We start from the raw sequence: 54388 nt of genomic DNA, 5'->3' as shown, positions 1-54388 counted from the left end.
GGACTATAGTGTAGTTTAGGTGTACGTATTATTTGTAGAATTATAAGAAAAGGAGGTTTTTTCACAGCCTGACGTCCTGCGGCTTTGTCGTCGTTGTGGCGGTTAATCAAAAATAATAACAAAAATAAACTAATAATTAAGACTATGAAAAATACTTCCAAAAATGCAGAATTGCCACAATGCGACAAAACCGCTGTTATGCAATCGGTTATGTCTATAAACGAATTACGATTAGGAAACCTTATCATTTATAATAATAATGAAGTAGGGACTATAACTGGAGTTCAAGACTTTTTAATTAATTATGGAAAGGTCGCTATTAATCAAAGGATTGATATTTTTTATCATATTGAATTAATTGAGCCAATTGAATTGACAAAAGAATGGTTTAATAAATTAGGAATGACTTACTATTCATTACCAACAAAAAGCGATAGAAAAATAGGTTACTATACAATAAAATACGGTAATAGATTTAAAATAAATAGTTCTGATGGAAAATATTCTTTCTTAAATTTTAGAAAAGAAATTAAATATGTTCACGAACTTCAAAATTTATACTTCTTTTTAACAGGACACGAGTTAACTGTTGCATAACTAGTATATAGGCGAAACAAACCTTCGTGTATACACCCAAATATGGGTAGATTGGCGAAGGTTTGTTTCGCTTTACTTCATTTCAAATATACTAAAATTTTCTTACAAGTCATCAAAAGGACTTTTTATTTGTTGAATGCTTTTTGTGCTAACATGAGTGTATATTTCAGTTGTTTTACTGCTGCTGTGCCCCAATAATTCTTGGATATATCTTAGGTCTGTACCGCTTTCTAATAAATGCGTCGCGTAGCTGTGTCGCAACCAGTGCAAAGTAGCGGGTTTTGTAATTCCTGCTTTTTGCAAGGCTTGTTTCAAAACTAACTGTAAACTTCTAGAATCGTAGCCCATGCCCGCTGTCTGTCCTTCAAATAAGTAAATAGTGGGTTTAAATACTTTGTAATAGCCCCGCAACATTTCTAATATTTTAGGACTAAGGGGGACAATTCTATCTTTTTGACCTTTGGCATTTTTTAGTAGTACAATATTCCTTAATGAATCAATATGAACGGGTTGTAATGCCAATAGTTCACCGCAACGTAAGCCACAGCTATAAATCAGACTCAACATCATCTTGTGTTTGATATTGCTATGCGCTTCCAAAATAGCTTTTACTTCCTCTTTACTCAATACATTAGGTAATAGCTTAGCTCGTTTTGGCCGGTGAATTTTATCAATTTCTATTTTAGTATTTTTTATAGTTTTAAAATATAGCTTGATGGCGTTTGTAATTTGGTTCTGGTACGAAGCTGACAGCTTATTTTTTAAAATATAGTCGTTGTTATAGATAATCACATCTTCATTGGTAATTTCGGCAATAGGTTTTTCGCGGTAAAAAACCAAAAATGATTTTAAAGCTTCACAATAGGTGCTAATAGTACTCTCGCTGTAGCGCTTGGAACGCATCCATTGTTTGAATTTTTCAATTTGTACCACCGCCTCTGTCGAGGGGAGTGAATTTGTCATAGGCTCGATGTTAAATCTTAACCTGTTTTCAGGTGTGTCTGGTAGGTGCCAGACTGTTTTTTGATGGCTCCATCGTGCTCCTGCTATTTGTTTTATGCGGGCAATTAAATCTTGATTTTTTTCAAAATAGACCCCAATTCTACTTTCGCTATTGTGTTTAATTAGTTTTGCTGACCAAGTCATATTGTATTGATTTTGTGATTGAAAGATACTAAATTTTTTACAAATATTGTTTTGTTAAACAAAAGGTTCTTATTGTACTGCCGCTTTTTTGTGTGAGGGATTACTTCTCTTTTTTTGATATTTTTTTAGAAGTGCAGTGGAAATTTTTTTTAAAGCAGCTTAGTTAATGATTACTTTACAATATTTTATTTTTAGCGTAGTTTAATGAACTACAGTCATAACGGATAGCCCGTCCTTGTTGCAGCACTAATGCAAGTGATCTATACCATAGTACCGCAGCTAGGTCATGCCTAAATAAAGACTAGTACAAACAATTGCGGAATTTGTCAAGTGCTAATTTTAAACTGTAAAAAATAGTGGACTTTGCAAAAAACTTTGCGAACTTTGCGGGTAAATAAATGAATATGAAAATAAATCCAAAACACGGAATTGATAAGGTCATTTTCGGAATGAAACAAAATGATGTAACAACGCTTTATGGCAAGCCGGATCGCAATTATAAGGACGAGGATGATAATGTGATTTTTGCTTACAATAAACTAAAAATGCGTTTGACGTTCTATGTCGAGGAAGATTTTAAATTGGGGTACATCGTAGCATCAAGTCCGGAACTGGAGTTGTTGGGGCATAGAATTATCAACAGAAAAATCAGTGAGGTCAAAAAAGAGGTAGCTGCCAAGGGAATTACTAAATTTACTCAGGAAGAGTTTGATACGTTCGAAAATTATTTCAACGAGGAAAACTGGATTATTTTTCAAACAGAATTTGATGAAGTTGTGAAATTTGAGATTGGTGCAATTATCAATCAGAAAGATGAATTTGATTGGAAATTTGGAAAAAAATAAGTGAAAATAAAAATTTATTGATTCGAATTAAACGGATTAGCGCCGATTTACTTACTTGGAATTAGAACGTACAAATTATAAAAAGAAACCCGATAGATTTTCAAGTCTGTCGGGTTTCTTATTGTATTCTGTTTGAGTTTTTACTGTTTTGGGACAGGTTGTTTTTCCAACATTTCCAATTCGAACACAAGCATGGTATTAGGCGGAATAACCCCACCGGCACCTCGTTCCCCATACGCTAGATTTGAAGGGATAAATACGACTGCTTTATCGCCAAAAGTCATATTTTCCAATCCTTCAATAAATCCGGGTATCATACCGTCTTTTTTTCCTGCTTCAAATGGAAAAGCCTGGTAGCCGTTTTGTGCGGCACGATTAGCATCAAATTTTCCATAGGTTTTATTGATATCTTCATAACTGCTGTCAAAGAGTGTTCCGTCCTCAAAATACCCAGCGTAGTGAAAATAAAAAGTGGTGCCGTTAGCGGGTTTTACTCCGGAACCTTTCTCTGTTATTTTGTAGGCTAATCCGGAAGGAGTAAGGATTGCCGTCGCTTTGGTAGCGGCTAAATAGGCTTTTTTAGCGGTTACTACAGCGCCAAATTTTTCCATGTATTCTCGTTTTGCTTCCGCTTCTAGTGCCTCTCTTTTTACTTTGTTTTCTGCTTCAAAAACAGCTTGTTTTGCTTTATTTTCTGCGTTTGCAAGGTCTTGTTTCTTTTGGTCTTCAGATTTATTATTGAAATAATCAGCAAATACTTTTGGTGCGTCAAATTTTTTGGCCAACGCGCCTTTTCTCACAATAGTAACCTTTGTAATTACATCATTTTGCGCAATTGCGTTTACAATAGCCATTCCGTGAACTACATGACCAAAAACAGTGTGCTTACCATCCAACCACGGCGTTGCCTTATGGGTGATATAAAACTGGCTTCCATTGGTAGCAGGTCCGGAGTTAGCCATAGATAAAATACCGGCTTTGCTGTGTTTCAAATCCGTGAATTCATCTTTGAAACCATAACCTGGGCCACCAGAACCATAGCCCGAAGGATCTCCGGTCTGAATCATAAAATCTTGAATAACACGGTGAAATTTGAGGCCGTCAAAAAACGGTTTTCCTTTTAGTTTGTCATCAGTAACAAAGGTATTTGTACCTTCAGCCAATGCAATAAAGTTTGCAACGGTAACAGGAGTTTTTTGGTAGGCTAGTTCCACCACAATATCGCCCTTATTGGTGGCGATTGTTGCAAAAATTCCTTCGATAACTGCCGGAGCTTTCACCACCGGCTTCACTGGTGTTTTTACAGTTGCTTTTGCTGTTGTCATCGGTTTTTTGGCAGGAATGGATTTCTTGACCGTTTGAGAATGTACGTTGACTATTCCTAGGAACAATAAAAACAGAATTTTAAATTTCATACTGTACTGATTTAAAGGCTTATTTTTTTCTATTATTGGGGCATTTTCTCTAATAACTCAATTTCAAAAATGATGTTGGCATTGGGCGGAATTGCCCCTCCAGCTCCAGCTGCGCCATAACCCAATTGAGATGGAATAAAAATCACGGCTTTGTCTCCAAAAGATAATTGCTCCAGTCCTTCAATGAAACCAGGAATCATGCCATCTTTTTTGCCAGCTTGAAAAGGGATGGGTTGGTAGCCGTTTTGAGCAGCTCTATTTTCATCATATTTACCAAAAGTTTGGGCAACACTTTCAATACTAGCATCAAATAATTCAGCATCTTCAAGGAAACCGGCGTAGTGAATAAAGATGTTAGTGCCATTAGCAGGTTTTTTACCGCCACTTTTTTTGGTGATCACGTATTGCAGTCCTGTTTTAGTTTTTGTTGCTTTGGCTTTCATTTCAGCAAAATAAGCTACTTTTTGCTCGCGGACTTCTTTGTATTTTTCGTTATAAACCCTTTTGTTTTCAGTATCTAGAGCTGCTTTTTTCTTTTGATTCTCGGATTCTATTGCAAAATAATCACTGAATACTTTTACGGCATTAAACTTCTTTGCCGCTTCCCCATTTCTGATAATGGTTACGGACTTGATAAAATCGTTTTGTTCTATTTTGTTTACTACTTCCATTCCGTTTTCTACTACATGACCAAAAATAGTGTGTTTTCCGTCAAGCCAAGGTGTTGCTAGATGGGTAATGAAAAACTGACTGCTATTAGTGGCTGGTCCGTTATTGGCCATAGCCAAAACACCTCCTTTATCAAATTGCAAATCAGTAAATTCGTCTTTAAACTTATAACCGGTATCCCCAGAACCTGTTCCTAGCGGATCTCCGGTTTGAATCATGAAATCTTTTATAACTCTGTGAAATTTTAATCCGTCAAAAAAAGGTTTATTTTTAAGATTGTCATTGGTTACATAATCGTTTTTTCCTTCGGCCAATGAAACATAATTAGCTACTGTAATGGGTGCTTTTTCAAAATTCAATTGTACAATAATGTCCCCTTTACTAGTTGCAATATTAGCGTATAGACCATCAGGAAGATTGCTGTGTTCTTCTTTACAAGCATAAAATGAAGCAATTACTAGGAATGCGAATAAGATCTTTTTTTTCATTTCTAATTTTATATTTATTGATTTATAGTGTCTTCAGGAGTGCTTATGACAGGCACTTGTTGTTTGATTGGCGCGGGCGGTGCAACTGTTTTGATAGGTGCCTCGTTTTCTTTTTTGTAAGCTGCTTCTGTTTTAAAATCACGCAGTGTAACCGTGCAAATTAAAGGTTGATTGGTGCCAATTTTTTTGTCATCCCCATGGTAGCCGTACCCCATATTAGAGGGAAAAAGAAAGGTGACTTTCTCATTTTTACGCATTAATTTGATACCATCCCGCAATCCCATCATGATGGTTTGTTTGTCCACATAATAAATTTGGGGTCTTAACTCTACTTCTGAGTAAATGATGGCTCCCTTTAAATCTTTTATTTCATAATCAAAAAAAGCCACATCTCCTTTTTTTGGCGTCAGCGTATCTGTTTCATTGCGTGTTTGATACGTATACCAATATCCTTTTTTAGAGGCAAGATATTGTATTTTTGGATCCTTTTTGATTACCGCAATAATCTTTTGTTCTTCAGTAGCCACCAGTTTTTTGTTGCGCTGAATTGACTTTTTCATGAAACTCCCCGAAGTTTGAGAAAGGGGTCTGCGCGCCTCTTGATGCTGCTTGCAACTCGCCATAACCAAGGTTAAAAAAAAGACCACTGCAATACGTTTACTGAATTTTAACATGGATTATACTTTTAGCGTTGTTACTAAATCTTCAAATTTTTGTATCGTTTCTGCCAATGTTGTTTCTGACTTTCCTCCGGCAGCATTGCGATGTCCGCCACCATGAAAATGATCTCTTGCAAATTGATTCACATCAAAATCACCTTGGGAACGAAATGAAATCTTGATGATTTTTTCTTCTTTATTTTCTATAAAAATAGCCGTAAATACAATTCCTTTGATGCTTAAACCGTAGTTTACAATCCCTTCTGTGTCTCCTTTTACGTAATCAAACGAATTTAATTCGTCTTGGCTAAGCGTTGTATAGGCTGTGTTATGTTCCGGAAGTATTTTCATGTTTTGGAGCGCTCTGCCTAATATTTGCAAACGTCCAAAGGAACTATTATCAAATAATAAACTTGGAATTTCTGTGTTCTCAACGCCCAAATCAATTAATTCAGCTACAATCCTGTGGGTTGTTCCAGTTGTTTTTGGAAAACGAAAAGAGCCCGAATCAGTTAGGATTCCCGTATAAATGCAGGTTCCGATCGTCTTGTCGATGTCTTCTTTTTTTCCAAGGAATAAAATGAAATTGTACAGCATTTCACAAGTCGACCCAAAAGACGTGTCCGAGTAAGTGACCGCAGCGTAATCATCTGGTTTTTGATGGTGGTCGATCATTACAAAAGGAGCTTTCAGCTTTGTTAAAACCTGTTCCATTTCGCCAGTGCGATGCAAGGCATTAAAGTCTAATGTGAAAATTAAATCAGCCTCTTCAAGAATTTTTGTACAGTTTTGTTTGTCTTTTTCGAATATCTTAATAGTTTCAGAGCCGGGCATCCACGCCAGAAAATGTGGAAATTCGTTGGGTGAAACTACAACTGGAGAATGATTATTTTTTAATAAAAAATGATACAAACCCAAAGTAGATCCCATGGCATCACCATCAGGACCACGGTGTGGGATTATCACAATTTTTTTTGGAGTTGCTAATAACAACTCTATCGCTTGAATGTCTTGTATTTTCATAGTTTGCGAAATTACATTTTTTTACTGTAATGTTGAAAACATTTATACAATTAACAAACTTTTAGAGGGTTATAAAAAGTCAGTGTTTCTTCTTTTTAATTTTTGGTACAAATGGTATTTTATTCCTTTTACAATTTGGGAATTGTAAATTCCTACGGATCCGGATGTCAAGTAAGCGATGCAGCACGCTATACCTATAAATACACCGCTTTCAAGACCAAAAAGCTCCATTCCCATGACACTGCAGGCAATAGGAGTATGCGTAGCTCCCGAAAAAACAGCCACAAATCCTAAACCAGCCAAGAGCGCAATAGGCAGCGGAACAACCAGCGATAAGGCACTTCCTAAAGTAGCGCCAACGAAGAATAAAGGGGTAACCTCGCCGCCTTTGAATCCCGCTCCCAGTGTAAATCCCGTAAAAAGAATTTTTAATAAAAAATCATACGAAGTATTTGGAGTCGAAAACGCTTCAACAATCATTGGAACTCCAAGTCCAATGTATTTTGTGGTTCCGATAAAATATACTGCTATTGCAATGAAAAATCCTCCCACAAAAGGACGAAGCGGCGGAAACGATATGGTTTTAGAAAACAGCCCACCCCAAAAGTGTGTGCTTCGGGAAAAAAGCATCGCAGCTAAGCCAAATAAAATACTTACAAAAAATACCCACATCAAAGTTATCAAACTTATGCTAGGGACAACAGGAATGGCATAATGGGTATGTTTTACCTGCCAAAGTTCCACCGTGAAATAAGCGATGTAGGCAACAAAAAAGGATAATAGAATGCTTTTAAAATTGATTTTACTAAAATAAACAACTTCTACAGCAAATAAAGCTCCGGCTAAAGGGGTGCCAAATATAGAAGCAAAACCAGCGCTGATTCCCAGAATGAGTATTGTTTTTCTTTCGGAAGCATCAAGCTGAAATAGTTTTGTGAACTGGTCAGCAATGGCGCCACCCATTTGCACAGCTGTTCCTTCACGACCCGCCGACCCGCCAAAAAGATGGGTAATCAGGGTGCCAAAAAGAACCAAAGGCGCCATTTTGAAGGGAATGATGTGCTGCGGATTTTCGTATTCTTCTAATAATAAATTATTCCCTTTGACCACTGATTTTCCCCAATAATGATAGCCCAAACCTATGATCAGGCCACCTATTGGCAAGAGCCAGATGATCCAGTTGTTGTTTTCTCGGGCTGCTGTAGCCCACTCTAAAGCAACCAGAAAAAAAGCAGATGCCGATCCGGACAAAATACCGATCAGCGTACAAATAAAAATCCATTTGAGCAGGAGTACCGTAATTTTTTTAGTTTTCTCGAAGTTCATTAGTGGAAAGAGGCAAAGTTTTTTTGCAAAAGTATTATAATCCTTCTTGAATTAATGGTTTTTCGGTTGCTATTGCCGTAAATTCGATTTCAACTAGGTATTCAGGAGCAACTAATTTACTGATTTCATAAAAACCTGTGGCGGGTTTTATATCCTTAAAAAATTGGGAATGCGCCTTTGCTACCGCTTCAAAAGTAGTAATGTCAGTGGTAAATATGCGCGTTCTGATGACATCCTTCATACTTACATTTAAGTCTTCAAGAACTTTTTCAACACGTTCCAGAATGTTAAGTGTTTGCGCAAAAGCATCATCAGCCTTGATTTTTTCGCCGTCAATAACCGCGACAGTTCCGGATACTTCAATGGTATTGCCAATGCGTACGGCACGACAATAGCCCATTTTGTCTTCCCATGGAGAGCCTGTCAGTATGTTTTCTCTTTTCATTGTAGTGGTATTAAGGTTGCTTATTCTTATGCCAATACATCTTTGGTATGGCATACTATTTGCAAGTTATAAAAAAAAAGCGAAATAAAATCACCAATTTTTAATTTAAACGTTCCTTTTAAGTCCTTGTGTTTTGCAGTGTTTGGGTGCCCAAAACGCAATATAAACCGGAATTATAAGTTATAAATGAAAGTTAAATTAGTACTCCATTTTTGATTAAGTACAATAGGTTTTTTATTTTTAAATTTTATATGCACAAGAAAACTAATTTTATAAGTTATGAAAAGGATTTTATTTTTAATGATTACCATCAGCATGTCTCTCAGTGGGTACGCCCAGAATGAATTTAGTTCCAAGTTTAAAGCAATTCCCCTCAAAAATACAGCTCCAAAGATTAAAAAACCAATTCCTCCAAAAGCGGATGTACCACCGGTTAAGACGCCCAATGTGTTTAAAAATCCCGATGTTTTAAGTCCGAAACCAAATTATTCAGCGCCCATAACACCTGCAAATAATTTTTCTATGACTCCTAAAAACGAGTTTATAAATCCGGGAGATGTGTACAAAGACAAATGGAATAAAAAAGAAGAAAGAACAGAAGGTTTAGTATACCGAAAAAACCAAGATTTAGGTAATTTCAGCACGGGATCTGTCACCGCAAAGGTGATGTATCGCGATGCGGCCTACGTTGATGGGGATCAGATCAGGGTGTACCTCAATGATAAAGTGATCCAGTATCAAGTGAACCTGCAAAGTAATTTTCAAGGTTTCGAAATCGTATTAGAAAAAGGATTTAACAAGATTGAATTTGAAGCACTAAACCAAGGATCCTCAGGACCTAATACTGCTGAATTCAAAGTATACAACGACCAAGGCGGCTTGATATCTGGAAGTCAGTGGAATCTTGGAACAGGTTTTAAAGCAACAATCATTTTAGTCAAGGAATAATAACAACAGCACACTTATTTTATTAGAAAGGATCTGCCGTCACTCTGAATTTCATGTCAGATTGAATAGTGATATCTTGGGTTATCGCTTCTTTTAGGACAGCTGTTGTTCGTAAGCTGTACGTAGAAGCCTTTATATATTTGTCCAGTTTTTGGGTGGTACAAATCAGGTCAATAGTATTAGAGGTAGCATTGATGTCATCAAGATAAGCCAATTCTATTTCGTCATTATCGCTTGTTGAGATGTAAATATGAATTGATTTCAAAAAACTAAACGATTTATTTGCAGGATCCGTTATGGTCAGTTTTAGCGAATTGAGTTTTACATCTTTCACTAAATCAGCTTTAGTATTATTGTTTTCGAAATCAGCACTTGAATTTGTTGTGATTTCTGGAGTGATTATCTCAAAGGCCGTACCAAGAGGAAAACCGCTTTCAATCTTGAAAGTTGTTTGATTATCAATTGAAAAAGTCAGTAGGTCATCAATCACATTACAAGAAGCAATTAGGATTGCAATAAACACAACAGCGGTAAATTTATTTAATTTCATAAAGGGCAAATTTTAATTTACAAAAGTAACGCTTTATGGTTCGAAAGCTACTTTTAAAAAACAAACAATTTTAGGGCAGAACAGTAAAATAAGACTAAAGAAAATTAGAAAAATGGTACTGCTGAAAAATAAAACAAATATTTTATATTTCGATTTTTCAATATGAAATATAAAAAGTATTTTTGCGCATGCAACACAACGTACTTATTTTAGATTTCGGATCGCAGTATACACAGCTCATTGCGCGCAGAGTTCGCGAATTAAATATATTCTGCGAAATTTTTCCTTACAATCATTTTCCGAGTGATTTATCTTCATACAAAGCCGTAATCTTAGGTGGAAGCCCCTTTTCTGTTAGAAGTGAAGATGCGCCACATCCAGATTTATCCCAAATTAGAGGAAAACTACCTTTATTAGCCGTTTGTTACGGAGCGCAATATTTATCCCATTTTAGTGGCGGTGAAGTAGCGGCTTCTAACACTAGGGAATATGGTAGAGCGAATTTGTCTTTTATAAAGGAAAATGAAGTGTTCTTTGAGGGTGTTTCAGCAAACAGCCAAGTATGGATGAGTCATAGTGACAGTATAAAGGCATTGCCAACGCAGGGAGTGAAAATTGCAAGCACCCATGATGTGGAATTTGCCGCCTATAGAATTGAAGGTGAAACTACATATGCTATTCAATACCACCCAGAAGTTTTTCACTCAACAGACGGATCAAAAATGTTAGAGAACTTTTTGGTGAAAATTGCCGAAGTGCCTCAAAATTTTACGCCAAATGCTTTTGTTGAAGAAATGGTAGCCGAACTAAAAGAAAAAGTACAAGATGATAAAGTAGTGCTTGGCCTTTCAGGAGGAGTAGACTCTACCGTGGCTGCAGTATTATTGCACCAAGCTATTGGAAAAAATTTATACTGTATTTTTGTAAATAACGGTTTGCTTCGTAAAAATGAGTTCCAGAATGTATTAGATCAATATAAAGGAATGGGTTTAAACGTAAAAGGAGTAGATGCCGGGGATCGTTTTTTATCTGAATTAGCTGGTGTCAGCGATCCGGAGACCAAGCGCAAAATTATTGGACGTGTATTTATCGAAGTTTTTGATGATGAATCACACCTGATACAAGATGTAAAATGGCTGGCACAAGGAACGATATACCCAGACGTTATTGAATCCGTTTCCGTCAAAGGTCCTTCGGCAACTATAAAATCACATCATAATGTGGGCGGGTTACCGGATTACATGAAGTTGAAAATTGTGGAGCCACTTCGCATGCTTTTTAAAGATGAGGTAAGACGAGTAGGAGCTTCTTTAGGAATAGACCCTGAATTATTAGGGAGACATCCTTTTCCAGGACCAGGACTGTCTATCCGAATTTTAGGAGATATCACCCCTGAAAAAGTACAAATTTTACAAGATGTTGATGCTGTTTTTATTGACGGATTGAAATCTTGGGGATTGTATGACAAAGTGTGGCAAGCAGGCGCAATATTACTTCCGGTTAACAGCGTAGGAGTAATGGGAGACGAGCGTACGTACGAGAAAGTAATCGCGTTACGTGCCGTAGAATCTACTGATGGTATGACCGCTGATTGGGTACATTTACCGTATGATTTTTTGATGAAAGTATCTAATGACATAATTAATAAAGTAAAAGGAGTCAATAGAGTGGTGTATGATATAAGTTCAAAACCACCAGCAACTATCGAATGGGAGTAATACTTTAATTGTTTTTCTTTTTTAAAAACAGGTTTTTATGTTTCCTATAAACGGTACCAAATTTTTGAAATAAAATTTGGTACCGTTCTTGTATTACCATTTTGAATAATTTATAAATGAAAACGATGAAATATTTTTTTGCAATTTGTATGGCTCTCCTGTTGTTCAATCATGACAGTGTTTTTGCACAAGAAAAAAATACAACGCACAAAGTAGCGAAAGGCGAAACAATTAACGAGATTGCTCAAAAATACAAGGTTACTCCATTTGATATTTATCAATTAAATCCGGATGCTCAAAGTGGATTAAAGCCAAATAGTATTTTGTTAATCCCAAAAAAAGGAGGCAGCGAAAAAGTTAGTACTGCTCCCAAACCAAATGAAAAAACAATAACTCATCAAGTACTGCCAAAAGAGACGCTTTATGGTATCGAGAAAAGATATGGCATTACTGATGAAGTCTTAAAAGAAGCCAACCCCTTTCTTGAAAATGATGGACTCCAAATAGGACAAACACTTATCATTCCGTCAAAAAACGGTTTAAAAAAAGTAGTGACTACTCCGGAAAAAGTAGTGTATCATGACGTCCTTGCTAAAGAGACGAAGTATTCAATCGCTAGGTACTATGGAATTACCATAAAAGAATTAGAGCAGAGAAATCCTGAAATAGTTTCCGGTTTACCCATTGGATATAGATTAAATATCAAAGGGAATGTGCCTAAAGTTGATAAGGCGAATGTGGAATATGTGCCTAAAGAAGATATTGTAAAAATTAATGCACAACCAACTAAAGTAGTCTTTGATTATCAACCTTATGTTGTGAAACCAAAAGAAACACTGTATAGTTTGTCTCGAATGTTTAATTTGAGTCAAGAAGAATTAATAGCTTTGAATCCTGAATTATTTCAGGGTGTGACCGAAGGAATGATTTTGAAAGTTCCATCGGCGCAGCCAGTGTTATCGGCAATTAAAAAAGAATATGTAGCATTAACAAATAATAGCAGCAGCAGGAAAAAGCTAGTACTTCTTTTGCCTTTTAATTTAGCCAAAATTGAAGGTGATTCTGTAAATTCAATCAACATGCGTTTTAAAAATGATAAATTTTTGAATATGACTTTAGATTTTTACGCAGGAGCATTAATGGCTATAGATTCTGCCAAACAAATAGGACTTTCTCTTGACGTGAATATCTATGATTCTCAGGAAAGTAAAGATTATTCTAATATAGCGTCGTTAATTAAGCGAAATAATTTGGAAGATTCAGATGCTATCATTGGGCCCTTTTATCAAAATAATGTCGAAAAAACAGCCCAATTACTGCAAAAATACCAAGTTCCGGTTATATCGCCGTTGTCTAAGGATATTGGAGTTTTGTATGATAATTTATACCAAACCATTCCAACTACCACAGAGGTTAAAAACACAATGTTTAATTACATGAGAGCCAAGTACGGCAATATTATAGCCGTCGTAGATAAGAAAAAGGGATCTGTAATACAGTTTATTGAAGAAAATCATAAAGATGTGAAATTTGCAAAGCTCAATGCAAATGGAAGCGTGTCTGCTGAAAATTTAAAACGTTTATTTGTTAAAGGAAAAATGAATTACGTGGTAATGGAAACTGAAAACACGAGTATGATTAAGACAACAATAGCTACGATGCTGAGTGCAATGTCAATGTATCCAGTACAGTTAGTCATTCTAGAGCCTAATGAAACCCTTGATACAGACGAAATTAATTTTGTGAATTTAACAAAGTTGAAATTAATGTATCCATCAGTTACCCGTGAAAATGAGTCTCCCGAAGCTTTAATTTTTGAAAAAGAATATAAAAACAGGAATAAAGTTGCTCCAAGTGCTTTTGCTATTCGTGGTTTTGATGTTACTTTTGATACCATGCTGCGTTTGTCACAAGACCGTACCTATCAAGAAACAGTAGCTTTTACAGCAACGGAACAAATAGACAATAAGTTTGAATTTTATAAAAAAGAAGATGGCGGCTACACTAATAAAGGAGTCTATATCTTATATTACGATACTGATTTAACCATAAAAGAAGCAAATTAATGACATCAATTGTTACGTATTTAGGGGATTTAAGAACTTCTTCTATCCATTTGCAATCTGGTACCGAAATTTTTTCGGATGCTCCGCTGGATAATAATGGAAAAGGCGAAGCTTTTTCACCTACTGATACGGTTGCCAATGCTTTGGCAACTTGTATGATGACTATCATGGGAATAAAAGCACGAGATCTAGAAGTTGATTTAAAAGGTTCGACAGCTGAGGTGGTCAAAATTATGAATCAGGAACCAAGGCGCATAGGTGCAATTGAAATTAATTTTGAAATGTACGGAACTGCTGAGGTTAAAATCAAAACAATACTAGAAAGAGCAGCAATGACCTGTCCTGTTTTTCTGAGTTTGCATCCTGAAATCGAGAAACGAATTAATTTTAACTGGAAATAAAGAGATTTGAGAAGCAAGAGATAAGAAACAAGAAGTACCAGTAGTTCTTGCTTCTTATCTCTTGCTTCTTTTTTATATTAAAATGGATCAAAACCAAAAACAACTCATCAAGCTTGCCCATACTAAAATGCCTTTTGGTAAATACGAAGGGTGGTTTCTTATTGATATCCCAGAATACTATATTGTGTGGTATAATAATAAAGGATTTCCAAAAGGAGAACTAGGCGAGCAATTGAAATTAATTTACGAATTGAAACTCAACGGTCTGGAGGAGTTAATTCGAAATATAAAAAAACGGTACCCAAAACCGATTTAATTTTCTATTTGACAATTTATAATTGTACTTTTGCCACGTTTTTTACACAACTACAACACAAATAACAACAGAATGAATCAAACGAAATATATTTTTGTTACTGGCGGTGTGACTTCTTCTTTAGGGAAAGGAATCATTGCAGCATCTTTGGCAAAATTGTTACAAGCACGAGGATACCGCACCACCATACAAAAGTTTGACCCATACATTAATGTAGATCCGGGAACATTAAATCCTTACGAACATGGCGAATGTTATGTGACTGATGATGGTGCCGAAACGGATTTAGACTTAGGACATTACGAACGTTTCCTGAATGTTCCTACATCTCAAGCGAATAATGTGACCACTGGAAGAATATATCTTTCCGTTATTGAAAAAGAAAGAAGAGGAGAATTTCTTGGAAAAACGGTACAAGTGGTGCCTCATATTACCAATGAAATCAAAGAGAGAATGCAATTGCTAGGAAATTCCGGTGATTACGATATTGTCATCACTGAAATAGGTGGAACCGTTGGCGATATAGAATCCTTACCTTATATAGAATCCGTTCGTCAGCTTGTTTGGGAGTTGGGCGAGCATAACGGAATTGTAATTCACCTTACTTTAGTTCCGTACTTAGCAGCAGCTGGGGAATTAAAAACAAAACCAACACAGCATTCCGTAAAAACATTGATGGAAAGCGGAATAAAAGCAGACATTTTAGTGTGTAGAACAGAACATGAAATTTCTGAAGAACTACGCAATAAATTGGCTTTGTTTTGTAATGTAAAAAGAGAAGCAGTTATCCAGTCTATCGATGCGTCCACTATTTATGAAGTGCCAAATTTAATGCTTGAAGAAGGATTAGATGTTGTTGCGCTAAAAAAATTAGATTTGCCTAAGAAAGCCGCTCCGGATTTAAAAAATTGGAATACTTTTTTACGCCGATTGAAAAATCCAAAGCATACCGTAAATATTGGTTTGATTGGGAAATATGTGGAAATGCAGGATTGTTACAAATCTATTTTAGAAGCATTTATACATGCTGGTGCAGCTAATGAAACAAAGGTCAATGTGATTTCAATTCATTCAGAACACATTGATGCCAACAATATACACGAAAAATTCTCAGGTTTAGACGGTATTCTCGTTGCCCCAGGATTTGGAGAAAGAGGAATAGAAGGCAAAATTGCAGCAGTACAATATGCTCGTGAAAATAAAGTACCGTTCTTCGGAATTTGCTTGGGCATGCAAATGGCCATTATTGAATATTCCAGAAATATTCTGGGTTATAAAGATGCTAATTCAACCGAAATGAATGAACATACCGCTCATCCAGTAGTAAACCTCATGGAAGAGCAAAAAACAATCACTGACAAAGGAGGAACGATGCGTCTTGGAGCATGGAAATGTGATATCAAAAAAGATTCATTGGCCTATAAAATTTATGGAAAAGAAACCATTTCGGAGCGTCACCGTCACCGTTATGAGTATAATAGCAAATATGTTACTCCATTAGAAAATGCTGGATTGATTGCTTCCGGTGTAAATCCTGATACTGGATTGGTAGAAATTATAGAAATAAAAGAACATCCGTTTTTCATTGGCGTACAGTACCATCCAGAATACAAGAGTACAGTTGCTAATCCGCATCCTCTTTTTGTGAGTTTTGTAGCAGCAGCCGTTCAAGCGAAGAAAAAATAACTGACAACAATTGATTTTCAGTACACCTAACACTTAAAACTTTTTTTAATTATAATGGAACAAAAAAAATTTGACCTCAATTCGATTATAGGTTTTGTATTAATTTTTGGTATTTTGATTTTTATCATGTACCAAAACCAACCTGATGAGAAGGTAATTGCCGCTGAAAAAGCACAAAAAGAGTTGGTAATTAGGGAAACTAAAGCTAAAGAGTTAGAAGATAAAACAATTGCGACAGCTACTGTTGCCGTTGCTGCAACGGGCGATTCTACACAATTGGCGCAGTTGCAAAAAACATTGGGAAATTTTGCCTATTCAGCAACATTACCTTCTGCAAAAGCAGATTTTACAACGATCGAAAACGAATTGGTTACCTTAAAAATAGCCAACAAAGGAGGGTATATTGTTGAAGCAACTTTGAAAGAATTTGAAAAATTCAAGAAAGGATCTGGACAATTAGTACAATTGATAAAAGACAATAATGCCAATTTAAACGTACAATTGCTAACCAGTGATAGCCGTACTTTAAATTCAAAAGACATGTATTTTGAACCTACTTTGACAAAAATAGGAGCAGATCAGGTATTATCGATGAAATTGAAAGCAGGTGCCAATGAATTCTTAGAATACAAATATGTGTTGAAACCAAACGAATATATGATTGATTTCGATATTCGTTCTCAAGGGTTGAATAAAGTATTGAATACTGCTAAACCATTGGATTTAGAATGGAATGTAAAAACGTACAGAAATGAAAAAAGTGTGTCTTATGAAAACCGATATACTGAAATTTATTTTGAACATGAAGACGGAAAAATTGATTATGCCGGTTTAGGTCAAACAGAAGAATCTGATCTTGAAAAAGCAACTTTTATCGCTTTCAAACAGCACTTTTTCTCTACAATCCTTTTGACAAAAACCCCATTTGAAACGGCTAAATTAAAATCAACTAATTTAGTTATAGATGACAAAGTAGATACAATTTTCACAAAACAGTTCAAGGCTAACATTCCGCTTGCATTTACGAATGGTGAATTAGATCATAAAATGAGTTGGTATTTTGGTCCAACAGATTATAAAACATTAAACTCTTACGATCAAAATTTAGAAAAAATTATCTCATTGGGTTGGGGAATTTTCGGATGGATCAATAAGTTTATCTTTATTCCATTATTTGCTTTTTTAAGTTCTTATATTTCTTATGGAATTGCGATTATCGTTTTTACGATTCTGATAAAAATTGCGATGTCACCTATTACTTTCAAATCGTTCTTGTCACAAGCCAAGATGAAAGTATTGCGTCCTGAAATAACTGAATTGGGAGAAAAATTCAAAAAAGACCCAATGAAAAAGCAACAGGAAACAATGAAGTTGTACAACAAAGCGGGTGTGAATCCTATGGCAGGTTGTATTCCTGCATTGATTCAGTTGCCATTTATGTATGCATCGTTTCAGTTTTTTCCATCGGCATTTGAATTAAGACAAAAAAGCTTCCTTTGGGCAGATGATTTATCTTCTTTTGATGAAGTGATACGCTTGCCTTTTTATATTCCTTTTTACGGAAACCATATCAGTTTGTTTCCAATACTTGCTTCAATCGCTATTTTCTTCTATATGAAAATGACCTCTGGAGATCAACAAATGGCAGCGCCACAGCAAGAAGGAATGCCCGATATGGCAAAAATGATGAAAATCATGATTTATGTATCGCCAATAATGATGTTGTTTTTCTTTAACAGTTATGGTGCGGGATTGAGTTTGTATAACTTTATTTCGAATTTAATTACTATTGGAATTATGATTGTCATCAAGCGCTATTTTTTAGATAGCGATAAGATTCACAATCGCATTCAAGAAAACAAATTAAAAGAGCCTAAGAAACAAGGTAAATTCCAGAAAAAATTGCAAGAAGTGATGGAACAAGCCGAAGCTCAAAAGGCACAGAAAAATAAAAAATAATTCAAAAAAAAAGCTCTCAATTTGAGAGCTTTTTTTATTCTTAAAATTATAGAATTGGTAATAATACTTTATCAATGGCATGAATGACTCCATTAGAACATTGCACATCAGTAATAATAATTGTTGAAATTCGGTTATTAGCATCTTTAATTTTTGCACCACCACTTAGTAGAACGGTGAATGTTTGTGCCGGTGTCAGAATTGGCGTTATTACTTGCCCTTCCGTTAAAGTGGCTGCCAAAACATTAGCGGGACTCACCACATGATATTGTAAAACTTTAGTCAAATTTGCTGCTGAAACTCCGGCTATTCCGTTTGGAGCCAGTTCCGCGTCTAATGAAGTAAAGGCAGCATTTGTTGGAGCAAAAACTGTAAACGGTCCCGTTGCAGATAATGCCGTTATAAAATTGGGTTGACCAGCACGATTTAATACACCTACTAACGAGCTGAAGTTTGCATTTGCAGCCGCATGAGTGACAACCGTTGGCAAATCAATAACTTTATCAACTATGTGTATAACACCATTAGAAGCCATGATATCGGCTGAGGTAACAGTCGCAATTCCGTTTAGTTTCACTCCAGAAGCGGTGTTCACATACATGCTCAAGGTATTCGTTGTTGATGCGGTTCCTTTTGCTAAAGTCTTGATATACCCCGTAGTTAAATCAGTAGATTTCACCGCACCTGCAACCACGTGATTTAGCAAAATTTGTGTCAAAGCATCTTTTGGTACATCGTTGATAGTGGCATAAGGAGTAGTGGCAAGGAAGGCGGTAAAGGCTTCATTAGTTGGAGCAAAAACTGTAAATGGTCCAGCCCCTTTCAAAGTAGTTGCTAAATCGGCTTTGACAAGTGCCTGCACCAAGATACTTAAGTTTGCCGTGGCTGTTGCTTTTCCCGTTATTGTATTGTCAACGACTACATTGTTATCGTCGTCATCACACGATACTGCCAAGATTGAAAATAGCACAATCAGGACTAAATTTCTAAATTTAGATACATTTTTCATAGTGTTTGTTTTTATTTGTTTCCTCTAAAGTACTAAATTAGCATTGTATTTTGTTTCATATTTTCGTAAAAAATATAAACACTATGAAAGTTTATTATTTTTTTTAGTTTTGTTTAATTGTTATTTTAATATTTTTTTAATGTGTTCAAACTGTTGTTTGTCAATTATATATGAATTTCTTGGTTACAAATGTTATTTTTTAAAATCAAATATTTAGTAAAGTACTTAAACGTTTTATAAAAATATTTTGAACCAGGAAGTTCGCTATATAAAAGAGTCAATGAGGTCCATTAAAAGTAATTTAATTTAAAAGTATTTTTGCATCATGGAGGGGTCAAAAATTTTAAAGTCGACTGTAAATTAAATAAAAGACAAATCTCAAACTGTAATAATTTTGTAAATTCGCTAAAATATAAATGCACATTATCAGTTTTATGGTATTGACTAAATACAAAGTAGTAATGAAAAAATATGAGATTAGTTTTTTTGTCTTTTTGATTTTTATGCTTTTCAGCCAAAATTGCTTATCGCAAACCGAAAGTAATAAAGTAGACGAAAAAGGGAAAAAGCACGGAGTATGGAAAGGGTTATACGAAGCGTCAAAAAGACCGAGGTATGAAGGGACTTTTGAACATGGAAAAGAGATAGGTATTTTTTACTTTTATGATGATACCAAAGCTAAATCGCTGCTAGCAACTCGGGAATTTAATTCGAAAGATAATGTGGCGTACACTATTTTTTATGATCAAAAAGGCAATAGAGTCAGTGAAGGTAAAGTGATCAATAAATTATTTGAGGGACAATGGAAATATTACCATCAAGCATCTAAATTGATAATGACTACCGAGAATTATGGTAAAGGTAAGCTAGAAGGTTTGCGAACTGTATTTTATCTCAACGGCAAAATTGCAGAGGAAATCAATTATAAAAACAACCTGAAAAGTGGATTTTATAAAAAATATACTGAAAATGGAATTCTATTAGAAGAGTCTGCTTTTAAAGATGGTGACTACGTTGGGATAGCAATTTTTCGAGATTCTAAAGGGAATATCGTTTCAAAAGGACAATTTGTCAACGGAAAAAAAGCGGGTATTTGGCAATTTTTTGAAAACGGAAAAATCACTAAAGAAGTAAATATGAGCTTTCCTGAAAATGCCACCAAATCGGACAACAATTAACGGTATCCTTAACAAGTACTGTTGTAAATCTTTTGTAACTTTGTACCCTTATAAAATTATAATTTTTTGCAGATGAAGCGTGTAGTTGTAGGACTTTCCGGGGGAGTAGATTCAAGTGTTGCAGCTTATTTATTGCAACAACAAGGGTACGAAGTTATAGGTCTTTTTATGAAGAATTGGCATGACGATTCCGTAACAATTTCTAATGAATGCCCGTGGCTGGAAGACAGTAACGATGCATTATTAGTTGCCGAAAAACTTGGAATTCCCTTTCAAACGGTAGATTTAAGTGTTGAATACCAAGAAAAAATTGTGGACTACATGTTCAATGAATATGAAAAAGGACGCACTCCAAACCCCGATGTACTTTGTAACCGAGAAATAAAATTTGATGTTTTCATGCAAATTGCGATGAGTCTGGGTGCTGATTACGTTGCAACAGGCCATTACTGCCGCAAAAGTGAAATAGAAGTAGAAGGGAATACGGTATATCAATTAATAGCAGGCGCCGATACTAATAAAGATCAATCCTATTTCTTGTGTCAATTATCTCAAGAGCAATTGGCAAAATCCTTGTTCCCCATTGGCGAATTAACTAAACCAGAAGTCCGTGAAATTGCAGCGGAAATGGAATTAATTACAGCCGAGAAGAAAGATTCACAAGGTTTATGTTTCATTGGAAAAGTACGATTACCAGAATTTTTGCAACAAAAATTACAACGAAAGGAAGGTAATATTATCCAAATTGACAAAAATGATTTGGTATATAAAACTGAGATACAACAAGATTTAAGTGTTGAGGAAGCGCTACAAACAGCGGCAATAAATATTCCGTACACACCACAAATGGGGAAAGTTGTTGGAAAACATCAAGGAGCCCATTATTTTACTATTGGACAGCGAAAAGGATTGAACGTAGGAGGAACAACGGATCCATTATTTATTATTGCCACCAATGTAGAAACCAATACTATTTACACCGGATTATCAAGTCAGCATCCCGGATTATTCAAGAAAGCATTGCGTATTGAAAAAGAAGAAGTACATTGGATTCGTAAAGATTTGGCTTTAGCCAATGGAGAAACGATGGAGGTACTGGCTAGAATTCGATATAGACAACCGCTGCAACGCGCTACTTTGCATCAGTTCGAGAACGTGATGTATGTTGCTTTTGATGAACCACAGTCCGCAATAACCGAAGGACAATTTGCAGCCTGGTATTTAGGAGACGAATTAGTTGGTTCTGGAGTGATTTCGTAGATTTTAAAAGTGTATTGTGTTTTCACTATAAAGATTGCATTAAAAACAATGTAATAATAGTAAAAATTACCATAAGTGAGATTCAATCTATTACTAGTTAGAATCTTTATAGCTTAACAAATATAGTTACCTGTGAGAAAATTCTATTTATTCGTCTTTTTATTAATCACCACTCTGGGTTTTTCACAACAGGATGCATGGGTGTATTTTAATGCCAAGCCTAACTCAAAATTCTATTCTGATTCACCCTTAGAGATGCTTACTCAAAGAGCACTGGATAGAAGAGCAAATCAAAATATTGCTTTAGACTTTAAAGACATTCCGCTTGAAGCATCATATATTAGTCGAATAAAATCAACGGCAGGAATTACTGTCATGGCACAATCTAAGTGGATGAATGCCATTCATATTCGAGGCGATCAGGCAGCTATAAATTCATTATCAGTGTTATCTTTTGTGGAGAAAGTTGATTTTGCTGATAAAACATTGAATCAAGAAGGTAAAATTGCAAAATCGATTAAGTTAAAAAAAGCGAATAAAACTAAGAAAACTAAAGTTGATTATGCTTACGGATCTTCTTCAAATCAAATACAGATGCTTAATGGGCAGCTACTGCATCAGCAAAATTATACCGGATCTGGGAAAATAATTGCCGTTATGGATGCGGGGTATCCTGGGGTAAACACCACGAAGCCATTCCAAAGGCTGAGAGAAAATAAACAAATTTTAGGCGGTTATAATTTTGTTCTTAGAGATCCAGATTTTTACACAGGAGTATCACACGGAACATCCGTGCTTTCCTCCATGGGAGGGTTTAAAGATGATTTGCTAGTAGGAACGGCACCTGACGCCTCATATTATTTATTTATAACTGAAGATGATACTTCTGAAAATCCTGTGGAAGAATCTCTGTGGGTTGAAGCGGCTGAAACAGCAGATAGTTTAGGGGTTGATATTATTAATACCTCGTTGGGTTATTTTGATTTCGACAATGAGGCTTACAATCATACGTACAGTGAAATGAATGGCACAACAGCCTTTATGTCACGTGGGGCAGAAATTGCATTTAGTAGAGGCATGATTTTAGTTACATCGGCGGGTAATTCAGGGAATTCCTCTAATCCCCACGTAGCTGTTCCTGCTGATGCTGTATCTGTTCTCAGCGTGGGTGCAGTAAATTCTGCTGAAACAAAAACTTCTTTTAGTTCAGTAGGGCCATCTTTTGACGGCAGAATAAAACCCGAAGTAATGGCACAAGGGCAAGCAGCAATAGTTTCTGACGCCGAAGGAAATATTGTAACGGCAAACGGAACTTCTTTTTCGGGTCCCATCATGGCAGGAATGGTGGCTTGCTTGTGGCAGGCATTTCCTGAAAAAACCAATCAGGAAATTCGTGATTTAATTCTGCAATCATCGGATAAATTTTCAATTCCAAATAATCAATACGGATATGGAATTCCAGATTTTAATTTGGCGCTAAGCAAGCAGTTGGATTTAAATTCTTTTTCTAAAGATGATTTTATCATTTATCCCAATCCCACAAGCGATTTTGTTTCAGTTTCTTTACCTTCAAAATTTGAATTGGGAACTATTACCATTTACACACTTCATGGTCAGAAAATTTTAGAACAAAAGGTAACTCCTCAATCTGCAACTATTTCCTTGAAAACACTAGAGCAAGGAATTTACTTTTATAAATTGGTATCCGTTGGTTTTTCTAAAACGGGAAAAATAATAAAACAATAATACAGTACGATCAGATGAATAAAATCACAGCACTTTTCAAAATAAAATATCCTATTATTCAAGGAGGAATGATCTGGAACAGCGGGTATAAATTAGCAAGTGCCGTAAGCAATGCCGGCGGTCTAGGCTTAATAGGAGCTGGCTCGATGTATCCTGAAGTTTTGCGGGAGCATATTCAAAAATGTAAAAAAGCGACTTCGAAACCCTTTGGGGTAAATGTGCCAATGTTGTATCCAAATATTGATGAAATAATGAAAATTATTGTTGAAGAAGGTGTGAAGATTGTTTTTACATCGGCAGGAAACCCTAAAACGTGGACTTCTCATTTGAAAGAAAACGGAATTACGGTGGTGCATGTAGTCAGCAGTTCTGTATTTGCGTTAAAAGCACAAGATGCAGGAGTTGATGCTGTTGTTGCCGAAGGTTTTGAAGCTGGAGGTCATAATGGGAGGGAAGAAACGACTACCCTTACGCTAATTCCTATGGTAAAAGAAAAAATTAAGATTCCGCTGATCGCTGCCGGCGGAATTGCGACGGGTCACGGAATGTTAGCCGTAATGGTTCTTGGTGCAGATGGCGTTCAGGTTGGAAGTAGATTTGCCGCATCTATAGAATCATCGGCTCATGCTAATTTCAAGGAAACCGTCATCAATGCGAAGGAAGGGGATACGCAACTGACGTTGAAAGAACTTGCTCCTGTTAGGCTCATTAAAAATAAATTCTATCACGATATTCAAAATTTATATCAAACGTGTCCAACAAAAGAAGAAATAGTTACGTTATTAGGAAGAGCAAGAGCAAAACGGGGTATGTTTGAAGGAGATTTAATTGAAGGCGAGTTAGAAATTGGGCAGATAGCAGGAATTATCCACGAGATTAAGCCAGCTGCAGCTATTATAGCAGAAATGGTAACGGACTTTGAAAAAGCTACAAAAGAAGTAATAAATTTTCATTTTTAAACAATGATGAAGACAAAAATAGTTGTGATCTTGTTTTTTTTGGTCCTAGGATTCCAAGTTTCTTATGGACAAAGTTATCGGTTTAAAACATCAGGATTTAGTGTTTTAGAAAAAAATGAAAGAGGATCGTGGGGCAAATGGACTGATTTAGATTTAGTCAATCTCATGGTCACTTTGGATACAAATAAAAATAGAATTGTAGTTTATTCGCAAAGAATTCAATTGTTCAAGATCATGGAATATCAGCCTGCGGAGGAAAATGACACTGACATTGTGTATTCATTTACTTGCACGGATAATGAGGGAGTCAGTTGTACAGTCTCAATCATAACCAGAAAAAAACAGGATAATAGGAAACAATTGTACATTAATTACGAGGATCGTATAATTGTGTACAATATATTCAATATGTAATCCAGCATAAAATTAGCTTCACTTTAAAAATTATAAGCTTCAGATTAACACATTTATTACAACATATTTGCGTTTTATAGCTTTTCAATATCTTTTATAAAATCATCATATTCTTGATAAAACATTTCGAGAGCATTCATTTGTTCATTGTAGAAATCAAATATTTCATCCCAATAATTGCGATTACTAACACCAACACCTAATTTTTCAACCCAAATACGGCTGATCGTTTTGCCACTTTCTAAAGTGTATTCTTTATCAAATATCAAATTTTTAATAAAATTTTCTTCTAGAATGTTTTTTAAAGCTTGTAGTTTCTCAAAGTAAGCCATTCTTTTTTCGTCACTTCGATGCTCAATATCAATTAAAACTTGTGCTTTTTTATTGTCGACATAAAATTTAAAGGAGAAATCTTTGATTTTAGTATCGTACAACACCCATTTTCGAGGATACTTTTCTGCAAATGCAATCCAGAATTCTCGTTTTAGTCTTTGGGTTTCTTCTTTGCTGTACATTTTAGTTGTTTTTTGATACCAGAAAATTTGCCTAAGCGTGTTTTCTAAACTATATTTATATTTAATTATAAGTGCAAAAATAGTCTTTGATTATGAATTTTCAAGAATTTTTAAGGTTTGTTCCTAAATTAGTTGATGCTGGGCTTCCAGCATTTGATGCCCATATCAAGATGGCTCCGCTAGACAGGCTGCAAAGCCTTGAGAGAAATAATCCAGATAACAAAAACCCGAGAATTGCTGCGGTAATGATGCTTTTTTATCCTAAAAATGAGCGAACTCATTTGGTTTTAATCGTTCGGAACTCGTATGTGGGAATTCATTCGGCACAAATTGCATTTCCTGGCGGTAAGCAGGAAGTAGAAGATGAAAACTTGGCCGTGACCGCACTAAGAGAAACACAAGAAGAGGTTGGAATTCATCCTGAAAAAATCGAAATTATTAAACCCTTTACTCAGATTTATATTCCACCAAGTAATTTTATGGTACATCCTTTTTTAGGAATTTGCAAAGAAGAGCTCGTTTTTGTCCCTCAACCTACTGAAGTTGCAAACATTATCGAATTGCCTTTGTCGACTCTTTTAAATGATGCAATTGTAGTTGAGGCAAAATTATCAACTTCTTACGAAAATAACGTCAGTGTACCGGCTTTCAATATTGAGGAGCACATTGTTTGGGGAGCTACAGCAATGATGTTGAGTGAATTAAAAGAGGTTTTGAAGATAGTTTTAGTTGACGAGAAGACAGTTTCGCAATAAATAGGAGAAAAAATGGAGCTGCTGTTTTAGCATTGTTTCTGTTTAATGCAGTATTCAATTTCGAATATAAAGTCGTAAATTTGTAATTCAAATTCAAAAAAACACACAATTTTATGGGATTATTTAAGAGAAATCCTTTTGGTCATATATTATTTATAAAAAAATGGTTAATTCGGATTTTTGGCGCTGTCACTCACAGACGTTATAGAGGATTCAATGAATTGCAAATAGAAGGTTCAGATATTATTAGAAATTTACCGGGCACAAACGTACTTTTTATTTCAAATCACCAGACTTATTTTGCGGATGTAGTAGCTATGTTTCACGTTTTTAACGCAAGTTTAAGCGGACGTGATGATACTATCAAGAATATTTGCTATTTGTGGCAACCCAAAATGAATATCTATTATGTAGCGGCCAAAGAAACAATGCAAGCAGGGTTATTGCCCAGAATCATGGCGTATGCTGGAGCAATACCAGTTGAACGAACGTGGCGTGCGAAAGGAGTTGATGTTGAAGAGAAAAAAGAAATCAATCCAGACGATACTGAAAAAATAAAAATAGCATTGAATGACGGGTGGGTAATCACTTTTCCTCAAGGCACAACAAAGTCGTTTAAACCGGTTCGTAAGGGAACTGCACATATAATAAAACAGCACCGACCTATTGTTGTTCCCATTGTCATAGATGGTTTTCGTCGTTCTTTTGACAAAAAAGGTTTCCGAATGAAGAAAAAAGGAATCTTACAATCTTTCATTATCAAAGAACCGCTAGACATTGATTATGATAACGACACCATTGAAGAAATTGTTGAAAAAGTAGAGTTTGCTATCGAGCAGCATCCGTCTTTTTTGAAAGTCATTCCATGTGAAATCATAAAGGAGCAAGAAGAATTAAATCGCTTTAGAAAATGGGATTATTAAATTAAAAAAGAAGCAATAGTTTTTTTTTATAAATCGATTTTCTTTAATTCGGCATAATTTCGATTCAATTTTTTGAGTAATAAACCATAAATCAATTGGTAAAACAGCCATACCAAGCCTAATAAAACAACAATAAAAACAAGCATAATTACACAAGTCAATAATATTTTACTACTGCTATCATTGTTCACTGTTGTTTTAATTATGATTTCGTAAGAAAACAACAGAGCACTTACGAAGAGTACAAGAAATAAATTATATGCTATATAATATCGCACTGTTTTTCTGGTACTCAAAATGCATTCCATCAGTTTTTTAGTATTTGATGTGGCAGTAATAGAGCGGTAATTCTTATAGAATAAATACATAAAGAATAGTGCTACACCGTAGCTCACATAATCTAAAACAGTGATAATTATTTCAATTGTTTCAGATTTACTCATCTTGTCATCAGGAAGCATAAAGCTTAAAGAGTTTAATACAACAAATTCAAGGACACTAATAATAAAAATCCACTTCACAATGGAAGACGATTTTTTATGAATCATTTTGTAAATTTCTTTTTCTGATACTTGCGCAAAAGAATTATCATTCTTCTGCCAGTCTTTTTTTAATAAATCCAGCTCTTTCATACTCCTTACGGATTTAATATTTTTTTTAGTTTCCCTTTTATTCTATTCATTTTTACTCTGGCATTCACCTCAGTAATTCCTAATGTTTCTGATATTTCTTGATAATCCTTGTCTTCCAGGTACATAAATATCAAAGCTTTTTCAATGTCATTCAACTGGTAAACGGCTTTATACATTAATTTTAATTGTTCCTCTTCTTCATAATCATATTCTACATCTTTGAGGAAATGTTGTCGTCCTTCAAATTCGATGGTGTTTATGGAGCGCTTTTTTTTTCGATATAAAGTAATCGCTGTGTTCAATGCGACTCGATAGGCCCAGGTAGAAAATTTGCTGTCACCCCTAAATTTTGGAAAAGCTTTCCACAACTGAATCGTGATTTCTTGAAACAAATCCTTGTGTGCATCATCGCCATTAGTATATAACCTACAAATCTTGTGGATTATATTCTGATTTTCTTGCAACTGCTTTACAAAAGAATGTTCTAAATTTTCACTCATATATACGTTAGTAAGTCAATACCGGTTTTTGTTACAATGTAAGGAATAAAATAATACTTCTGAAATTTGTCATTGCGTGGTACGAAGCAATCAGGAGCACAACAGCTATTATTCCATAATTAATAGTTTTCCTGCTGTGCACTACAATTTTTATTTGCTGATAAAAATCAGCAAATAAAGGATTTCTATTTCCATCAGGGCTACTTTACACGTTTATTTTTTTGAACTAAGCAATAAGAATAAAACAATGTTGCATTTTTTTTTACCATATAAGTCATGTAAGTTTAAGTTTCGATTATGTTAGCCTTATGTAACTTAAACAATCATAAGGTCATTTAAGGTTAAATTCTTATATGACTTATATGTTAAATATTATTTCACTCCTTTTTTAGTATGACATTAAATTGGTCCAACTACTTAGATTTCAAAAAAACAAAAATTTCGATACAATTCAATAAAATTCGACTACTCAAAACATTGTATCTTTGATTCTTAACAACCATGAACCTTTTTTATTAGATGAACATTCCAAATTCAATTGTACCCAGAATAGTAATTATAGGAGGAGGCTTTGCGGGAATTGCATTGGCCAAAAAACTTAAAAATAAAAAAGTACAAGTTGTTCTTTTAGACAAACATAATTACCATACTTTTCAACCTTTATTGTATCAAGTCGCTACCGGCGGACTCGAAGCCGGTTCCATAGCGTACCCAATCCGAAAAGTGATACAGGAATATGATGACGTCTATTTTAGACTCACCAATGTCCAGGAAATAGACACTAAAAATCAAAAAATTATCACCGAAATAGGCGAATTAACTTATGATTATCTCGTCATTGCCACGGGTTCTAAAACTAATTATTTTGGCAACAAAGAAATTGAGCGAAATAGTATGGCTATGAAAACCATTCCGCAATCACTCAATATTCGAAGCCTAATTCTTGAAAATTTTGAGCAAGCCGTTTTGACCACTGATGTTGCCGAACAAAATAGTCTCATTAATTTTGTCCTTGTAGGTGGAGGACCAACAGGCGTAGAGCTTGCCGGTGCTTTGGCCGAAATGAAAAAAGCAATCCTCCAAAAAGATTATCCCGATCTGGATATTACTAAAATGGAAATCAACTTGATTCAAAGCGGTGACAGAATTCTGAATACAATGAGCGAGAAATCCTCGCAAGCAGCCGAAAAATTTCTAACTAATTTAGGAGTTACAATTTGGAAAAATATTCGAGTAACTAATTATGACGGACGCACGATAACCACAAATTCCGATTTGTCTTTTGATACTGCCACCGTAATTTGGACAGCAGGAGTTCAAGGTGCTCTTGTTGTAGGATTGGATGGTAATTCTTTAGTGGAAAAAGTAGAACGCATTCGGGTCAATGAATTCAATCAAGTAATTGGCTATGAAAACATTTTTGCAGTAGGTGATATTGCTTCCATGGAATCCGAAACCTATCCACAAGGACATCCCATGATGGCGCAACCCGCGATGCAGCAAGGAGAATTACTGGGCGAAAACGTAATAAAATTAATTAAAAACAAACCCATGAAAGCTTTTGAATACAATGACAAAGGCTCCATGGCTACGATAGGAAGAAATAAAGCGGTTGTCGATTTGCCAAAATACCACTTCAGTGGCGTTTTTGCTTGGTTTGTCTGGATGTTTGTGCATTTATTTTCTCTTATTGGATTTAAAAATAAAGCTGTCGTATTCCTTAGCTGGGTGTATAATTACATTCGTTTTGATCGCGAAGGAAGATTAATCATCAGACCTTACAAAAAGAAAAGTTTTACGACTTTTACGAGTGATGAAGTTTAATTGTCAAAAGTTTTAAAGTCAAATGTCGAAAGTTTTTCTCAGTTGCTTGTCAGTCGACTTTAACTTTTGTGCTTTCATTAGCATCCGATAAAAATCAAATTAAGCCAGTCAAATAGCACTCTAAATTCTCTTTATCTATTCGTAAATATTTACATCTTTCCCCAGAATTAGTATCAGAAGGAAAATCATTTTACTTTAAGACTTTTTACTTTCAAACTTTAGGACTAAAAATCCTTTTTTTTATAATAATTTACCATCAAGTTCACAAACTTACTGTAACTTTCCATTCCGTCTTTTTGCTGGTTTACTTTTAGGAATTGGTTGTAAAAAGCATGAAAACCTTTGTCGATAATCGTGTCGTATTGTTTCCAGAAGTGTTCGCTTTCTTTGTAATTTTTTATAATTCCGGGATGGACGGTTTTTAATAATTGGCTAAAAACTGCCTCATCTCGCGCTTGCCAAATACTTAAGCAATAGCGCAAAGCCATGCTGTAACCTGAATATTGAATGTATAAATCATCATTTTTGACAGAAGCTAAAAAGCCAATAAAGTTGCATTCACTTTCACTTGCGTAGCCCATTTGGTGTGCCATTTCATGATTTGTGGTCATGGGAAAACTGTACATTGGACCCAAATAATTAACCTGTGCTTCATTGGTAAATGGATTCAAATAACCTCCAAAACCCATATAAGTAAGAGGCAAACTGATTAGTGATTTTTTGGTGCTACGTTGTGAAAAAGAAAAAGAAGGATGTTGTGTGGCTAGGTTTTTATATCCATTCCCACTCATTTCAAAGACTTGTTCTTGCGTATACGGGAAGACCACTTTTAAGCTTTCTTTTTTTGTGATTTGGTAGTGAACGGTATTAGTTTTGGCAATTATCTTTTTGGTGAAAGCCAATAAATCACCATCGGAATACTCTTTTTGAATTTTCATTTTTTCAAAAAGCGGTTCACGGTAATAATTGAGCGCCCAAAGAACATGAAACAAAAAGTAAAAAACGGAAACAAAACTCAAAATGCTCAAAATAGTGTCTTTCCACTGCGATCTCATTGTTTTTCGTTTGTTCCAAATCCATTTAAGAATAAATAAAATAAGAATGAAATAAAACCAGTCACCCACAGAAAAAGGAATTGAACCCAAAATAGTTCTTGAAAACAGCGATAGCATTGGATAAAAACCATTGCTGTACCACTCCTCTATCTGTGAGGGGTAAAAGGGAATAATTTGCAAAAGCAGTATTTGGATTAACAAGAAGAAGGAAAGGAAATATTTTGTTTTCAATGGGTGAATTTTGGAAATGTAAATATAATTACAATATCAATTACTACCATACCGAATTTAAACTTTGTAACTTTGGGACTTGTAAATGTTGAACTTCAAACAAAAATAAATGAGTCAAGAAATAAGAAATTTAGAACCAAAAGCACTTTGGAATAAGTTTGCCGATTTGAATGCTGTGCCTCGTCCTTCTAAAAAAGAAGAGCGTGTTATTGAGTTTATGAAAAAATTTGGCGAAAGCCTCGGTTTAGAAACTTTGGAAGATGAAATCCGCAACGTTATCATTCGGAAACCGGCAACTGCAGGAATGGAAAACCGAAAAGCAATTGTGCTTCAAGGACATTTAGATATGGTACACCAAAAAAATGCTGATACTACTTTTGATTTTGATACCCAAGGAATCGATATGTACGTTGATGGAGACTGGGTACGAGCTCGAGGAACTACCCTTGGGGCCGATAACGGTCTTGGAGTTGCGGCTATGATGGCAATTTTAGAAAGCACAGATATTCCACATCCCGCTATCGAGGCTTTGTTTACAATTGACGAAGAAACAGGAATGACAGGAGCAATGAATCTAAAAGGCGGTGTGCTGCAGGGACAAATTCTTTTGAATATGGACACCGAAGAGGATGATGAAATAGACATTGGTTGTGCTGGCGGAATTGATGTGACGGCTACTGCAGAGTACGATGAAGAAGAAACTCCCGAAGGCTCTGTTGGGTATACGATTACCGTAAAAGGTTTGAAAGGCGGGCATTCTGGGATGGATATTCACAAAGGTTTGGGTAATGCCAATAAAATCATGAACCGATTATTATTTGATGGTTTTGATAATTTTGGGTTACAAATTGCTGAAATAAAAGGAGGAAGTTTGCGCAATGCAATTCCACGTGAAAGTCATGCAAAAGTTATTATCGCCGAAGTGTATGATGAAGCTTTTGTTTTTGACATGCAGCAAATTGTAAACGAAATCAAAACGGAGTTTAAAACAACGGATCCAGATTTAGAAGTTGTTTTTGAAAAAATGGAAGTCGCACCCATAAAAGTAATGCCGTCAATTGCGCAGTTTTACTTTGTGAGATCGATGTATACAGCTCATAACGGGGTGTACAGAATGAGTGCTGATTTTGATGGTTTAGTAGAAACATCGAATAATGTAGCTAAAGTGATTTTAGGTCAAGGACAGCTTTCAGTGCAATGTTTGACGCGTTCCTCTGTTGAAACGGCTAAATTTGATCTGGCTACAGCATTGCGTTCCGCATTCGAGTTAATGGGCTGTGAAGTAGAATTTTCAGGTTCGTATCCTGGTTGGACACCAAACGCTAAATCAGAGATTTTGGATGTTTTAGTTCCAATTTACGAAAAACAAAACGGTGAAAAACCAAAAGTAGTGGCGTGTCACGCAGGATTAGAATGTGGGATTCTGGGAACGAATTATCCTGATATGGATATGATTTCTTTTGGACCAACAATTCACGGCGCACATTCACCTGATGAAAGAGCGAGTATTTCTTCTTCTCAGAAATTTTGGAAATTTGTTTTGGAAATTTTAGCGAATATTCCGGTGAAATAAAATAAAGTGTTCAGTAATCAGTTTTTAGTATTCAGTATTTATAATTGAACACTAAAAACTGCTCACTGCTCACCAAGAATTAGTCTCTTTTCGGAGCATTCTTTTTATCTCTTTTTTCTTCTTTCTTTTCTTTAGCCGTTTTTAAAGGCTCTTTTTTTGCTGTCTTCTTTGCGTCTTGACTTTTTGCCATGATATGGATATTTAGATTTTGTTTTAATTGTTGGTTTAGGTAAATATATATAATATTTTTGATTTGTTTTAAATATTATTTTAAAAAATCTCCATTGATGATTAATAACTCAGCACCATTAATGAATACAGAAGATGGGAACTTGCATCTTCAGAAACTACCTAAATCATTCCCTTCGAAAGTTTGACTTGTTGACCATTTTGCATTTCACGCATCAAATCGCGGTCAAGTCAATGTACACTATGTCCTTTTTAATACTAATGATTTGCTAGTTATCCTTTAGAATAGGTTACTTCTAAATGTGAAGTGTGTCTGATCATACGAGTTGCCAATATGCCGATTCAGTAGCTCCTTCCTGTTTTGTTTATTCTGTTTATTCCTAATTAATTGAAAAGGGATGTTACCCAAAATTTTTATTTAGAGTAGTGCAACTTCCCAAAGTTTTTTGAAAATAAAATTCCCCAATTTTTTTAAGAATTGAGGAATTTTTTTGTTTTTAAAATTTAAAAACAGATTTTATTTTATCTTTAAAACTTTATATTCTTCGTAGCAACCACTAATTGCATCCATGATTTGTAGATCATTTGCTGTTTTTATAAACGATTCTGAATAGTTACAACGTTGCAAGATTTCAGGTATTTCATTTTTATTTATTCCTAAAAGTACAGCAATAGTTTCTCGATCAAATTTGGATTCTAAAAGATTTCGAACGGTGTCATCTTTTTTTAATTCTTTAAGCTTTTTGAGCTCTTTTGGGTTGTTACCAAAGAAATTATACAGCATGTCTGCAGGGTTAAATATTGATCCCAAAACTCTTCCGAATGCATTTGGAGAATATTCGCCAGCTTCATATCCTTGGGTTAGTCCTGAAATACTGTAGCGATAATTTTCACTGATAGGAATAATTTTGGTATCTACTTCAAGATAACCGGTTAGGTTAAACGGTCGTATTACTATTTCTTCAAGTGCTATTGCTTTCTCTGTAAGTTGTATTTTAGTGCTTTTATTTTTTAACCAGTCATTTGTAACTCGAACGCGAAGTGATTGAAATCCGAGACTGGTAATGTGAAGAGTGTCGTTTAATTGCACATCAATTTCAAAATATCCTCTTGAATCAGTTGTTGCACCTCTAACTTTATTAATATTGATAATATTCACACTAGATAATGGTTCTCTAGTTGTGTTACTGATAATGATACCATCTACTTTTTTGGAGGGTTCTTTAACTTGCGCAAAGGCAGTTACAGAAAGGATTAAAATAAAGAAAACTACAAAATATCTCATAAACTAATTTAAGACTTTAAAAGTAATAAATCAGGATTAGATATTTTGTAGTTTCCGTATATAATTATAAGAAAATTAACAATGGATGTTAGTCTCTTCTTGGTCTTCTTGGTCTAGGTGCATCGCCAAAACTTTCAGAACGTCTAGGCGCTCTGTCAGAACCTTCAGTTCTTGGTCTGTCTGATGAAAAACCACCTTCTCTTCTAGAATCGCTTCTTCCGCCAAAACCACCTTCTCTTGGAGCAGAGTTTCTGTCGCTTCTAAAACCACCACCACCAGAACCTTCTCTTCTTGGAGCAAAGCTTCCTTCTCTTCTTGGAGCAGAACTTCTTCCGCCACCAAAACTTCCACCAGAGCTTCTTCCGTTATGATCACGTCTTCCGCCACCATCATTTTTAGAAATTTCAACATTGATTCTACGTCCTTCTAATTGTACGTTGTTCAATACTTCCATTACCTTATCAGTGTGTTCTGGATCAGTGTTAAAGAAAGAGAAACCTTCTTTTACATCTACTTTGAAAACGTCATCACGACCTAAGTCTAATGTTTCTTTCAAGTAATCTTTCAATGACATCCAATCAAAGTTATCTCTAGAACCTATGTTCACAAAATATCTTGTTGCACCACCATTGTTGTTTTCTCTTGGAGCACCACCGTCTCTATCATCACGATCACGTCTTTCAGAACCTGAAGATTGATTAGAGATATCTCTGTTTTTCTTGTAGTAAGCAATGAAACGGTTGAATTCTACCGATACCATTTTCTTGATTAATTCTTCTTTCGTTAAATCTTCAAGAACATTGTTAATTGCAGGAAGGTAATTCTCAATTTCGTGATCAACTTCTACGTCTTTAATTTTATTGGCTAAGTGCAATAATTGGATTTCGCAGATTTCAATTCCGGAAGGAATCGTTTTTTCTTCAAATTTTTGTTTGATGATTCTTTCAATTGAAGAAATCTTACGCAATTCACTTTTAGTAACAATTACGATAGAAGTTCCTAATTTACCAGCACGGCCAGTACGACCTGAACGGTGGTTATAGGTTTCAATCTCGTCAGGTAATTGATAATTCACTACGTGAGTAATGTTATCAACATCAATTCCACGAGCAGCAACGTCAGTAGCTACAAGCATTTGGATTTGTCTTCCTCTAAAAGATTTCATTACACCATCACGTTGCGCTTGAGATAAATCTCCGTGCAAAGCAGCAGCGCTATATCCGTCTTCTACTAGTTTTTCAGCAACTGCTTGCGTATCTCTTTTAGTACGACAAAAAACTACAGAAAAAATGTCTGGATTAGCATCAGCTAAACGTTTCAAAGCTTCGTAACGATCGCGAGCATTTACAAGGTAAAATTCGTGAGAAACTGTTGCAGAACCTGAGTTCTTAGCTCCAACTGTTATTTCAATTGGATCTTTCATGAATTGTTTTCCAATTCGTGCTACTTCGGCAGGCATTGTAGCTGAAAACAACCAAGTGTTTTTTTCGTCTGGCGTAGTCGAAAGGATATTTACGATATCTTCGTAAAAACCCATGTTCAACATTTCGTCAGCTTCGTCAAGAATACAATAGTTGATTTGAGAGATGTTTACTAAACCTCTATTGATCATGTCTTGCATTCTTCCTGGAGTTGCCACAATAATTTGCGCACCTCTCTTTATGTCTCTTGCTTGATCTGTAATGCTAGCTCCACCGTAAACTGCTACCACATTAATACCTTTTTCGTATTTAGAGTAGTTTTTAATTTCGTTGGTAATCTGCAAACAAAGTTCGCGAGTTGGAGATAAAATTAATGCTTGTGTATTTCTGTTGTTGGCATCAATTTTCTGAATAACTGGAAATCCAAATGCTGCCGTTTTCCCTGTCCCTGTCTGAGCCAACGCAACCATATCTGTGTCTTTTTCCAATAATAGGGGAATCGCTTTCTCCTGTACTTCGGTCGGATTTTCAAATCCTAGATCTAAAATCGCCTTCAGTAACGATTCACTCAATCCTAATTGTTCAAATTTATTCATATGTATTTTTAAAATAGGGTGCAAAATTACTGTTTATAATTCAGATAAACTAATGCTATTTTAAGAAATTACAATATATTATTATTTGATAATCAGAAAGTTATCTTTTTATTTAAAAATCCACCGCTTTGATTTTAAATATTTTGTGTGAAATTTCAATTCAAAATGTATTTTTTTGTTAAAAAAAATAGCAAAAAAAGATATTATTTGCTGTCATTTAGAAAATCAATCAACTGCTGTGTGGCTTTTCCTCTGTGGCTTATTTTGTTTTTTATTTCTAATGATAATTGGGCGAAAGTTTCTTGAAAACCTTCTGGCTGAAAGATAGGGTCGTAGCCAAAACCCTGATTACCTGTTTTTGCGATTGTTATTTCACCACGAGCCGTTCCGGTAAATAAATATTGTTCCCCGCGTAGATTGAGTGCAATGACCGTTTTGAATTGTGCTTTTCTATTTTCTTTGTGCGATAAGGCTTCTAATAATTTAGTCATATTGTCATCGGCACTGCGTTGTAAACCTGCATATCGTGCAGAATAAACTCCTGGAGCGCCATTCAAGGAATCCACTTCTAGCCCGGTATCATCTGCAAAACAATCGAGTCCATATTTTTCGGTAATGTAGTTTGCTTTTTGGATGGCATTTCCTTCAATAGTATCGCTTGTTTCTGGAATATCTTCAAAACAGCCTATGCTTTCTAAGCTCAAAATTGTTATTGTTTTAGGAAGTATACTTTGTAATTCTAAAATTTTATTGTGATTGCTGGAAGCGAAGATGAGTTTCATTTTTTTTAGGTTTGGATATCAAATGTACTTTTTTTTAAAACAGTTCTTTCAGGGAAATAGATTTTTTGTTTGTTAATCCTTTTTTAAATTTTATATGCCGTTAATTTTTAGTTAATGTACTGTAAATCAAGTAATTAATTTATATCTTTGAGTGTCGTTTTGATTGATCACTTGAGTAATTCGCCATTGTATGGGATACTATTCAAATAGTCTGTTTTGCTGAACGGTAGAACTGATAAGGATAAATCAAAATTAACAATTGGAGGTCTCGAACGAGGCCTCCTTTTTTTTGATTTTTTAAATTCATTTTGCTTTGAACACTTTACAATAGTTTGTTAAGTGAATATTTTTTAAAAGTCTTGATGTTAAAAAATAGTTAAACAACTGATATAATGTTAGTTATGTATTGTTTATATGTATCTTTGGGTATGGTTTTGGTTTATTGTTGAATATAAAGTATCTGAAAAGAGAAGTGTATTTAATAGTTGGTTGAATTGAAAGATTTGACGGATAACAACACACCAAAATCCATATTAGGAGGCCCTTTAAAAAGGCCTCCTTTTTTTGGTTTATGGGGCAGTTTTTTGCGATTGTAAGTTTACAACCAGTTTTCTAGTGGTTTGCACAAGGGATAGCAGTGGAAATCCTTTACAGTGATTTTTATCACTGTAAAGATTGTAACGGATAGCCCGACCACGCTGTAACGCTAGTGAAAGCGAGGATGTGCCCAAAAGATTATGCTATTTTTTATCTACCATAGGCCTTTGAGTGCGGTTTGCCAGTTCCCACGCGGTTACAAATGCAAATTGAGCTCTTTTGGTCAAGGCATCGTATTCAATTTTGTCCGGACTGTCTGTGGCTTTATGATAATCAGCATGGACGCCATTAAAAAAGAAAACAGAAGGAATGCCATTTTTGGCAAAATTATAATGATCAGAACGCTCATAGAAATGATTTGGATCCTTTGGGTCATTAAATTTGTAATCTAAAACAAGATTGGTATATTTTGCATTTGCGATTGTACAAATGTTATCCAAATCAGTAGATAGGCGGTTGGCACCAATGACGTATACATAATTATTGCTGTTGGCATGGGCGTCATCGCGACGGCCTATCATGTCAATATTGATATTAGTTATGGTATTGGCCAGAGGGAATAACGGATTTTCAGCGTAAAAGCGTGAGCCGTGTAAACCGTGTTCTTCTCCGGTTACATGAAGAAATAGGATAGATCGTTTTGGACCGTGACCTGCTTTTTTAGCGATTTGGAAGGCTTGTGCAATTTCTAACAGCGCTACAGTTCCGGAACCATCATCATCAGCACCATTATAAATGTCTCCATTTTTTATGCCTACGTGGTCATAATGTGCTGAAATGACCAATACTTCGTCAGGTTTTTCAGATCCTTCTATATAAGCCCAAATGTTTTCAGAATCGGACAGGTTTTCGTTACTTTTTGCATTAAGGAAAGCGGCCGGAATTTTTTGGTAATAGTCGGAAGCAGCAGTTGGAAAAGGTACATTATTTTTTGTGTACTGATCAATAAGGTAAAGACCTGCTTTTTTTTGTCCTGCGGATCCTGTTTCGCGACCTTCCATTTCGTCTGAAGCTACAATGTATAGGTGTGTTTTAAGTTCGTCGGCAGTAATTGTATTCATGTATTTCGTGGGATCAACAGAAGCAACGGTAGTAACGAGAGGTTGTTGTGAGGCGCAGCTGATAGTTAGAAGAACCATAATAGCTAATAAAGAGATTTTTTTCATTTTTTTAATGTAGGTTAATAAAGGTGTAAATGGCAAAGAGGGATAATATAATAAGGATAAGGATACAGTTGATTAAAAACAACAAACTACTTTTTAGAAAAGAAATTAATCTTGTTTCTTGGTAAAACCGGTGGTGTGCCGGAAAGAAATAATAAAGCATCCATCCAATCCCGGTAAAATTACATATAATTTGGATAAAAGAAATGAAACTTGATGCTGCAAATAGAGAAAATCCTTTGTTGATCAGGAATAATACCAAGAATAGTAGTAATAAAAAGGAAAAATAATGAAGGGTGAAAATGCCGTGATCAAAGTAATACCAACGTTTCTTGTTGTGAAAAAGCCATAAAAAGAAGGCAAATAGGGGCATAAAAACAAAGAGTACTTTGGGTAAATTATGGGTAAAGGAACTTGCGAATTTTTCGATAATTTCGCTTTGTGTGTTGTTTTCCTTGACGATCTGGATTTTTTTATTCATCCAATAACTAAAATCCGATAGCTTTTCTGATTGTGGAGCATTTTTTTGAATGGAGTCTAATTGTTCTGCCGATTCGTATCCAAAATTAAATAATTGATTTTCGGCTTTTGCATCCGTTTGGCCCTTTTTGTCCGAATCATTTTTGGATATGGTATTCTGAAATGATCTGTTTTTGGAAGTAATCGTAGATTCCTTTTCGATGATTTTATCGGGAGAATTATTTTCACTGGGCAAAATAGTAATCAATAGAAATGTAATAAAGCTAATGAAAATATAGAGGCGAACGGGAGCCAAATAAGACAATCGCTTTCCCGAAAGATATTCTTTGGTTAATGCAGCGGGTTTGAATAAAAGATTTTTTATGGTGCGCCAAAAAGCATTTTCATAGTGGGTTAAGTCCTCAAAAAAATGAATAAAGAGGTGGTGAAAGGTTTTTCGGGTATCTGTATTTTCTTGTCCACAATTAGGACAGAATCTGTTTTCTACCACGTATCTGCAATTAAGGCAGGTTTTGTCGTTCCTAATTTTGCTTTTAGACATAAAAAAAACAGTATAAGTTCTAGACTTTTTGTTACATTTCAATTGATAAAACTAACAAAAAAACCGAACTTATACTGTTTTTGAAAAAATTATATTTTCTAAATTATTTCAAAACTTCTTTTAAGAAAGAATTCATGCGCTCCCAAGAACGTTTAGCAGCTTTCTCATTATACGCTGCTCCCTTAGAATTATCATTACCAGCTTCAATTTCAGTAAAGGCATGTACAGAATTAGCATAATAAATCATTTCCCATTCGGCTTTCGTATCTCTCATTTCTTGTTGAAATGCGGTTACTTCTGCAGCAGGAACGTATGTGTCATCTGCTCCGTGAAGCACTAAAATTTCTGCAGTTATTGGATTATTTACTCTGGAAGCATCACGACCTAAACCTCCGTGAAAAGAAACTGCACCTTGAATTTTCATTCCAGCTCTTGCTGCTTCAAGTGCTCCTGTTCCCCCAAAACAATAGCCTATGACCACTATATTATCAGGATTTGCGCCTGATTTTACTAATTGGTCTAAAGCAAGTTGAATGCGTCTTTGATAATCAGCAATATTACTTTTGTAAAAACCGGCTTGTTTTCCCGCTTCTTGTGTCGTTGCAGGATAATTTCCTTCGCCATAAATATCAGCTACAAACGCATAGTAGCCCATGTTTGATAATTTTTCCGCGGATTGTTTGGAATGCGTATCAATTCCTTTCCAAGCCGGAAGAATTAATATTCCAGGTTTTGTGGTACTCCCTTTTTTTGGAGTAATACAAAAGCCATTTAATTTTTGAGCACCATCAGTGTATTTTACGGCTTTCAATTGTGCAAATGCGCCATTGGAAAACAATGCTAATCCTAAAAAGGCAAAGAAAATATTTTTCATAATTTAAATTTTTATTGTTACAAATGTCTCAATTAATTTGTCCTAAAAGTAAGACTTTGATTTTTTTCTCTTATGACAGTATTTTTAATTCTTATAATGAAGAGTAAAGCAATTATTCTCCTGGATGATAAATCTTTTCGGCATTTTTTTGAACATCCTCTTTATAAAATAGGACATCTTTGAATTTTCCTTTTTGGTACATTGCAGCCTGATCGTAAAAATGTTTCGATTTTGGATCACCGCTGTTTCCGCCTGCCAATAAAGATTTTGCTTTTATTTTTGGTCCAAATTCGACCGCGCACACAAAACTGTTTCCGTTTGTTCCATAACGCTTTTTAGTATCTTTTTGATAATTGCTTTTAAAAGCGGGTAAACTTCCCCAAAGCGCCGGCCCAAATCCAATAGGTAAACTTTCCAGGGCATCATTATAAATGAGATTGATGTCACCTGATGTTCTCTGGAAACGATTGATTTGTCCCCAAGGAATTTGCCAGGTTCCAAATTTAATTTTCAGTTCATTCACTACTATTTGCAATTGGGGAATCAGTTGATCTGGAAAAGCATTTTTCGCAAAATTGATAGTGTTTTCAACTTGATCCAATTCTCCTTCATTCGTATATACTTTTTGAATAATGGGGTCTAATTTATAAGCCCATTCCACAGCCAGGGTTGTAGCGACAGAATTTTCCTTGGCATAGTAATCCCAGTTTTTTAGCAGTGCTATTGGTTCTGAAAGTTCTGTGTAAAGTGGATCTTCGGTACTGATATTTTTTTCAAAGCTGGAAAGTAACGCTGGAATTAGAAATTCGAAAGCAGTCAGTTTTGTATCGTAACCGTCAGCAATCACTTTGTCTAATGTGTATTTATCACCTTTGCTCAGTAGTCTAACTGCATTAAGTCCTCTGAAACTTTCGCCGTCTGGCGCCATGTACGGCAAGTAATTTTCTTCTTTTGGACTATTGTCACCTGCCACGGTGTAAGGTGTAGAATTACAGTTTTGTAACCAACCGTTTATAGGATTGTAGGAATGAACCGTTTCTGAAACCGCGTGTAATCCTTTCCATTGTGTTGCCGGTGTTGTGCCGTCCATCACTTTTGACCAGTTCAGTTTTTTGTCTCGAATAGGTACAAAATTTCCGTGCCAATACGCAATATTTCCTTCTTTATCCGCATAAACGGTATTGTTAGAGGTATTGGCTTTCAAATCCATTGCCTTTTTGTAGTCCTCAAAACTTTTTGATTTTGTTCGTACCCAACTTTGTTCCAGACTTTTCATAGAACGATTATTGGATTTTAGGCTGATCCATTTCCCGTCTCTTTTGGCCATGATTGGACCATGATTGGTATAAAAGGTGTTAAATGTTTTAGGAATGAGTTTTCCGTTTTCCATATACTTGATGGTTATTTTTTTCTCAATAACCGGAACTAATTTAGTATCGTATTCGTAAAACAGTTTGTTGTCTTTAGTCACTATTTTCTCAGCATACATGTCCGCTACATCTACATTTGAAGAGGTATGCATCCAGCCGCAGTTTTCGTTGAATCCTTGATAAATGAAAAATTGTCCCCAAGTAACTGCTCCATACGCATTCAATCCTTCGTCGCTGGTCATTTGTATTTCAGGTCGGAAATAAAAGGTGGTATGTGGATTAATGTATAAAATGGAATTTCCAGAGGCTGTTTTTGAAGGAGCAATTGCAAATCCGTTAGAGCCTGTTTGAACGTCTTTCTCCCGTTCTATGTATGCTACTTTATCAGTGTTTCCGGAATAAAAAGCTTTCAATTCTCCGGTTGAGAGATCAGCGGTACTTATGGCTCCAATACTTCCGTCAGTCCAAAGCAACGGAAACCAAGGCTCAAAATGAGTTAATAAAGCGGGTTTTACTTCGGGATGCTTGTAGAGGTAAAAGTTAATTCCGTCCGCATAACTATTTAATAATTTTTTTAACCAAGGGGACGCCTTTTTATAATCGGCTTTGGCTTCATCTGTGTCTATCAAAAGTTTAATTTCTAAATCATTATACAAAACGGACTGTCCTTTAATTTCTGAAAGGCGTCCCAGTTTTTCGATATAATTCATTTCTACCCGTTTGAAATCGTCTTCACATTGCGCATACAACATTCCAAAAACAGCATCCGCATCGGTTTTGCCGTATACGTGTGCAATTCCCCAATTGTCTCTTATGATAGTAACTTGTTGCGACAGTTTTTTTAATCTTTCTGTTTCTTGATCAGCTGTTCTTTGTGAAAACATCGATAAGCAGGAACTAAAAACTAAAATTAGAAGTGGTAAATGGTTCTTGAAATATTTCATTGTATTTAATTTTATATTAGAGACTTACGTTTCGTTTAAATGCGCAACCCAGTTCTATTATAGAATCAGTTTTGGCAATACCAGGAATAGTGTCTATTTTTTCATACAAAACTTTGCGCATGTGTTCGTGATCTTTAGCAATGATTTTTATATATAGAGTGAAAGATCCGGTAATGTAATAGCATTCGGTAATTTCCGGAATATTTTTAAGTTCCTCGATAATCCGGTCAGAATCTTGATCTTTATTCAAGGTGATTCCAGTAAATGATCCCCAATCATACCCAATTTTTTTTTCATTGATCACTGGTTTTATTCCGGCTAGTATTCCTTGTTCTGTTAATCTATTGATGCGTTGATGCACCATTGTATTTGATATTTTTAGATTGGCCGCAATAGCAGAATATGCCATTCTCCCGTCTTTTTCTAATTCTTTAATAATGTTGATATCAAATTCGTCTAATATATCCATGTTGGTTTACGTATAAATGATGCTTTTGTGTTTGTATAAAAGTACTTATTTTTATTTAGATGGAAATAATTCTATAAGTTCAATTTAATATTCATAAATGACTTTATTTTGCCTAAATTAAGCAATTTACTTAAATTAATACTTTAAAAAAAGTCAAAACATTTATTTTTATTGTCAATTTAAAAAAAAACTGTAGTTTTGTACTTTGCAATATCTAAATAGAAATATCATGACACACACAGAACAAAACCTTTCTTCAAAATCGGAAGCATTGATAGCTAAAGAAAATCAATACGGAGCGCACAATTACCATCCTCTACCTGTAGTTTTAGAAAAAGGCGAAGGCGTTTATGTCTGGGATGTAGACGGAAAAAAATATTATGATTTTTTATCGGCCTATTCTGCCGTAAACCAAGGTCATTGTCATCCTAAAATTGTAGGTGCAATGATAAAACAAGCGCAAACATTAACCTTGACTTCACGTGCTTTTCATAATGATCAATTAGGACCTTTTGAGGAATATGTGACCAAGTATTTTGATTTTGATAAAGTATTACCAATGAATACTGGTGCTGAGGCAGTAGAAACGGCTTTGAAATTATGTAGAAAATGGGCGTATGAGGTAAAAGGTATTCCTGAAAATCAAGCACAGATTATCGTTTGTGAAAACAATTTTCACGGAAGAACAACAACAATCATTTCATTTTCGAATGATGAGAGTGCCCGTAAAAACTTTGGACCATTTACAGCAGGATTTATAAAAATTCCATATGATGATGTTGAAGCCTTAGAAAATGTATTAAAATCAACCAAAAATATAGCTGGATTTTTAGTGGAACCTATTCAAGGTGAAGCAGGAGTTTATGTTCCTTCGGTAGGATATTTAGCAAAAACGAAAGCGCTTTGCGAAGCACATAACGTTTTATTTATCGCGGATGAAGTGCAAACAGGAATTGCACGCACGGGCAGATTATTAGCAACCTGCGGAAATTGTGACTGTAAAAAAGGATGTGAAAACAATCCTGAAGTAAAACCAGACATCCTTATTTTAGGTAAGGCGCTTTCGGGTGGTGTTTATCCGGTTTCGGCAGTTTTAGCGAATGATCATATTATGAATGTGATTAAACCGGGACAACATGGTTCTACTTTTGGAGGAAATCCAATTGCTGCTGCTGTCGCTATTGCTGCACTAGAAGTGATAAAAGAAGAAAATTTAGCACAAAATGCAGCTTACTTAGGTGAAGTTTTAAGAACGGGACTTAACGAGATTGCTTCCAGAAACCCATTAATTACTTTGGTTAGAGGAAAAGGCTTATTGAATGCTATCGTTATCAATAGTGATGAAGAATCTGATTTAGCTTGGGATATTTGTATGAAATTTAGAGATTACGGATTATTGGCAAAACCAACACACGGAAACAAAATTCGATTTGCGCCGCCATTAGTAATTACAGAAACGCAAATACATGAATGTTTGGCTATTATTGAAAAGGCTTTAAACGATTTTAAATAATGGGAAAAACGATTAAATTAATAAAGAACCGATCCGATATTGGTGCAGGTACTCGCGGATCCGACTTAGGGATTGATGCTATCGAAATTGCTGCAATCAATCAAAACAGTGATTATTTTAATCAATTTGAATTTGAAGATGTCAAGACGCACAACGAATCCATTTATGATAAAAACAGAAGTTCTTCCGCAAAAAGGATAGAACATGTTGTAGAACAATGCACTCGCGTCAGTAACGCAGTAAAGAAAAACATTGAAGGAAATTATTTTCCAATTGTATTCTCGGGAGATCATTCATCAGCATTGGGAACGTTAAGCGGTATCAAGGCAGCGTTTCCGGAGCAAAACATTGGTGTGTTTTGGATTGATGCGCATGCAGATTTGCATTCGCCTTATACCTCTCCATCGGGAAATATTCACGGAATGCCATTGTCTGCCGCTCTTGGCGATGATAATTTGACTTGTCAAAATAATGATGTTCCAGCTGAAATACAGCAACATTGGGAAGATATGAAAAATATTGGTTGTAAAGGACCAAAAGTTTTAGCCGAAAACCTGATATATTTTGGTGTTCGGGATACCGAAGAAGCGGAGGATAAGCAAATTGAAAAATTGCAAATCAAAAATTATAAGGTGGATGAAGTGCGGTATCGCGGTTTACAAAAATGTGTCGCTGAAGCATTGACTAAGCTATCGCATTGTGAAGTTATATACATTTCTTTTGATGTAGACTCCATGGACTGTGATATGATTTCTTATGGAACAGGAACACCAGTTCCCAAAGGTTTTGATCAGTATGAAGTCATAGCGATCATCAATCAAATTATCCAAACAAAAAAGGTGGCTTGCATCGAATTTGTTGAGATAAACCCCTTATTGGATACCAAAGGAAATAAAATGGCAGAAACGGCTTTTGAAGTTTTAGAAGCCATAACATCAGAGCTTCTTATTCCTATTGAATAGCGTTATTGCAATAAATGAAAAAGCTCGAGATTTAAATTAATTTCGGGCTTTTTTTGTGACTATTTTTTATAAAGATAGTTGTTGAAATATCTTCAAATAGAAGCAAATTGCAATAATCGATCTTTATGCTGCGTTGCAAGATGTAGGGCCTTTGAAAATTATAATATATTGGTTTCGTTACAATGACTCCGCAAGAATTAGGGTTGTTCCTTTTTTAAAGAGATGAAGCACCTTTGATTTATTTGATTAATGAATGTTACGGTTTTGTATCTCAAATGGTATGTATAAATGTAGTTTGCGTTTATCATCATTATTTAAAGAAACTATTTTTTGGTATTATTGCATTTAAGATGGTTTTAAATCGGGTTAAAATACTTAAGACTGTTGCAGAAACTTTGAATTAGTTCAAAAATAGTTATCTTTCTACCGTCACAGACAGCAATTTTCACAAATTTAGAAAGTTAGAACTACAATTTAAAATAAAAACAACCGATTAGAAATGAATAAAGTAATGAATTTCATCGATTTGCATAACGGGGAAGAAAATAAAAAGAAAGTGTTAGACAATGTGATGTCAAATATTTCTTTTAGAGGTTCTAGTTTATGGATTTTAGCTTGTGCTATTGTAGTAGCTTCGGTTGGTTTGAATGTAAATTCTACAGCTGTTATCATTGGAGCCATGCTTATTTCACCTTTGATGGGGCCAATTGTAGGTGCTGGTTTTGGTTTAGGTATTTATGATTTTAATCTGCTCAAAAGATCGCTTAAAAACTTACTTATTGCCACCTTGGTGAGTCTGCTAGTTTCTACAATTTACTTTTATTTGAGTCCTTTTAAGGACATACAGTCGGAACTTTTAGCAAGAACATCACCTAATATTTACGATATTTTTATAGCTTTTTTTGGAGGACTTGTTGGAGTAATAGCCATTACAAGGGTAGAAAAGGGAAATCCAATTCCTGGAGTTGCAATTGCCACCGCGTTAATGCCTCCTTTGTGTACGGCAGGTTACGGATTAGCTTTGGGGAATTTTAAATTCTTTTTTGGTGCCATGTATTTGTATACTATTAATTGTGTTTTTATCTGTATTGCAACGTTTATCATTGTCAAATATTTAAAATATCCAATTGTTAGACAGACCAATTTAAAGACGGAAAAACGAGTGAGATACATGATTTCATTTCTGACTTTGGCCTTAATCGTGCCAAGCATTTTTTTTGCATATCAGTTGTTTCAAGAAAAAAAATACAAACAAAAAGTAGAACAATTTTTGAAGGTCGAATTTGTAGATAAGGGATTTACTGTTTTGTACAAAAAGACACAGTTTACTTCAAACCCAAAAAAAATTGATGTTGCTTTTTTAAGAAAAAGATTAGATAAAAATGAAATCAAAAGGCTGAACGGCAAACTGAAAACCTATGAATTAAACAATACAGTGTTAAATATTATTCAAGATACAACTGACCTAAAACAGGATATATTGAATGAAATTACTTTTAACAATAAAACAATGAGTGAGAAAGATTTGATTATTGCCAAGTTGCAAAGTCAAATTACGTCTTTAAAATTCGATAATAATGCTGTTCTTAACGAAACTAAGATATTGTTTCCTGAAATTGAAAATATAGCCATTGCGAATCATGTGTTTAATGAAAATATGACCACAAAAAAGGTGATTACGGTAGTGCTTTATGAAAGTAAAGACGATATTGCTACAAGAGATAAACAAAAATTGTCGGCTTGGCTCAAAAACAAATTTAAGACTGATGTTGTAGAGATTTATAAAAGGCAGTAAGGAGTTTAGATTTCCTTATCTTTTGCTTTTTTAATCGCTTTACTTTAATTCCTTGCAGTCCTGTTTCTGTTTTTTTAGCCACAGATTCACAGATTTAAAACTGATTATTGAAAATCTGTGAATCTGTGGCTGTGCCCAGAGGTTATTTATTAAATGGTTCTAGTTTTTCTGTAAATAATCAATAATTTCGGTACAGGTTTGCTTGGAATTTCTGTTTGTTCCAATGAGTGTTGCTGAGGCATAACCGCTCCAACTGCCATAACCTGCTAGCCACAATCCAGGAACTTCTGTTGCCTTGCTTTCATCAGTTTTTATAATTCCCCGGTCATCTGCTGAGACTATATTTTTTAAAAAAGAGGTCGCATAGCCAAAACCAGTACACCAGATTATTGCATCAAAATCTTCTTTGGTTCCGTCAGTCCAAATAACACCGTTTTCATAAATGTTATCAAAACTGCCGCTCGAAAGTAAAATTCCTCTGGTTCGAGCTTCTTTTACAGATGGGACCACTACAATATTTCCCAAATCATAATTAGCGGCATTAAATGGTTTTCCTTCTTTTTCGGCATTGTATTTGGCAGTTGCCACATTGAAAAGGTAAAACCCGTCCACTTCATCAGGTAAATATCTGGGTGGCTTTCTCGTAGACCATTTTACAGAGGTAACATTGGAAAGTTCGGCTAGTATTTGTGCTCCTGAATTTCCTTCGCCAACAACTAGAACTTTTAAATCCCTAAACTGTTGTGGGTTTTTATAATGGGCAGAATGGATTTGGATACCTTTAAAAGTTTCTATTCCTTTAATCTCTGGAATATAAGGATTGTTCCAAGTTCCTGTCGCTGCAATAATTGCTTTTGAAAAATATATTCCTTTATTAGTGTAAACTTTGAATATTTTATTTTCGGAAGTTATGTTTTCTACGGTAACCGAACGCGTTATTGGTAATTCATAACGCTTTTCGTATTCACACAAATAATTAATTACTTCTTGCTTTAGTGGAAATAGATTTTTAGATTTTGGCATCAGCCAACCAGGCAATGAACTGTGTTCGGCTGCAGAAAAAAGCATTAGGCTGTCCCATGCGTGTTGCCAGGCGCCGCCACATTTTTCTTCTTTATCCAAGATTTGAAAATTAAGTTTATGGCGTCGTAAATAATATCCGCAAGCCAATCCACTTTGTCCGCCACCAATGACAATAACATCTTTAATTTCCTTCATTTGTTTTGAATCTAGATTTAGATTTTAGTTTGTAAATCACGGCAGATTCACAATTTAAAAAGAATACAATCAGCGATAAAATAGGGAAGCACACCGATAGTTGAACAAATTAGGGGGTTTCAATTTTTGGTTCTAATTTTGAACTTGCATAATATTTTTTTCTAAACCAAAAAGCGACATTTACCAATGCAATTAATGCTGGGACTTCTACTAAAGGGCCAATAACGCCGGCAAATGCTTGTCCGCTGTTGATCCCAAAAACACCAATAGCAACTGCGATAGCCAATTCAAAATTGTTTCCAGTTGCCGTAAAAGCGATTGCGGTAGATTTAGAATAATCAGCACCAAAATACTTTCCAAGGAAAAAACTAATTACAAACATCAAGGTGAAATAAATGACTAAAGGAATGGCTATTCGAACTACATCCAATGGAATTTGCACAATTAATGCACCCTTCAGGCTAAACATTAAAATGATGGTAAATAATAAGGCAACCAAAGTGATAGGCGAAATAAAAGGAACATACTTGTTTTGAAACCAAACTTCTCCCTTTAATTTTATAAGACCATACTGGCTTATTATTCCCAAAGCAAAAGGAATACCCAAATAAATCCCCACACTTTCTGCAATTTGACCAATACCAATGGTGACATTAAAACCGGTATAACCAAAATATGGGGGCAAAACAGTTATGAATACATACGCATATACGCTGTAAAGCAATACTTGAAAAATACTATTCAAAGCGATTAATCCAGCGGCATATTCTCTATTACCATCAGCTAAGTCGTTCCAAACCACTACCATTGCAATGCATCGGGCCAATCCAATTAAAATTACTCCAATCATGTATTCCGGGTAACCATTCAGAAAAAGTAAGGCTAACGAAAACATTAAAATGGGTCCTACCACCCAATTTAGAAATAAGGAGGCCGCTAATACTTTTGTGTTTTGAAACACTTCACCCATTTTACTGTAATTTACCTTTGCCAATGGCGGATACATCATTAAGATTAAGCCAATAGCGAGCGGAATATTAGTCGTTCCGCTAGAAAAGGAATTGATGAAGCTCCCACTTGAAGGAACGAAATTACCAATAGCAACTCCAATTACCATTGCCAGGAATATCCACAATGTTAAATACCGATCAAGGAAGCCTAATTTTTTTCTTTCTGCTGCGGGAGCACAAGTAGTTGCTGACATAGTTATAATTTTATTTGTGAGAATACATAGCACATTTCAGTTGCAATTTGTAAACTGCGTTCTTTATATTTTTCGGCTTGTTGTGGGGTGTTGTCAAATGCTTTTGGATCTTCAAAAGTTATTGGGATACGCTTTTCTGCTCCTGCAATAAACGGACAACCACCATCTGCTTGAGAGCAAGTCATAATCGCCGCAAACTCACTTTTTGGATTGAAATTAGCATCGTAGGTTTTGGAAAAACCAATAATAGGATGCGCATTTTCTCCATATTTTATGGCATAAATAGGGTTAGTTCCCGCTGCTAGAGTTTTAATTTTAAAACCAGATTGTTCCAGTGTTTTGGCAACCAAAGGGAATAAAGCAGTTGCTTCAGTGCCACCAGAATAGCAAAATACATTGTTAATATTGAAATGTGCCGCTGCAGTTTGTGCCCAAACTTGTGCCAAATGACTTCTTCGGGAATTGTGAGTGCAAATTAAATTCAATCTGATCTCTTGTTGATTGGAAGTTTTTGTTTGAATAAAATCGATGAGTGGTTGTAAAATATTTTTACGTTCTGCAGAGATATCTTCAAAATCAAAAGCGATTATTTGTGTCTCTATTTCCGGAAATAAGGTTGTTTTGTTTAATTTCATTTTTCAGGTTTAAAATTAGCAACAGCCACCACCAGGGGTACAAGTAGTATTAGTTTGACTTGGAATTTCAGATATTTTTACTTTTTGTTTTTCTGGAGGAATGCCACATTGATCTTGAGCCAAACAAGCAGTTTGTTTGTTCAAAAGAGTAAATGATGTCCCATTAAAACCAATATCATATTTACCAATAGTCTCTGCTTGAAACTCAACTTCTACTTCATAATCATCAACACCCAATATTTTTTCTGAAAGTGATATAATGTCCAATAGCTTCTTTGGTTTTAGGCGGTGTTCAAAGTCGTTGGCATCCCATAACTGAAAATTAACAACGGACTCTTTTCTAACTTTTCCGCCGCAGTCAATAAAGTTTTTGGTGATTAAACCAACTTCAGTTACGTGGAAGTGTTCTGGAACATAAGTTCCATTTGGCAACACAAACGCAACATTTTCTAAAGTGCTCAACTCTTTTTTTACTTCTGATAATTTCATGATTCTTGTAATTTAAAAATTAACAACATTGATTTTTTTTGTTTTCTAAATAGGTATTGATCTGCTCAAAAAAGACCTTTATTTTATTAAAACCTTCTTCATTAAGACAATAACATATAGCATTCCCTTCAAAATTGCCCTTTATGAGTCCGGCATTTTTTAACTCTTTCAAGTGCTGTGAAACAGTGGGCTGTGCTAAGGGCAGTTCATTTACAATATCACCGCAGATACAGCTGTTCACTTTGATGAGGTGTTGAATGATGGCGATTCGGGCGGGATGTCCTATTGCTTTCGCCAAAGTTGCCAATTCGTTTTGCTTATCTGTAAAATGTTGTGATTTTGTGATTCCCATCGGTATATATTTATATTGCAATATTACGATATATTATTGTAACAACAAAGTTTATTGATTTTTTTTTAGAAAAAGCAAAGCGGTAGGTTAAAGATTAGTCAATATAAATTAAAGCTCGAATACTCCTTTAGGAATGGCATGAAATCCGACCATTCGTACTCGGTTTTCAATAGCGTCTATAGGAATCATTTTGGAGGTGTGTACGGTAAATTCTCTAGGAAAAATATCGGTATTCAAAAGAACATCCTTTATTCCGTCTAATTTCAGCAGACTAGTCTTAATTTCTAATAAATCTAAATCGTTGATTGCATTGGTGCCAAAAATTTTACCATGATTTCCGGGAATTACATTGTCTGTTAGTATACTCATGATTTTATTTATTTAGATTAACAGTACTGTTTTAATTATATTTAAGATGTTTAAAGTTAGTTATTTATGTTCTAAATATGAAAAAAAAACAACCAAAGTTTAATAATAATTAATTGGTTAGCTCGAGAGTTAATAAACAGAAAGCAATTAAAAAAAACAAGAGTTAGTATAGAGGCGATTGGAAGGATGGATTTTATAAAAGCAAAGGTTAGTAGTACTTTCAGAAGTACTGAAGATTCATTTTTAAATATTGAACAGTATATTTTTATACTTTTAATACATAATATATTTAAAATAATAACTAACTTAGAGTGTTGTAAATCAATTAAATAATAAAAAAATGAATAATAAAAACGATAAGCTGAATTTCGACAAAAGAAAGCCTGGGAAGAAGGATAAGAATAAATTACCCGAATCTCTTGTGTATCCTCCAAGTGAAGATATGTATAACCAGTTTAAGAAAGAATCTGATATAGATCCTGAAAATATTTATAAAAATAAAGTGCCGGTAGAAATTAATAATAGTACAGAATTGAATCAAAAAGATTTTATTGAAGACGTATCTGGTTCTGACTTAGATATACCGGGTTCAGAATTGGATGATGAAAATGAAAATTTGGGAAATGAAGATGAAGAGAATAATCATTACAGCATTGGAGGAGATAATCACAACAATTTAGAGGAAAACACAGGAGATAAAAAAGGATAGACAGAGTTGCCCTTTAGCTAGTAATTGAAATTTTAATAGTACTCACGATGTCTTTTAATAAATACAATCAAAAACGTAATTTCAATTTGACTTTAGAGCCAGAGGGAAATAGGAAGCAATCGTCTGCTGAATTAATTTTCGTTGTTCAGAAACATGCTGCTTCTCATTTGCATTATGATTTTCGTTTAGAAATAGGTGGAGTGTTAAAAAGTTGGGCAATACCCAAAGGACCGTCTATGAATCCCGCTGATAAAAGATTGGCTATAATGGTGGAAGATCATCCTTATGATTATAAAGATTTTGAAGGGACAATTCCAGAGGGAAATTATGGTGCTGGCAAGGTCATTGTTTGGGATAATGGAACGTATACTTTAGCTGATGAAGATGAATTAAATAAAGTTGAAAACAGATTAGAATCTGATTTGCAAAAAGGACGCCTTAGTTTTGTTCTTAATGGAAAAAAACTAAAAGGCGAATTCACATTGGTGAAAATGAAAACGAAACAGAGAAATGCCTGGCTTTTGATAAAGTCAACAGACCAATATGCTAATAATACAGATATTTTGCTACAAGATAAATCGGTAATTTCTAATAGGACATTGTAAAGGTTAGAAAACGAAAAGAAATAAAATTCATTAGAGCGCTCCTCATTATATAAAGAAAGGTTATTATCAAAAGATATTATAAACCTTTCTTTATATAATGAGTTTGGCTATTCGATACAAATCCTCAAAAAGTTGCGTTTCACTTTCCTGTGGGCTTTGCGCTGCAAATGAAATTCATGGAACTGTGATTTAAAATAAAGTCGGGTGAAGTGATTCCTAACGCGTGCTGCTAGTAATTTAGATATTGAGCACTATCAAGGGAAGAAGCAATCAGATGAACACGATAAATTGTAGTACCTTATTATAAGAGCGCAAAGTAAAGTGATATTATATCATCATATAAGGTATAGGATATGATCTATAACTGTTTCAGCAGTTCATTTCTTAGAAAATAGGCCAGGCTAGCTATTTTTAGAGGTAGATAGGAGGTTAAGAACCAGAGAAAATCACAGATTCTGGTCGATAAGGGCAGTCATTGCTTTTGATTGGTCGTTTGAGACAAAAAACTTCGCGTTTCAAGAATCATGTTTAGAGGCAGTTAAAGTATAAGTTAAGAAAAGGGCAAAAAAAAGTAAATAAAAAGCTTGAATAACGCAATAAAGGTGCTAGTTTTGCACCCGCAATAGCGCAGAAGTTCTTTAAAATGCTGACAAGTAAAAGTAATCAAAACGGAAAAAATATTTCCTAAAAAAAGATTAAAAAAAGCTTGTGAGATTATAAAACGGATGTTATCTTTGCACCCCGCAAAACGCGCAAAGTTCCTTGACAGATTGATAAGAAAAGCGAAGAAAAGAGATAGAAATTATCTTAAAAAAAACTTCAAATTTTTCTTGTCAGTTAAAAAGAAAGTTGTACTTTTGCACCCGCTTCGAGAAACACTTAAACAAGAGTTAAAAGGAGTTAAAAAAAGAGAAGAATACGTTCCTAGACATATTGAATTGACAGCCGTTTTAAGAGAGATCTTAAGACAAAAGAATAAGAGTAATAGAATCGAG

The 54388-nt window shown here is 35.0% G+C and carries 51 protein-coding genes; 24 read left to right on the top strand and 27 right to left on the bottom strand.

Features of this window, described 5'->3' with window-relative positions; all coding sequences use genetic code 11:
- Positions 1 to 144 precede the first annotated feature (144 nt).
- Positions 145 to 597 carry a hypothetical protein gene (locus tag ACEN2F_RS13380; protein ID WP_441739998.1) on the top strand — a complete coding sequence of 151 codons (453 nt, stop codon included), beginning with the start codon at positions 145 to 147 and terminating at the stop codon, positions 595 to 597.
- Between the two features lie 102 nt (positions 598 to 699).
- Here the strand turns inward: ACEN2F_RS13380 and ACEN2F_RS13375 are convergent, their stop codons facing one another.
- Positions 700 to 1743, bottom strand: coding sequence for a tyrosine-type recombinase/integrase (locus ACEN2F_RS13375; protein ID WP_441739996.1), 1044 nt, complete (start codon positions 1741 to 1743; stop codon positions 700 to 702).
- Positions 1744 to 2147: 404 nt separating this feature from the next.
- On the opposite strand from ACEN2F_RS13375, the gene ACEN2F_RS13370 reads away from it, so the two are divergent.
- Positions 2148 to 2588, top strand: coding sequence for a hypothetical protein (locus tag ACEN2F_RS13370; protein ID WP_441739993.1), 441 nt, complete (start codon positions 2148 to 2150; stop codon positions 2586 to 2588).
- A 140-nt stretch (positions 2589 to 2728) separates the two neighbouring features.
- Here the strand turns inward: ACEN2F_RS13370 and ACEN2F_RS13365 are convergent, their stop codons facing one another.
- The 6 genes from ACEN2F_RS13365 to ACEN2F_RS13340 form a co-directional block, all read right to left on the bottom strand.
- Positions 2729 to 4003, bottom strand: a complete 1275-nt coding sequence (locus tag ACEN2F_RS13365) for a peptidylprolyl isomerase (RefSeq protein WP_441739991.1) — start codon at positions 4001 to 4003, stop codon at positions 2729 to 2731.
- A gap of 32 nt (positions 4004 to 4035) precedes the next feature.
- Entirely contained in the window at positions 4036 to 5160 is a 1125-nt protein-coding gene (locus ACEN2F_RS13360) for a peptidylprolyl isomerase (RefSeq protein WP_441739988.1), read from the bottom strand.
- A 14-nt stretch (positions 5161 to 5174) separates the two neighbouring features.
- Positions 5175 to 5834, bottom strand: coding sequence for a gliding motility-associated peptidyl-prolyl isomerase GldI (gldI, locus tag ACEN2F_RS13355; RefSeq protein WP_441739985.1), 660 nt, complete (start codon positions 5832 to 5834; stop codon positions 5175 to 5177).
- 3 nt (positions 5835 to 5837) lie between these two features.
- A complete protein-coding gene (locus tag ACEN2F_RS13350) occupies positions 5838 to 6842 on the bottom strand; it encodes a DHH family phosphoesterase (protein ID WP_441739983.1) in 1005 nt (334 codons plus the stop codon).
- Positions 6843 to 6911: 69 nt separating this feature from the next.
- On the bottom strand, positions 6912 to 8168 hold the full coding sequence (locus tag ACEN2F_RS13345) for a voltage-gated chloride channel family protein (protein ID WP_441739980.1): 1257 nt from the start codon (positions 8166 to 8168) through the stop codon (positions 6912 to 6914).
- Positions 8169 to 8202: 34 nt separating this feature from the next.
- Positions 8203 to 8613 (bottom strand): RidA family protein, encoded by a 411-nt coding sequence (locus tag ACEN2F_RS13340; protein WP_441739978.1) that lies wholly within the window; start codon positions 8611 to 8613, stop codon positions 8203 to 8205.
- A 279-nt stretch (positions 8614 to 8892) separates the two neighbouring features.
- Between ACEN2F_RS13340 and ACEN2F_RS13335 the strand changes: the two genes are divergently transcribed.
- Entirely contained in the window at positions 8893 to 9561 is a 669-nt protein-coding gene (locus ACEN2F_RS13335; RefSeq protein ID WP_441739976.1) for a hypothetical protein, read from the top strand.
- A gap of 22 nt (positions 9562 to 9583) precedes the next feature.
- Here ACEN2F_RS13335 and ACEN2F_RS13330 read toward each other — a convergent pair whose 3' ends face one another.
- Positions 9584 to 10111 carry a hypothetical protein gene (locus ACEN2F_RS13330; RefSeq protein WP_441739973.1) on the bottom strand — a complete coding sequence of 176 codons (528 nt, stop codon included), beginning with the start codon at positions 10109 to 10111 and terminating at the stop codon, positions 9584 to 9586.
- A gap of 188 nt (positions 10112 to 10299) precedes the next feature.
- Here ACEN2F_RS13330 and guaA point away from each other — a divergent pair, with 188 nt between their 5' ends.
- The 6 genes from guaA to yidC all read left to right on the top strand — a co-directional run bounded on the left by guaA (position 10300) and on the right by yidC (position 18257).
- Entirely contained in the window at positions 10300 to 11829 is a 1530-nt protein-coding gene (gene guaA, locus ACEN2F_RS13325; protein ID WP_441739970.1) for a glutamine-hydrolyzing GMP synthase, read from the top strand.
- Between the two features lie 125 nt (positions 11830 to 11954).
- Entirely contained in the window at positions 11955 to 13895 is a 1941-nt protein-coding gene (locus ACEN2F_RS13320) for a LysM peptidoglycan-binding domain-containing protein (RefSeq protein WP_441739967.1), read from the top strand.
- The gene (locus ACEN2F_RS13315) at positions 13895 to 14296 is read left to right on the top strand and encodes an OsmC family protein (RefSeq protein ID WP_441739966.1); all 402 of its coding nucleotides are present in this window, start codon (positions 13895 to 13897) and stop codon (positions 14294 to 14296) included. Before ACEN2F_RS13320 ends, ACEN2F_RS13315 begins: the two co-directional genes overlap by 1 nt.
- An 82-nt stretch (positions 14297 to 14378) precedes the next feature.
- Complete coding sequence (locus ACEN2F_RS13310; protein WP_441739963.1) at positions 14379 to 14612, top strand: DUF3820 family protein; 234 nt, start codon at positions 14379 to 14381, stop codon at positions 14610 to 14612.
- Positions 14613 to 14684: 72 nt separating this feature from the next.
- Positions 14685 to 16298, top strand: a complete 1614-nt coding sequence (locus ACEN2F_RS13305) for a CTP synthase (protein WP_441739961.1) — start codon at positions 14685 to 14687, stop codon at positions 16296 to 16298.
- A 54-nt stretch (positions 16299 to 16352) separates the two neighbouring features.
- Positions 16353 to 18257 (top strand): membrane protein insertase YidC, encoded by a 1905-nt coding sequence (yidC, locus tag ACEN2F_RS13300; protein WP_441739960.1) that lies wholly within the window; start codon positions 16353 to 16355, stop codon positions 18255 to 18257.
- A gap of 46 nt (positions 18258 to 18303) precedes the next feature.
- On the opposite strand, the gene ACEN2F_RS13295 is transcribed toward yidC, so the two are convergent.
- Positions 18304 to 19266 carry a fasciclin domain-containing protein gene (locus ACEN2F_RS13295; RefSeq protein ID WP_441739957.1) on the bottom strand — a complete coding sequence of 321 codons (963 nt, stop codon included), beginning with the start codon at positions 19264 to 19266 and terminating at the stop codon, positions 18304 to 18306.
- A gap of 416 nt (positions 19267 to 19682) precedes the next feature.
- Here ACEN2F_RS13295 and ACEN2F_RS13290 point away from each other — a divergent pair, with 416 nt between their 5' ends.
- The 5 genes from ACEN2F_RS13290 to ACEN2F_RS13270 all read left to right on the top strand — a co-directional run bounded on the left by ACEN2F_RS13290 (position 19683) and on the right by ACEN2F_RS13270 (position 24823).
- Entirely contained in the window at positions 19683 to 20444 is a 762-nt protein-coding gene (locus tag ACEN2F_RS13290; protein ID WP_441739955.1) for a toxin-antitoxin system YwqK family antitoxin, read from the top strand.
- Between the two features lie 72 nt (positions 20445 to 20516).
- A complete protein-coding gene (mnmA, locus tag ACEN2F_RS13285; protein WP_441739952.1) occupies positions 20517 to 21704 on the top strand; it encodes a tRNA 2-thiouridine(34) synthase MnmA in 1188 nt (395 codons plus the stop codon).
- 132 nt (positions 21705 to 21836) lie between these two features.
- A complete protein-coding gene (locus ACEN2F_RS13280; RefSeq protein WP_441739949.1) occupies positions 21837 to 23450 on the top strand; it encodes a S8 family serine peptidase in 1614 nt (537 codons plus the stop codon).
- A gap of 14 nt (positions 23451 to 23464) precedes the next feature.
- The gene (locus tag ACEN2F_RS13275) at positions 23465 to 24409 is read left to right on the top strand and encodes an NAD(P)H-dependent flavin oxidoreductase (RefSeq protein ID WP_441739946.1); all 945 of its coding nucleotides are present in this window, start codon (positions 23465 to 23467) and stop codon (positions 24407 to 24409) included.
- Positions 24410 to 24412: 3 nt separating this feature from the next.
- Positions 24413 to 24823 carry a hypothetical protein gene (locus tag ACEN2F_RS13270; protein WP_441739943.1) on the top strand — a complete coding sequence of 137 codons (411 nt, stop codon included), beginning with the start codon at positions 24413 to 24415 and terminating at the stop codon, positions 24821 to 24823.
- Positions 24824 to 24897: 74 nt separating this feature from the next.
- Here ACEN2F_RS13270 and ACEN2F_RS13265 read toward each other — a convergent pair whose 3' ends face one another.
- Positions 24898 to 25338 carry a DUF4268 domain-containing protein gene (locus ACEN2F_RS13265; RefSeq protein ID WP_441739940.1) on the bottom strand — a complete coding sequence of 147 codons (441 nt, stop codon included), beginning with the start codon at positions 25336 to 25338 and terminating at the stop codon, positions 24898 to 24900.
- Between the two features lie 92 nt (positions 25339 to 25430).
- On the opposite strand from ACEN2F_RS13265, the gene ACEN2F_RS13260 reads away from it, so the two are divergent.
- Both ACEN2F_RS13260 and ACEN2F_RS13255 read left to right on the top strand, forming a co-directional pair.
- Entirely contained in the window at positions 25431 to 26093 is a 663-nt protein-coding gene (locus tag ACEN2F_RS13260; protein WP_441739938.1) for an NUDIX hydrolase, read from the top strand.
- A gap of 113 nt (positions 26094 to 26206) precedes the next feature.
- Positions 26207 to 27016 carry a lysophospholipid acyltransferase family protein gene (locus ACEN2F_RS13255; RefSeq protein WP_441739935.1) on the top strand — a complete coding sequence of 270 codons (810 nt, stop codon included), beginning with the start codon at positions 26207 to 26209 and terminating at the stop codon, positions 27014 to 27016.
- Positions 27017 to 27042: 26 nt separating this feature from the next.
- On the opposite strand, the gene ACEN2F_RS13250 is transcribed toward ACEN2F_RS13255, so the two are convergent.
- Positions 27043 to 27648: a hypothetical protein gene (locus ACEN2F_RS13250; protein ID WP_441739932.1), complete on the bottom strand. Its 606-nt coding sequence runs from the start codon at positions 27646 to 27648 to the stop codon at positions 27043 to 27045.
- Between the two features lie 5 nt (positions 27649 to 27653).
- Entirely contained in the window at positions 27654 to 28148 is a 495-nt protein-coding gene (locus tag ACEN2F_RS13245; protein WP_441739929.1) for an RNA polymerase sigma factor, read from the bottom strand.
- A gap of 519 nt (positions 28149 to 28667) precedes the next feature.
- Here ACEN2F_RS13245 and ACEN2F_RS13240 point away from each other — a divergent pair.
- Entirely contained in the window at positions 28668 to 29972 is a 1305-nt protein-coding gene (locus ACEN2F_RS13240; RefSeq protein ID WP_441739926.1) for an NAD(P)/FAD-dependent oxidoreductase, read from the top strand.
- A gap of 224 nt (positions 29973 to 30196) precedes the next feature.
- Here ACEN2F_RS13240 and ACEN2F_RS13235 read toward each other — a convergent pair whose 3' ends face one another.
- The gene (locus tag ACEN2F_RS13235) at positions 30197 to 31258 is read right to left on the bottom strand and encodes a DUF3810 domain-containing protein (protein WP_441739923.1); all 1062 of its coding nucleotides are present in this window, start codon (positions 31256 to 31258) and stop codon (positions 30197 to 30199) included.
- Positions 31259 to 31367: 109 nt separating this feature from the next.
- Here ACEN2F_RS13235 and ACEN2F_RS13230 point away from each other — a divergent pair, with 109 nt between their 5' ends.
- Complete coding sequence (locus ACEN2F_RS13230) at positions 31368 to 32831, top strand: aminoacyl-histidine dipeptidase (RefSeq protein WP_441739920.1); 1464 nt, start codon at positions 31368 to 31370, stop codon at positions 32829 to 32831.
- Between the two features lie 706 nt (positions 32832 to 33537).
- On the opposite strand, the gene ACEN2F_RS13225 is transcribed toward ACEN2F_RS13230, so the two are convergent.
- The 8 genes from ACEN2F_RS13225 to ACEN2F_RS13190 all read right to left on the bottom strand — a co-directional run bounded on the left by ACEN2F_RS13225 (position 33538) and on the right by ACEN2F_RS13190 (position 43542).
- Positions 33538 to 34305, bottom strand: a complete 768-nt coding sequence (locus ACEN2F_RS13225; protein WP_441739917.1) for a carboxypeptidase-like regulatory domain-containing protein — start codon at positions 34303 to 34305, stop codon at positions 33538 to 33540.
- 88 nt (positions 34306 to 34393) lie between these two features.
- Positions 34394 to 36322 (bottom strand): DEAD/DEAH box helicase, encoded by a 1929-nt coding sequence (locus ACEN2F_RS13220; protein WP_441739914.1) that lies wholly within the window; start codon positions 36320 to 36322, stop codon positions 34394 to 34396.
- Between the two features lie 203 nt (positions 36323 to 36525).
- Positions 36526 to 37104, bottom strand: coding sequence for a non-canonical purine NTP diphosphatase (locus ACEN2F_RS13215; protein WP_441739911.1), 579 nt, complete (start codon positions 37102 to 37104; stop codon positions 36526 to 36528).
- 740 nt (positions 37105 to 37844) lie between these two features.
- Entirely contained in the window at positions 37845 to 38867 is a 1023-nt protein-coding gene (locus ACEN2F_RS13210) for a M28 family metallopeptidase (protein ID WP_441739908.1), read from the bottom strand.
- A 4-nt stretch (positions 38868 to 38871) separates the two neighbouring features.
- Positions 38872 to 39885: a DUF3667 domain-containing protein gene (locus ACEN2F_RS13205; protein ID WP_441739905.1), complete on the bottom strand. Its 1014-nt coding sequence runs from the start codon at positions 39883 to 39885 to the stop codon at positions 38872 to 38874.
- Positions 39886 to 39988: 103 nt separating this feature from the next.
- Positions 39989 to 40759 (bottom strand): dienelactone hydrolase family protein, encoded by a 771-nt coding sequence (locus ACEN2F_RS13200; protein WP_441739902.1) that lies wholly within the window; start codon positions 40757 to 40759, stop codon positions 39989 to 39991.
- Positions 40760 to 40871: 112 nt separating this feature from the next.
- Positions 40872 to 43073 (bottom strand): penicillin acylase family protein, encoded by a 2202-nt coding sequence (locus ACEN2F_RS13195; RefSeq protein WP_441739900.1) that lies wholly within the window; start codon positions 43071 to 43073, stop codon positions 40872 to 40874.
- A gap of 16 nt (positions 43074 to 43089) precedes the next feature.
- Entirely contained in the window at positions 43090 to 43542 is a 453-nt protein-coding gene (locus tag ACEN2F_RS13190; RefSeq protein ID WP_441739897.1) for an Lrp/AsnC family transcriptional regulator, read from the bottom strand.
- A 229-nt stretch (positions 43543 to 43771) separates the two neighbouring features.
- Between ACEN2F_RS13190 and rocD the strand changes: the two genes are divergently transcribed.
- From rocD to ACEN2F_RS13175, 3 genes are all read left to right on the top strand, one after another.
- Entirely contained in the window at positions 43772 to 45055 is a 1284-nt protein-coding gene (gene rocD, locus ACEN2F_RS13185) for an ornithine--oxo-acid transaminase (RefSeq protein ID WP_441739894.1), read from the top strand.
- Positions 45055 to 46017: an arginase gene (locus ACEN2F_RS13180; RefSeq protein ID WP_441739891.1), complete on the top strand. Its 963-nt coding sequence runs from the start codon at positions 45055 to 45057 to the stop codon at positions 46015 to 46017. The genes rocD and ACEN2F_RS13180 overlap by 1 nt, the downstream gene beginning before the upstream one ends.
- Positions 46018 to 46516: 499 nt before the next feature.
- Positions 46517 to 47812: a DUF389 domain-containing protein gene (locus ACEN2F_RS13175; RefSeq protein ID WP_441739889.1), complete on the top strand. Its 1296-nt coding sequence runs from the start codon at positions 46517 to 46519 to the stop codon at positions 47810 to 47812.
- Positions 47813 to 47971: 159 nt separating this feature from the next.
- On the opposite strand, the gene ACEN2F_RS13170 is transcribed toward ACEN2F_RS13175, so the two are convergent.
- The 6 genes from ACEN2F_RS13170 to ACEN2F_RS13145 form a co-directional block, all read right to left on the bottom strand.
- Positions 47972 to 49030: an ArsO family NAD(P)H-dependent flavin-containing monooxygenase gene (locus ACEN2F_RS13170; RefSeq protein ID WP_441739887.1), complete on the bottom strand. Its 1059-nt coding sequence runs from the start codon at positions 49028 to 49030 to the stop codon at positions 47972 to 47974.
- Positions 49031 to 49139: 109 nt separating this feature from the next.
- Positions 49140 to 50234 (bottom strand): ACR3 family arsenite efflux transporter, encoded by a 1095-nt coding sequence (arsB, locus tag ACEN2F_RS13165; RefSeq protein WP_441739884.1) that lies wholly within the window; start codon positions 50232 to 50234, stop codon positions 49140 to 49142.
- A 2-nt stretch (positions 50235 to 50236) separates the two neighbouring features.
- A complete protein-coding gene (locus tag ACEN2F_RS13160; protein ID WP_441739881.1) occupies positions 50237 to 50869 on the bottom strand; it encodes an arsenate-mycothiol transferase ArsC in 633 nt (210 codons plus the stop codon).
- A gap of 15 nt (positions 50870 to 50884) precedes the next feature.
- Complete coding sequence (locus ACEN2F_RS13155; RefSeq protein ID WP_441739878.1) at positions 50885 to 51358, bottom strand: DUF6428 family protein; 474 nt, start codon at positions 51356 to 51358, stop codon at positions 50885 to 50887.
- A 19-nt stretch (positions 51359 to 51377) separates the two neighbouring features.
- The gene (locus ACEN2F_RS13150) at positions 51378 to 51710 is read right to left on the bottom strand and encodes an ArsR/SmtB family transcription factor (RefSeq protein WP_441739875.1); all 333 of its coding nucleotides are present in this window, start codon (positions 51708 to 51710) and stop codon (positions 51378 to 51380) included.
- 108 nt (positions 51711 to 51818) lie between these two features.
- Positions 51819 to 52079: a heavy-metal-associated domain-containing protein gene (locus ACEN2F_RS13145; RefSeq protein WP_441739873.1), complete on the bottom strand. Its 261-nt coding sequence runs from the start codon at positions 52077 to 52079 to the stop codon at positions 51819 to 51821.
- Positions 52080 to 52419: 340 nt separating this feature from the next.
- Here ACEN2F_RS13145 and ACEN2F_RS13140 point away from each other — a divergent pair, with 340 nt between their 5' ends.
- The 3 genes from ACEN2F_RS13140 to ACEN2F_RS13130 all read left to right on the top strand — a co-directional run.
- Positions 52420 to 52788 (top strand): hypothetical protein, encoded by a 369-nt coding sequence (locus tag ACEN2F_RS13140; protein WP_441739870.1) that lies wholly within the window; start codon positions 52420 to 52422, stop codon positions 52786 to 52788.
- A gap of 47 nt (positions 52789 to 52835) precedes the next feature.
- Positions 52836 to 53393 carry a DNA polymerase ligase N-terminal domain-containing protein gene (locus ACEN2F_RS13135; protein WP_441739868.1) on the top strand — a complete coding sequence of 186 codons (558 nt, stop codon included), beginning with the start codon at positions 52836 to 52838 and terminating at the stop codon, positions 53391 to 53393.
- 770 nt (positions 53394 to 54163) lie between these two features.
- Positions 54164 to 54388: hypothetical protein (locus ACEN2F_RS13130; protein ID WP_441739865.1), on the top strand; the 225-nt coding region annotated here is incomplete at its 3' end.

It is taken from the genome of Flavobacterium sp. W20_MBD1_R3 (assembly GCF_052119725.1).
In the GTDB taxonomy this organism is placed as follows: Bacteria; Bacteroidota; Bacteroidia; order Flavobacteriales; family Flavobacteriaceae; genus Flavobacterium.
Note: the sequence above shows the minus strand (reverse complement) of the source record. Positions and strands in the feature narration are given on the sequence as shown.

Bases quoted from the DNA above. Each gene is read 5' to 3' on its own strand.
- ACEN2F_RS13380 (WP_441739998.1), top strand. From the start codon at position 145: ATGAAAAATACTTCCAAAAATGCAGAATTGCCACAATGCGACAAAACC.
- ACEN2F_RS13375 (WP_441739996.1), bottom strand. From the start codon at position 1,743: ATGACTTGGTCAGCAAAACTAATTAAACACAATAGCGAAAGTAGAATT.
- ACEN2F_RS13370 (WP_441739993.1), top strand. From the start codon at position 2,148: ATGAAAATAAATCCAAAACACGGAATTGATAAGGTCATTTTCGGAATG.
- ACEN2F_RS13365 (WP_441739991.1), bottom strand. From the start codon at position 4,003: ATGAAATTTAAAATTCTGTTTTTATTGTTCCTAGGAATAGTCAACGTA.
- ACEN2F_RS13360 (WP_441739988.1), bottom strand. From the start codon at position 5,160: ATGAAAAAAAAGATCTTATTCGCATTCCTAGTAATTGCTTCATTTTAT.
- gldI (WP_441739985.1), bottom strand. From the start codon at position 5,834: ATGTTAAAATTCAGTAAACGTATTGCAGTGGTCTTTTTTTTAACCTTG.
- ACEN2F_RS13350 (WP_441739983.1), bottom strand. From the start codon at position 6,842: ATGAAAATACAAGACATTCAAGCGATAGAGTTGTTATTAGCAACTCCA.
- ACEN2F_RS13345 (WP_441739980.1), bottom strand. From the start codon at position 8,168: ATGAACTTCGAGAAAACTAAAAAAATTACGGTACTCCTGCTCAAATGG.
- ACEN2F_RS13340 (WP_441739978.1), bottom strand. From the start codon at position 8,613: ATGAAAAGAGAAAACATACTGACAGGCTCTCCATGGGAAGACAAAATG.
- ACEN2F_RS13335 (WP_441739976.1), top strand. From the start codon at position 8,893: ATGAAAAGGATTTTATTTTTAATGATTACCATCAGCATGTCTCTCAGT.
- ACEN2F_RS13330 (WP_441739973.1), bottom strand. From the start codon at position 10,111: ATGAAATTAAATAAATTTACCGCTGTTGTGTTTATTGCAATCCTAATT.
- guaA (WP_441739970.1), top strand. From the start codon at position 10,300: ATGCAACACAACGTACTTATTTTAGATTTCGGATCGCAGTATACACAG.
- ACEN2F_RS13320 (WP_441739967.1), top strand. From the start codon at position 11,955: ATGAAATATTTTTTTGCAATTTGTATGGCTCTCCTGTTGTTCAATCAT.
- ACEN2F_RS13315 (WP_441739966.1), top strand. From the start codon at position 13,895: ATGACATCAATTGTTACGTATTTAGGGGATTTAAGAACTTCTTCTATC.
- ACEN2F_RS13310 (WP_441739963.1), top strand. From the start codon at position 14,379: ATGGATCAAAACCAAAAACAACTCATCAAGCTTGCCCATACTAAAATG.
- ACEN2F_RS13305 (WP_441739961.1), top strand. From the start codon at position 14,685: ATGAATCAAACGAAATATATTTTTGTTACTGGCGGTGTGACTTCTTCT.
- yidC (WP_441739960.1), top strand. From the start codon at position 16,353: ATGGAACAAAAAAAATTTGACCTCAATTCGATTATAGGTTTTGTATTA.
- ACEN2F_RS13295 (WP_441739957.1), bottom strand. From the start codon at position 19,266: ATGAAAAATGTATCTAAATTTAGAAATTTAGTCCTGATTGTGCTATTT.
- ACEN2F_RS13290 (WP_441739955.1), top strand. From the start codon at position 19,683: ATGCACATTATCAGTTTTATGGTATTGACTAAATACAAAGTAGTAATG.
- mnmA (WP_441739952.1), top strand. From the start codon at position 20,517: ATGAAGCGTGTAGTTGTAGGACTTTCCGGGGGAGTAGATTCAAGTGTT.
- ACEN2F_RS13275 (WP_441739946.1), top strand. From the start codon at position 23,465: ATGAATAAAATCACAGCACTTTTCAAAATAAAATATCCTATTATTCAA.
- ACEN2F_RS13270 (WP_441739943.1), top strand. From the start codon at position 24,413: ATGATGAAGACAAAAATAGTTGTGATCTTGTTTTTTTTGGTCCTAGGA.
- ACEN2F_RS13265 (WP_441739940.1), bottom strand. From the start codon at position 25,338: ATGTACAGCAAAGAAGAAACCCAAAGACTAAAACGAGAATTCTGGATT.
- ACEN2F_RS13260 (WP_441739938.1), top strand. From the start codon at position 25,431: ATGAATTTTCAAGAATTTTTAAGGTTTGTTCCTAAATTAGTTGATGCT.
- ACEN2F_RS13255 (WP_441739935.1), top strand. From the start codon at position 26,207: ATGGGATTATTTAAGAGAAATCCTTTTGGTCATATATTATTTATAAAA.
- ACEN2F_RS13250 (WP_441739932.1), bottom strand. From the start codon at position 27,648: ATGAAAGAGCTGGATTTATTAAAAAAAGACTGGCAGAAGAATGATAAT.
- ACEN2F_RS13245 (WP_441739929.1), bottom strand. From the start codon at position 28,148: ATGAGTGAAAATTTAGAACATTCTTTTGTAAAGCAGTTGCAAGAAAAT.
- ACEN2F_RS13240 (WP_441739926.1), top strand. From the start codon at position 28,668: ATGAACATTCCAAATTCAATTGTACCCAGAATAGTAATTATAGGAGGA.
- ACEN2F_RS13230 (WP_441739920.1), top strand. From the start codon at position 31,368: ATGAGTCAAGAAATAAGAAATTTAGAACCAAAAGCACTTTGGAATAAG.
- ACEN2F_RS13225 (WP_441739917.1), bottom strand. From the start codon at position 34,305: ATGAGATATTTTGTAGTTTTCTTTATTTTAATCCTTTCTGTAACTGCC.
- ACEN2F_RS13220 (WP_441739914.1), bottom strand. From the start codon at position 36,322: ATGAATAAATTTGAACAATTAGGATTGAGTGAATCGTTACTGAAGGCG.
- ACEN2F_RS13215 (WP_441739911.1), bottom strand. From the start codon at position 37,104: ATGAAACTCATCTTCGCTTCCAGCAATCACAATAAAATTTTAGAATTA.
- ACEN2F_RS13210 (WP_441739908.1), bottom strand. From the start codon at position 38,867: ATGAAAAAAATCTCTTTATTAGCTATTATGGTTCTTCTAACTATCAGC.
- ACEN2F_RS13205 (WP_441739905.1), bottom strand. From the start codon at position 39,885: ATGTCTAAAAGCAAAATTAGGAACGACAAAACCTGCCTTAATTGCAGA.
- ACEN2F_RS13200 (WP_441739902.1), bottom strand. From the start codon at position 40,759: ATGAAAAATATTTTCTTTGCCTTTTTAGGATTAGCATTGTTTTCCAAT.
- ACEN2F_RS13195 (WP_441739900.1), bottom strand. From the start codon at position 43,073: ATGAAATATTTCAAGAACCATTTACCACTTCTAATTTTAGTTTTTAGT.
- ACEN2F_RS13190 (WP_441739897.1), bottom strand. From the start codon at position 43,542: ATGGATATATTAGACGAATTTGATATCAACATTATTAAAGAATTAGAA.
- rocD (WP_441739894.1), top strand. From the start codon at position 43,772: ATGACACACACAGAACAAAACCTTTCTTCAAAATCGGAAGCATTGATA.
- ACEN2F_RS13180 (WP_441739891.1), top strand. From the start codon at position 45,055: ATGGGAAAAACGATTAAATTAATAAAGAACCGATCCGATATTGGTGCA.
- ACEN2F_RS13175 (WP_441739889.1), top strand. From the start codon at position 46,517: ATGAATAAAGTAATGAATTTCATCGATTTGCATAACGGGGAAGAAAAT.
- ACEN2F_RS13170 (WP_441739887.1), bottom strand. From the start codon at position 49,030: ATGAAGGAAATTAAAGATGTTATTGTCATTGGTGGCGGACAAAGTGGA.
- arsB (WP_441739884.1), bottom strand. From the start codon at position 50,234: ATGTCAGCAACTACTTGTGCTCCCGCAGCAGAAAGAAAAAAATTAGGC.
- ACEN2F_RS13160 (WP_441739881.1), bottom strand. From the start codon at position 50,869: ATGAAATTAAACAAAACAACCTTATTTCCGGAAATAGAGACACAAATA.
- ACEN2F_RS13155 (WP_441739878.1), bottom strand. From the start codon at position 51,358: ATGAAATTATCAGAAGTAAAAAAAGAGTTGAGCACTTTAGAAAATGTT.
- ACEN2F_RS13150 (WP_441739875.1), bottom strand. From the start codon at position 51,710: ATGGGAATCACAAAATCACAACATTTTACAGATAAGCAAAACGAATTG.
- ACEN2F_RS13145 (WP_441739873.1), bottom strand. From the start codon at position 52,079: ATGAGTATACTAACAGACAATGTAATTCCCGGAAATCATGGTAAAATT.
- ACEN2F_RS13140 (WP_441739870.1), top strand. From the start codon at position 52,420: ATGAATAATAAAAACGATAAGCTGAATTTCGACAAAAGAAAGCCTGGG.
- ACEN2F_RS13135 (WP_441739868.1), top strand. From the start codon at position 52,836: ATGTCTTTTAATAAATACAATCAAAAACGTAATTTCAATTTGACTTTA.